This window comes from Ciceribacter azotifigens (genome assembly GCF_048159625.1).
Taxonomy (GTDB): Bacteria; Pseudomonadota; Alphaproteobacteria; order Rhizobiales; family Rhizobiaceae; genus Allorhizobium; species Allorhizobium azotifigens.
This window is the reverse complement of sequence record NZ_JBLQTA010000003.1, coordinates 390,082-441,812: the sequence shown is the minus strand read 5'-3', so window position 1 is coordinate 441,812 and position 51,731 is coordinate 390,082. Positions and strand designations below refer to the sequence as shown.

Annotated in this window: 49 protein-coding genes, 1 tRNA gene and 1 other RNA gene (1 of these 51 running past the window's edge); 15 read left to right on the top strand and 36 right to left on the bottom strand. The window is 61.2% G+C overall.

The window, feature by feature from the left end:
• Positions 1-306: 306 nt before the first annotated feature.
• The 13 genes from ACM6UT_RS07325 to ACM6UT_RS07265 all read right to left on the bottom strand — a co-directional run bounded on the left by ACM6UT_RS07325 (position 307) and on the right by ACM6UT_RS07265 (position 13,977).
• Positions 307-597, bottom strand: a complete 291-nt coding sequence (locus ACM6UT_RS07325) for a YARHG domain-containing protein (RefSeq protein ID WP_416796673.1) — start codon at positions 595-597, stop codon at positions 307-309.
• 76 nt (positions 598-673) lie between these two features.
• The gene (locus ACM6UT_RS07320; RefSeq protein WP_416796672.1) at positions 674-1,165 is read right to left on the bottom strand and encodes a hypothetical protein; all 492 of its coding nucleotides are present in this window, start codon (positions 1,163-1,165) and stop codon (positions 674-676) included.
• A 143-nt stretch (positions 1,166-1,308) separates the two neighbouring features.
• A complete protein-coding gene (locus ACM6UT_RS07315) occupies positions 1,309-3,030 on the bottom strand; it encodes an ABC transporter substrate-binding protein (protein ID WP_416796671.1) in 1,722 nt (573 codons plus the stop codon).
• A gap of 80 nt (positions 3,031-3,110) precedes the next feature.
• Entirely contained in the window at positions 3,111-3,392 is a 282-nt protein-coding gene (locus ACM6UT_RS07310; RefSeq protein WP_115668935.1) for a DUF2160 domain-containing protein, read from the bottom strand.
• A 16-nt stretch (positions 3,393-3,408) separates the two neighbouring features.
• On the bottom strand, positions 3,409-4,227 hold the full coding sequence (locus ACM6UT_RS07305; protein ID WP_416796670.1) for a carbohydrate ABC transporter permease: 819 nt from the start codon (positions 4,225-4,227) through the stop codon (positions 3,409-3,411).
• Positions 4,228-4,241: 14 nt separating this feature from the next.
• Complete coding sequence (locus ACM6UT_RS07300; RefSeq protein WP_416796669.1) at positions 4,242-5,108, bottom strand: carbohydrate ABC transporter permease; 867 nt, start codon at positions 5,106-5,108, stop codon at positions 4,242-4,244.
• A gap of 3 nt (positions 5,109-5,111) precedes the next feature.
• Complete coding sequence (locus ACM6UT_RS07295; protein WP_416796668.1) at positions 5,112-6,182, bottom strand: ABC transporter ATP-binding protein; 1,071 nt, start codon at positions 6,180-6,182, stop codon at positions 5,112-5,114.
• Between the two features lie 11 nt (positions 6,183-6,193).
• A complete protein-coding gene (locus tag ACM6UT_RS07290; protein ID WP_416796667.1) occupies positions 6,194-7,270 on the bottom strand; it encodes an ABC transporter ATP-binding protein in 1,077 nt (358 codons plus the stop codon).
• Positions 7,271-7,311: 41 nt separating this feature from the next.
• Positions 7,312-8,829 (bottom strand): glycerol-3-phosphate dehydrogenase, encoded by a 1,518-nt coding sequence (glpD, locus tag ACM6UT_RS07285; RefSeq protein WP_416796666.1) that lies wholly within the window; start codon positions 8,827-8,829, stop codon positions 7,312-7,314.
• Positions 8,830-8,936: 107 nt separating this feature from the next.
• Positions 8,937-9,713 carry a DeoR/GlpR family DNA-binding transcription regulator gene (locus ACM6UT_RS07280; RefSeq protein ID WP_416796665.1) on the bottom strand — a complete coding sequence of 259 codons (777 nt, stop codon included), beginning with the start codon at positions 9,711-9,713 and terminating at the stop codon, positions 8,937-8,939.
• A gap of 128 nt (positions 9,714-9,841) precedes the next feature.
• Positions 9,842-11,443, bottom strand: a complete 1,602-nt coding sequence (locus ACM6UT_RS07275; protein WP_416796664.1) for a cisplatin damage response ATP-dependent DNA ligase — start codon at positions 11,441-11,443, stop codon at positions 9,842-9,844.
• 3 nt (positions 11,444-11,446) lie between these two features.
• A complete protein-coding gene (locus tag ACM6UT_RS07270; protein ID WP_416796663.1) occupies positions 11,447-12,457 on the bottom strand; it encodes a ligase-associated DNA damage response exonuclease in 1,011 nt (336 codons plus the stop codon).
• An 89-nt stretch (positions 12,458-12,546) separates the two neighbouring features.
• Positions 12,547-13,977 (bottom strand): phosphomannomutase, encoded by a 1,431-nt coding sequence (locus ACM6UT_RS07265; RefSeq protein ID WP_416796662.1) that lies wholly within the window; start codon positions 13,975-13,977, stop codon positions 12,547-12,549.
• Between the two features lie 607 nt (positions 13,978-14,584).
• Between ACM6UT_RS07265 and ACM6UT_RS07260 the strand changes: the two genes are divergently transcribed.
• A complete protein-coding gene (locus ACM6UT_RS07260) occupies positions 14,585-16,111 on the top strand; it encodes an alkaline phosphatase family protein (RefSeq protein ID WP_416796661.1) in 1,527 nt (508 codons plus the stop codon).
• A gap of 78 nt (positions 16,112-16,189) precedes the next feature.
• Positions 16,190-16,816, top strand: a complete 627-nt coding sequence (locus ACM6UT_RS07255) for a ribonuclease D (RefSeq protein ID WP_416796660.1) — start codon at positions 16,190-16,192, stop codon at positions 16,814-16,816.
• A gap of 72 nt (positions 16,817-16,888) precedes the next feature.
• Here ACM6UT_RS07255 and ACM6UT_RS07250 read toward each other — a convergent pair whose 3' ends face one another.
• A complete protein-coding gene (locus ACM6UT_RS07250) occupies positions 16,889-17,227 on the bottom strand; it encodes a DUF6665 family protein (protein ID WP_416796659.1) in 339 nt (112 codons plus the stop codon).
• A 316-nt stretch (positions 17,228-17,543) separates the two neighbouring features.
• On the opposite strand from ACM6UT_RS07250, the gene ACM6UT_RS07245 reads away from it, so the two are divergent.
• Positions 17,544-19,151, top strand: a complete 1,608-nt coding sequence (locus ACM6UT_RS07245) for a hypothetical protein (protein WP_416796658.1) — start codon at positions 17,544-17,546, stop codon at positions 19,149-19,151.
• A gap of 82 nt (positions 19,152-19,233) precedes the next feature.
• On the opposite strand, the gene rpsA is transcribed toward ACM6UT_RS07245, so the two are convergent.
• Both rpsA and cmk read right to left on the bottom strand, forming a co-directional pair.
• A complete protein-coding gene (gene rpsA, locus ACM6UT_RS07240; protein WP_112686158.1) occupies positions 19,234-20,940 on the bottom strand; it encodes a 30S ribosomal protein S1 in 1,707 nt (568 codons plus the stop codon).
• A gap of 144 nt (positions 20,941-21,084) precedes the next feature.
• On the bottom strand, positions 21,085-21,744 hold the full coding sequence (cmk, locus tag ACM6UT_RS07235) for a (d)CMP kinase (RefSeq protein WP_416796657.1): 660 nt from the start codon (positions 21,742-21,744) through the stop codon (positions 21,085-21,087).
• A 349-nt stretch (positions 21,745-22,093) separates the two neighbouring features.
• Here cmk and ACM6UT_RS07230 point away from each other — a divergent pair, with 349 nt between their 5' ends.
• Positions 22,094-22,480, top strand: a complete 387-nt coding sequence (locus ACM6UT_RS07230; protein WP_129333046.1) for a TIGR02300 family protein — start codon at positions 22,094-22,096, stop codon at positions 22,478-22,480.
• A 146-nt stretch (positions 22,481-22,626) separates the two neighbouring features.
• Positions 22,627-22,702: transfer RNA gene (locus ACM6UT_RS07225), tRNA-Ala, on the top strand.
• Between the two features lie 232 nt (positions 22,703-22,934).
• On the opposite strand, the gene ACM6UT_RS07220 is transcribed toward ACM6UT_RS07225, so the two are convergent.
• Positions 22,935-23,129 carry a hypothetical protein gene (locus ACM6UT_RS07220; protein ID WP_416796656.1) on the bottom strand — a complete coding sequence of 65 codons (195 nt, stop codon included), beginning with the start codon at positions 23,127-23,129 and terminating at the stop codon, positions 22,935-22,937.
• Positions 23,130-23,260: 131 nt separating this feature from the next.
• Between ACM6UT_RS07220 and ACM6UT_RS07215 the strand changes: the two genes are divergently transcribed.
• Entirely contained in the window at positions 23,261-24,046 is a 786-nt protein-coding gene (locus tag ACM6UT_RS07215; RefSeq protein ID WP_416796655.1) for a YdcF family protein, read from the top strand.
• Positions 24,047-24,059: 13 nt separating this feature from the next.
• On the opposite strand, the gene ACM6UT_RS07210 is transcribed toward ACM6UT_RS07215, so the two are convergent.
• On the bottom strand, positions 24,060-24,533 hold the full coding sequence (locus tag ACM6UT_RS07210; protein ID WP_416796654.1) for a hypothetical protein: 474 nt from the start codon (positions 24,531-24,533) through the stop codon (positions 24,060-24,062).
• 97 nt (positions 24,534-24,630) lie between these two features.
• Here ACM6UT_RS07210 and ACM6UT_RS07205 point away from each other — a divergent pair, with 97 nt between their 5' ends.
• A complete protein-coding gene (locus tag ACM6UT_RS07205) occupies positions 24,631-25,269 on the top strand; it encodes a trimeric intracellular cation channel family protein (protein WP_416796653.1) in 639 nt (212 codons plus the stop codon).
• A 17-nt stretch (positions 25,270-25,286) separates the two neighbouring features.
• Here ACM6UT_RS07205 and irrA read toward each other — a convergent pair whose 3' ends face one another.
• Entirely contained in the window at positions 25,287-25,706 is a 420-nt protein-coding gene (irrA, locus tag ACM6UT_RS07200; protein WP_129333055.1) for an iron response transcriptional regulator IrrA, read from the bottom strand.
• 302 nt (positions 25,707-26,008) lie between these two features.
• On the opposite strand from irrA, the gene fabA reads away from it, so the two are divergent.
• Genes fabA through fabI form a run of 3 tightly spaced genes read left to right on the top strand, consistent with a single transcriptional unit; the run spans position 26,009 to position 28,601 of the window.
• Complete coding sequence (fabA, locus tag ACM6UT_RS07195; protein WP_129333057.1) at positions 26,009-26,524, top strand: 3-hydroxyacyl-[acyl-carrier-protein] dehydratase FabA; 516 nt, start codon at positions 26,009-26,011, stop codon at positions 26,522-26,524.
• A gap of 42 nt (positions 26,525-26,566) precedes the next feature.
• Positions 26,567-27,790, top strand: a complete 1,224-nt coding sequence (gene fabB / locus ACM6UT_RS07190; protein WP_416796652.1) for a beta-ketoacyl-ACP synthase I — start codon at positions 26,567-26,569, stop codon at positions 27,788-27,790.
• A 4-nt stretch (positions 27,791-27,794) separates the two neighbouring features.
• Positions 27,795-28,601: an enoyl-ACP reductase FabI gene (gene fabI / locus ACM6UT_RS07185; RefSeq protein WP_416796651.1), complete on the top strand. Its 807-nt coding sequence runs from the start codon at positions 27,795-27,797 to the stop codon at positions 28,599-28,601.
• Between the two features lie 87 nt (positions 28,602-28,688).
• Here the strand turns inward: fabI and ACM6UT_RS07180 are convergent, their stop codons facing one another.
• The 9 genes from ACM6UT_RS07180 to rimP all read right to left on the bottom strand — a co-directional run bounded on the left by ACM6UT_RS07180 (position 28,689) and on the right by rimP (position 39,864).
• Entirely contained in the window at positions 28,689-29,705 is a 1,017-nt protein-coding gene (locus ACM6UT_RS07180; RefSeq protein ID WP_416796650.1) for a class I SAM-dependent methyltransferase, read from the bottom strand.
• Positions 29,706-29,780: 75 nt separating this feature from the next.
• A complete protein-coding gene (gene pnp / locus ACM6UT_RS07175) occupies positions 29,781-31,925 on the bottom strand; it encodes a polyribonucleotide nucleotidyltransferase (protein WP_129333065.1) in 2,145 nt (714 codons plus the stop codon).
• 380 nt (positions 31,926-32,305) lie between these two features.
• A complete protein-coding gene (rpsO, locus tag ACM6UT_RS07170) occupies positions 32,306-32,575 on the bottom strand; it encodes a 30S ribosomal protein S15 (protein WP_112686132.1) in 270 nt (89 codons plus the stop codon).
• Positions 32,576-32,727: 152 nt separating this feature from the next.
• Positions 32,728-33,657, bottom strand: coding sequence for a tRNA pseudouridine(55) synthase TruB (gene truB / locus ACM6UT_RS07165; RefSeq protein ID WP_416796649.1), 930 nt, complete (start codon positions 33,655-33,657; stop codon positions 32,728-32,730).
• A 6-nt stretch (positions 33,658-33,663) separates the two neighbouring features.
• Positions 33,664-34,074, bottom strand: a complete 411-nt coding sequence (gene rbfA, locus ACM6UT_RS07160) for a 30S ribosome-binding factor RbfA (RefSeq protein ID WP_129333069.1) — start codon at positions 34,072-34,074, stop codon at positions 33,664-33,666.
• A 74-nt stretch (positions 34,075-34,148) separates the two neighbouring features.
• Positions 34,149-36,815, bottom strand: coding sequence for a translation initiation factor IF-2 (infB, locus tag ACM6UT_RS07155; protein ID WP_416796648.1), 2,667 nt, complete (start codon positions 36,813-36,815; stop codon positions 34,149-34,151).
• 99 nt (positions 36,816-36,914) lie between these two features.
• Positions 36,915-37,604, bottom strand: a complete 690-nt coding sequence (locus ACM6UT_RS07150) for an RNA-binding protein (protein WP_416796647.1) — start codon at positions 37,602-37,604, stop codon at positions 36,915-36,917.
• A complete protein-coding gene (gene nusA / locus ACM6UT_RS07145) occupies positions 37,601-39,208 on the bottom strand; it encodes a transcription termination factor NusA (protein ID WP_416796646.1) in 1,608 nt (535 codons plus the stop codon). Before nusA ends, ACM6UT_RS07150 begins: the two co-directional genes overlap by 4 nt.
• A 47-nt stretch (positions 39,209-39,255) precedes the next feature.
• Positions 39,256-39,864: a ribosome maturation factor RimP gene (rimP, locus tag ACM6UT_RS07140; protein ID WP_416796645.1), complete on the bottom strand. Its 609-nt coding sequence runs from the start codon at positions 39,862-39,864 to the stop codon at positions 39,256-39,258.
• 256 nt (positions 39,865-40,120) lie between these two features.
• Here rimP and ACM6UT_RS07135 point away from each other — a divergent pair, with 256 nt between their 5' ends.
• A complete protein-coding gene (locus ACM6UT_RS07135; protein WP_416796644.1) occupies positions 40,121-41,749 on the top strand; it encodes an MFS transporter in 1,629 nt (542 codons plus the stop codon).
• Positions 41,750-41,755: 6 nt separating this feature from the next.
• On the opposite strand, the gene ACM6UT_RS07130 is transcribed toward ACM6UT_RS07135, so the two are convergent.
• From ACM6UT_RS07130 to ffs, 5 genes are all read right to left on the bottom strand, one after another.
• Positions 41,756-42,997, bottom strand: a complete 1,242-nt coding sequence (locus ACM6UT_RS07130; protein WP_416796643.1) for a lytic murein transglycosylase — start codon at positions 42,995-42,997, stop codon at positions 41,756-41,758.
• Between the two features lie 33 nt (positions 42,998-43,030).
• On the bottom strand, positions 43,031-43,636 hold the full coding sequence (gene recR, locus ACM6UT_RS07125) for a recombination mediator RecR (protein WP_416796642.1): 606 nt from the start codon (positions 43,634-43,636) through the stop codon (positions 43,031-43,033).
• A gap of 121 nt (positions 43,637-43,757) precedes the next feature.
• Complete coding sequence (locus ACM6UT_RS07120) at positions 43,758-44,081, bottom strand: YbaB/EbfC family nucleoid-associated protein (RefSeq protein WP_416796641.1); 324 nt, start codon at positions 44,079-44,081, stop codon at positions 43,758-43,760.
• A 36-nt stretch (positions 44,082-44,117) separates the two neighbouring features.
• The gene (locus ACM6UT_RS07115) at positions 44,118-45,983 is read right to left on the bottom strand and encodes a DNA polymerase III subunit gamma/tau (RefSeq protein ID WP_416796640.1); all 1,866 of its coding nucleotides are present in this window, start codon (positions 45,981-45,983) and stop codon (positions 44,118-44,120) included.
• A 75-nt stretch (positions 45,984-46,058) separates the two neighbouring features.
• An RNA gene (gene ffs / locus ACM6UT_RS07110) (signal recognition particle sRNA small type) lies at positions 46,059-46,155 on the bottom strand.
• 59 nt (positions 46,156-46,214) lie between these two features.
• On the opposite strand from ffs, the gene ACM6UT_RS07105 reads away from it, so the two are divergent.
• Both ACM6UT_RS07105 and nudC read left to right on the top strand, forming a co-directional pair.
• The gene (locus ACM6UT_RS07105) at positions 46,215-46,658 is read left to right on the top strand and encodes an HIT domain-containing protein (RefSeq protein WP_416796639.1); all 444 of its coding nucleotides are present in this window, start codon (positions 46,215-46,217) and stop codon (positions 46,656-46,658) included.
• Positions 46,655-47,614, top strand: a complete 960-nt coding sequence (gene nudC, locus ACM6UT_RS07100) for an NAD(+) diphosphatase (RefSeq protein WP_416796638.1) — start codon at positions 46,655-46,657, stop codon at positions 47,612-47,614. Before ACM6UT_RS07105 ends, nudC begins: the two co-directional genes overlap by 4 nt.
• A gap of 49 nt (positions 47,615-47,663) precedes the next feature.
• On the opposite strand, the gene ACM6UT_RS07095 is transcribed toward nudC, so the two are convergent.
• Together ACM6UT_RS07095 and ACM6UT_RS07090 are read right to left on the bottom strand one after the other, a co-directional pair.
• On the bottom strand, positions 47,664-48,518 hold the full coding sequence (locus ACM6UT_RS07095) for a prephenate dehydratase (RefSeq protein ID WP_416796637.1): 855 nt from the start codon (positions 48,516-48,518) through the stop codon (positions 47,664-47,666).
• Between the two features lie 13 nt (positions 48,519-48,531).
• Positions 48,532-49,290, bottom strand: a complete 759-nt coding sequence (locus ACM6UT_RS07090) for a 3-deoxy-manno-octulosonate cytidylyltransferase (protein ID WP_416796636.1) — start codon at positions 49,288-49,290, stop codon at positions 48,532-48,534.
• A gap of 152 nt (positions 49,291-49,442) precedes the next feature.
• On the opposite strand from ACM6UT_RS07090, the gene ACM6UT_RS07085 reads away from it, so the two are divergent.
• On the top strand, positions 49,443-50,003 hold the full coding sequence (locus ACM6UT_RS07085) for a c-type cytochrome (protein ID WP_416796635.1): 561 nt from the start codon (positions 49,443-49,445) through the stop codon (positions 50,001-50,003).
• A gap of 100 nt (positions 50,004-50,103) precedes the next feature.
• Here the strand turns inward: ACM6UT_RS07085 and ACM6UT_RS07080 are convergent, their stop codons facing one another.
• The gene (locus ACM6UT_RS07080; protein WP_416796634.1) at positions 50,104-51,048 is read right to left on the bottom strand and encodes an AEC family transporter; all 945 of its coding nucleotides are present in this window, start codon (positions 51,046-51,048) and stop codon (positions 50,104-50,106) included.
• 382 nt (positions 51,049-51,430) lie between these two features.
• Between ACM6UT_RS07080 and ACM6UT_RS07075 the strand changes: the two genes are divergently transcribed.
• On the top strand, positions 51,431-51,731 hold the 5' end (the start) of the coding sequence (locus ACM6UT_RS07075) for an adenosine kinase (protein WP_416796633.1). 692 nt of this gene lie beyond the right edge of the window; 301 of the gene's 993 nt are visible here — the first part of the coding sequence; the start codon lies at positions 51,431-51,433; the stop codon falls past the right edge of the window.

The window sequence follows — 51,731 nt, the reverse complement described above, 5'->3', positions numbered from 1 at the left end:
CGGCCCTCCCAATCATGCTCCCCGCATGCACGGGGATGAACAGAGACGATTCATCGGCACCCCGCCGACATGAGCTTAACCCCGGAAAATTCCCGCTCCCGCTGGCCCGAATTCGGGGAGCACTTCAAAGAAATCCAACACTCTCCCGAAAACTGGAGGGAAATTCGGGCTCTAGTCATCAGGCCGGGCCCGCTCTGATCACGGTGTGCGAAAGGCTGAGTTCTCGCCGGCGCGACCTGTCGGCCGGGAAGCGGGACACCACGTGGAAAGGCGAGAGAGGAGCTGCGTGAATCGACGCCTTCGTGATCAGCGGCAGCCGTAATAGCGTTCCCACTGCTCTATGAGGTTGACACGCCGCGTTTCACTGCGTGTGAGTTTGCCGAAGGGTGGGAAACATCCCCGGCCGAAGACGCTGCGCGCGCGGTCTGTCTTGAAACAGTATCCCTTGGCGGCGTAAATGGCATTCCTCTCGTACCAGAGCTCGTCACAACTCATTCGGCTGTAATCCTGCGCGAACGCCTGCTCGGAGGTGACGGCGCAGAGCGGAACGACAATCGTGAGGATCAAGGCTGCGGCGGATATTCTCTCTCGGGTCATTGCGCGATCCTCCTGGAGCCAATTAAAATATATTAGCACAAGTCCACGCACGAACACACTGACAGAGGTCAAGACGCTACCCGCAAGGACCGTCCAACGTTGTCGCTCCTCGTTCGACGATCGGCGACCAGGCCGCCGCACGGTCTGAGGGATAACGGAATTCGATGTGGTGCAAGAGATCCGCCCGGCAGCTCGCCCGATGCTCGACCCGACGATAGAGTAGCTCGCCGTCGCGCGTGCCGGAAAGGACAAACCAGGTCCGTCCTTCGGTCATATAACTCAGCGTCCAGCCGTCCTCTTTCAGCACGCCTGTGAGGAAGCGGCGGTATTCGGCGAGGGAACTGCCCATCGGATTCAGGCCGCCGAAGATCGTCACGCTTCCGCCGTCGGAACTCGTAAATTGCTGGCCGTCACCATTGTCCGGAGGCGATACCCCGACAAAGACCGCCGGTATGTCGGCACTCGTCCCGAAACGGGCGTTGACATAGTGCTGCCATTCGGCAGCGGCACCTGGGGAACCTGTGACGAGAGCGGCCACGGCAAGCATCGGAACTGATTTCATTCTCATGTGGCCTCCGGATCGGGCAGCATCTCGGCAATGGCTGCAGGATCGTACCAGCTCCCTTTGAGGACGCAAAAACCGCCGGTGCTTTTACTCACCGGCGGCCCTTGTCGTCGATCACGAGGCAGTGCCCCATACAACGGTTCCGATTACTTCTGCCAGCTCTTGACCAGCTCGTCGTAGTTGACCGTCAACGGCTTTTCCTTCTCGTTTTCGATCTTCAGCTGCGGCGCGAGGTTGCCCTTGGCCACGGCGTCCTTGTTCCAGTATTCGAGGTTGTGCTCCTCGGCCAGCTTCGGGCCGATGTCACCCTGAACGCCTGCGCGTTCCAGGCGCTGCATGACCTTTTCCTGCTCGGCGCAGAGCGAGTCCATGGCTTCCTGCGCCGACTTCGCACCCGAGGATGCGTCGCCGATCGCCTGCCACCACAGTTGGGCCAGCTTCGGATAGTCCGGAACGTTGGTGCCGGTCGGCGACCACTGGACGCGGGCCGGTGAGCGGTAGAACTCGATCAGACCGCCGAGCTTCGGAGCGCGCTCGGTGAAGGACTGGTGGTTGATCGAGCTTTCACGGGTCAGCGTCAAACCGACATGGCTCTTCTTCACGTCCACGGTCTTCGAGGTGACGAACTGGGCATAGAGCCAGGCCGCCTTGGCGCGATCGTCCGGGGTGGACTTCAGCAGCGTCCAGGAACCGACGTCCTGATAGCCGAGCTTCATGCCATCCTTCCAGTAAACGCCATGCGGGCTCGGAGCGAAGCGCCACTTCGGCGTGCCGTCCTCGTTCATGACCGGCAGCCCTTCCTTGACCATGTCCGCGGTGAAGGCCGTGTACATGAACATCTGCTGGGCAATCTCACCCTGCGCCGGGACCGGGCCGGACTCCGAGAAGGTCATGCCCTGTGCTGAGGCGGGAGCATAGGCCTTCAGCCAGTCGAGGTACTTCTGGATGCCGTAGACCGAGGCCGGGCCGTTGGTATCGCCGCCGCGGGCGACGCACGAGCCGACCGGACGCGAGTTCTCGTCGACCTTGATGCCCCATTCATCGACCGGAAGACCGTTCGGCAGGCCCTTGTCGCCATTGCCAGCCATGGAGAGCCAGGCATCGGTGAAGCGCCAACCGAGCGACGGGTCCTTCTTGCCGTAGTCCATGTGGCCATAGACCTTCTTGCCATCGATCTCGCGGCCGGTGAAGAACTCGGCGATGTCTTCGTAAGCGGACCAGTTGACCGGAACGCCGAGGTCATAGCCGTACTTGGCCTTGAAGTCGGCCTTGTTCTTCTCGTCGTTGAACCAGTCGTAACGGAACCAGTAGAGGTTGGCGAACTGCTGGTCGGGCAGCTGGTAGAGGTCGCCGTCCGGAGCGGTGGTGAACTTCAGGCCGATGAAGTCGTTGAGGTCGAGGCCGGGATTGGTGACGTCCTTGCCTTCGTTGGCCATCCACTTGGTGAGCGAGCGGGCCTGCTGGTAACGCCAATGGGTACCGATGAGGTCGGAGTCATTGACATAGGCGTCGTAGACGTTTTCGCCCGACTGCATCTGCGTCTGCAGCTTTTCGACGACGTCGCCTTCGCCGATCAGGTCGTGGGTGATCTTGATGCCGGTGATCGCGGTAAACGCGGGTGCCAGCACCTTGGATTCGTATTCATGGGTGGTGATGGTTTCCGACACCACCTTGATATCCATGCCGGCAAAGGGCTTTGCAGCGTCGATGAACCACTGCATTTCCTTTTCCTGGTCGGCGCGCGACAGCGCCGACATGTCACCAATTTCCTTGTGCAGGAACTGTTTGGCCTCGTCCATGCCGGCAAAGGCCGAACCGGTCATCGCCAGCAGCATGGCTGCCGTCGTCGTCAAAAGGTGCTTTCGCATGTTTTTCCTCCCAAAGGTTGCGATTGCAGTCTCTTCGCAGTCCGGGATGGCGGCGCGACCCGCCATCCGTTTTTCTAGCCTCAGACGAAGCGGAATACGCCGATCGCGTAGACCACCGACAAGGCGAGAGCCCACCACAGGTTGGGACCTCCCAGTCCCAGCCATGCAAGGTGAATGAAGGCGGATCCGAGCAGCGAGATGAACAGGCGGTCACCTCGCGTCGTTTCGAACCGCAGGACGCCGATGCGCGGATTACCGCCCGGCGAGAAGTATTCCCAGACCGCCATACAGGCGATCAGCGTGAAGATGCCGATGAAGAACAGCGCCGTCGGCAGCGTCCATGCCATCCATGAGAAGTCCATCTTGAGCCTCCCTTCCTTAGACGCGGCCCAGGGCAAAGCCCTTGGCGATGTAGTTGCGGACGAAATAGATGACGAGCGCGCCCGGAATGATGGTCAGCACACCGGCAGCCGCCAGCACGCCCCAGTCCATGCCCGAGGCCGAGACCGTGCGGGTCATGGTCGCGGCGATCGGCTTGGCGTCGGTCGTCGTCAGCGTGCGGGCGATCAGCAGTTCGACCCAGGAGAACATGAAGCAGAAGAAGGCGGCGACACCGATGCCGGAAGCGATCAGCGGCATGAAGATCTTCACGAAGAAGCGCGGGAAGGAATAGCCGTCGATATAGGCCGTCTCGTCGATTTCCTTCGGCACGCCCGACATGAATCCTTCGAGAATCCAGACCGCCAGCGGCACGTTGAACAGGCAGTGCGCGAGCGCCACGGCAATATGTGTGTCGATCAGGCCAAAGGCGGAATAGAGCTGGAAGAAGGGTAGCGCGAACACTGCCGGCGGCGCCATGCGGTTGGTCAGCAGCCAGAAAAACAGGTGCTTGTCGCCGAGAAAGCGATAGCGCGAGAAGGCATAGGCCGCCGGCAATGCCGCCACCACCGAGATCACCGTGTTCATCACCACATAGATGATCGAGTTGATATAGCCGTTGTACCAGGAGGGATCGGTGAAGATGACCATATAGTTGCGGAGGGTCGGGTTCTGCGGCCACAGGGCAAAGGCGCCGAGGATCTCGCTGTTGGTCTTTAAGCTCATGTTGACCAGCCAGTAGATCGGCAGGAGCAGGAAGACGATGTAGAGCGTCGGGATGATCCAGGAGAGATTGGTGCGGCGAGTTGCAGTGCTCATGTTATCGTCTCCCCCTAGTTCTGCGCGTCGTGGCTGGTCATGACGGTGTAGAAGACCCATGACATGAGCAGGATGATCAGGAAGTAGATGATCGACATGGCCGCCGCCGGGCCAAGGTCGAACTGGCCGACAGCCATCTTGACCAGGTCGATCGACAGGAAGGTTGTGGAGTTGCCGGGGCCGCCGCCGGTGACGACGAAGGGCTCCGTGTAGATCATGAACGAGTCCATGAAGCGCAGCAGCACGGCGATCAGCAGGACGCGCTTCATCTTCGGCAGCTGGATGTAGCGGAACACCGAAAAACGCGAGGCGCCGTCGATCTTGGCAGCCTGATAATAGGCGTCTGGAATGGAGACGAGGCCGGCATAGCACAACAGCACGACGAGGCTCGTCCAGTGCCAGACATCCATGACGATCACGGTCACCCAGGCGTCGACCGGGTCCTGCGTGTAATTGTAATCGATGCCGAGGACCGTCAGATAATGGCCGAGAAAGCCGATGTCGACGCGGCCGAAGACCTGCCAGATCGTGCCGACCACATTCCACGGAATGAGAAGCGGCAAAGCCATCAGAACGAGGCAGACGGGCACGCCCAGCCCCTTCTTCGGCATATTGAGCGCGATCAGGATGCCGAGCGGCACTTCTATCGCGAGGATCACGATGGAGAAGATCAGGTTGCGGCCGAGCGCATTCCAGAAGCGGTCGGAATGCAACATCTCCATGAACCAGTCGGTACCGGCCCAGAAGAATTCGTTGTTCCCGAACGTATCCTGCACCGAGTAGTTGACCACGGTCATCAGGGGAATGACGGCGGAGAAGGCGACCAGCACAAGCACGGGCAGAACAAGGAACCAGGCTTTGTTGTTCCACGTCTTCTGCATTGTTCAGCCCCCCATGCCGATGCGCCAGGAATCGGCGTACATGTTTATTTTCGTGGGCTCGAAGGTGACGCGCGCTTCCGCGGGTATCTCGCTGTCCTCCGGAACGACGATCGCCACCGAGTGGCCTTCGAACCGGGCACGAACGATCTTCTGACGTCCTATATCCTCGACCTTGACGAGGTTGACTGGCATGCCTTCACGCCCAAGGCGCACGAACTCCGGACGGATGCCGAGTTCGACCTTGTTGGCCGAGCCGACGTTCGGAGCCGCGGCAAGCGTGATCGTCTGATCGCCGACGGTGACCGCATTGCCCGCTACCTTTGCCGGTAGCAAATTCATGCCGGGGGAGCCGATGAAGTAGCCGACGAAGGTGTGGCTCGGCCGTTCGAACAGCTCGACGGGCGTTCCGATCTGGACGATTTCGCCTTCATACATGACGACGACCTTGTCCGCGAAGGTGAGAGCCTCCGTCTGGTCGTGCGTCACGTAAACCATGGTGAAGCCGAACTGCTTGTGGAGGCGCTTCAGCTGCGAGCGCAAGACCCATTTCATATGCGGATCGATGACGGTCAGCGGCTCGTCGAAGAGAATCGCGTTGACGTCGTTGCGTACAAGGCCGCGCCCGAGAGAGATTTTTTGCTTCTGGTCGGCGGTAAGACCGCGCGCCGTTCGCTTGGCCCAGCCGGTCAGGTCGATCATCTCGAGGATCTCGCGAACGCGGCTGTCGACTTCGGCTTCGGGCACGTGCCGGTTGCGGAGCGGGAAGGCGAGGTTGTCGTAAACGGTCATCGTGTCGTAGATGACCGGGAACTGGAAGACCTGCGCGATGTTGCGGCGCTGCGTCGAAAGATTGGTGACGTCGAGTCCATCGAAAAGAATGCGCCCCTCGGACGGCCTGAGAAGCCCGGAGATGATGTTGAGCAACGTCGTCTTGCCGCAACCGGAAGGGCCGAGCAGGGCATAGGCGCCGCCGTCGTTCCACTCATGATGAACTTCCTTCAGCGCGTAATCCTTTTCGGACTTCGGCGTCGGGCCGTAAGCGTGGCGGATATGCTCGAGAGAGATCTTTGCCATATGCGCTCTCCTCAGGCTGCCGTGCCGGCAGGGCCAATAGCCCTGCCGTCTGGCGCAAAGGCCATCAGGTGGCGGGTGTCGAGATGCAGCTCGACCGGCTGATCGGGATCGATGTCGTAAATGCCGTGCATCAGTGCGACCCATCTGGCGCCCATGAAGCCGACGTGGATGAAGCTCTCGGAGCCGGCGATTTCGGAAATCTGCGTCCGGGCGGAAAGGGGCACCGCCATGGGCGATTCCTTGAACGAAAGTTGATGCGGCTGGAAGGCGATGGTCATGGGACCGTCGGTGATCGCCGAGAGATGCGCCGGAACCGGAACCGCCTCTGCATCGTCGACGCGGAACATGCCCCCTGACTTTATAACCGCAAGCGTATTGAGCGGCGGATCGGCGAAGGTCCGGGCCGTGACGAGGTCATTCGGCTTGCGATAGACGTCTATGGTGCGGCCGAACTGGGTGATACGACCTTCGCTGAGGGTCGCCGTGTTCCCGCCGAGGAGCAAGGCCTCCGAAGGCTCCGTGGTTGCGTATACGAAAATCGCACCCGATTCGGCGAAGATGCGCGGAAGCTCCTCGCGAAGTTCCTCACGCAACTTGTAATCCAGGTTGGCAAGCGGTTCGTCGAGAAGAACGAGACTGGCGTTCTTGACGATCGCACGCGCAAGCGCCGTGCGTTGCTGCTGCCCGCCGGAAAGATTGAGGGGCGTGCGGTCGAGATATGGTGTGAGCTTCAAGAGCTCGGCCGCGCGCCGCACTTCACGGTCGACCGTTGCAGCGTCGTTGCCGGCGATGCGCATCGGCGATGCAATGTTCTCGTACACGGTGAGCGCAGGATAGTTGATGAACTGCTGGTACACCATTGCGACATTACGGTTCTGGACGCGCACGCCAGTCACCTCGGCACCGTCGAAGAAAATCGTGCCGCTCGTCGGTTTGTCCAGCCCTGCCATCAGGCGCATCAATGACGTCTTGCCCGAGAGCGTCGGCCCCAAGAGGACGTTCAGCGTACCCCGTTCAAGAACAAGATCGGTCGGGTGAATGTGAAATTCCCCGCCGACCATCTTCGCGGCATTCCGCAATTCGAGCATTACGGTTCCCGTGCCTCCTCATCGACGGGACCACATGCGTCCTATCCGGCTAATTGTGCCGGAACGGCAGCCATGTACTCCTCCAAATTCTTCGCTTCTTCCTGCGAGAGCCTGAGCCCCAGCTTCGTCCTCCGCCACAAGACATCGTCGGATGTCCGGGCCCATTCCTGTATCATCAACCAGCGGACTTCACACTCGTAGAGGTCATGGCCGAAATGCCGCCCGAGAGCCGCCGGGGTCGCAGCGCTACCAAGCAGATCGTGCGCGCGGGTGCCGTAAGAACGGACGAGCCGTTCCGCGTGACGCTCATCGATAAACGCATAACGTTCCCTGAGCTTGCGTACCTCCGCGGCGTAGCCGGTCGGAGGAAAGTCGCCGCCCGGAAGGTGGCTGTGAGCGGTCCAGGGCGTTCCCTTGACGCCGATCTTCTCGCCGATCTTCTCGACAGCATGTTCGGCAAGCCGCCGGTAGGTCGTAAGCTTGCCGCCGAAGACGTTGAGCAGTGGGACCTCGCCCGCGCCCCCTTCGACCTTCAGGACATAATCCCGGGTTGCTTCCTGCGCCTTGCTTGCACCATCGTCGTAAAGCGGACGAACCGCCGAATATGCCCAGACGATATCCTCGCTCCGGATCGGCTCGGCGAAATATTCACTCGCCGCTGAACACAGGTAGTTGACCTCTTCCGGCGTTATCTTCGCGTCGCGCGGATCGCCCGTATAGTCATGGTCGGTCGTGCCGATCAATGTGAAATCGCGTTCGTAAGGGATCGCGAAAATAATGCGATTGTCGGGATTCTGGAAGAAATAGGCGCGCGGGTCATCGAACTTCTTCCTGACCACGATGTGGCTTCCCTGAACAAGACGGACGTTGTGCACCCGCTTGTTCGCCATCGCCTCTGAAAGAACCCTGTCTACCCACGGACCAGTCGCATTGATGAGCATGCGGGCTCTGACGGTGTTGACGGCGCCGGTCTGGCGATCTTCGATCGCAATCGCCCAGCAGTCCGCTTCCCGGCGGGCGGAGACGACGCGGGAACGGCTGAAAATGCGCGCGCCACGATCGGCAGCGTCACGGGCATTGAGAACGACCATGCGGGCGTCGTCCACCCATCCGTCTGAATACTCGAATGCCTTGCCAAACAGAGGCTTCAAGGGCTTGCCGGCGGGGTCCCGCCGCAGATCGAGCGTCGTTGTTGCTGGCAGGAGCTTCCGTCCGCCGAGGTGGTCGTAGATGAAAAGGCCGAGCCGGATCAGCCAGGCCGGACGGATGCCGCCTTTCTGGAAGGGGAGCACGAAGCGCAACGGCCAGATGATATGAGGTGCCATGGCCCAAAGGACCTCGCGCTCCATGAGCGCTTCCCGGACCAAGCGGAACTCATAGTATTCGAGGTAGCGCAGTCCGCCATGGATCAGTTTCGTCGAGCCGGAGGAGGTGCCCGACGCAAAATCGTTCATTTCCGCCAGCGCAACCGAGTATCCTCGCCCGGCTGCGTCGCGCGCTATTCCGCATCCGTTGATGCCGCCGCCGATGACGAAGATGTCGTAAAGTCCTTGGACCACCGTTTTCCCCGAATTTTGCGCATCGCACAAATTCCGCGCAATTGCGAAAACGCAAAATAATTAAGTTGAAAATAAATCGAATGTCAAACGAAAGTTTGCGCGCCTTATCAGGCGTCGGCCGAACTGGGTGCTTCGATCAGCTCGACATCGTTCTCTACGCAAATTCGTCGAATGGATTCGAGCGGGCAGTGGTCGGTTATGAAGGTATGGACCTGTGAGAGGTGGCCGATACGGACGGGTGCAGTCCGCTCGAACTTCGTCGAATCCGCCACCAGAATGACATGCCTTGCGTTGGCGATGATCGCTTGCGCGACCTTCACTTCGCGAAAGTCATAGTCGAGAAGAGCGCCGTCGGCATCAATGGCCGAGGCGCCGATGACTGCGTAGTCGACCTTGAACTGCCGGATGAAATCGACAGCCGCTTCGCCAACGATGCCGCCGTCGGAAGCGCGGACGACGCCACCGGCAATGACGACCTCGATTGCCGGAAGAAGTCGCAATTTGTTGGCTACATTGATATTATTGGTAATGACCATCAATTCCTGATGGCCTGCGAGAGCCTCTCCCACGGCCTCCGTCGTCGTTCCGATATTGATGAACAGCGAGGCGTTGTTGGAGATGAGCTTCGCCGCCGCGACACCGATCGCCTGTTTCTCCTGAGCGGCGATTTGTCGGCGGGCCTCGTACTTCATGTTGACGGTGCCGGAGGGAAGCGTCGCTCCCCCGTGGATACGTGACAGAACGCGCGCGTCGCAAAGGTCGTTCAGGTCTTTTCGGATTGTCTGCGGCGTTACCGAAAAACGTAGTGCCAGTTCCTCGACGAGTACACGCCCATTGGCCTTTGCAAGCTCTACAATCTCGGCCTGTCGCCCGGTGAGGTACATTTCGCTTATCTTTCGTTTCTTTCGTGAAGCGCGGCAAAGACGAAAATGCACTTATGTCGGTCCGAGTGCAACCGAGTTTCTGCTGCTTCGGGCCTTGCTTCTGCCTTCTCGAAGCGGTGTTGTCAGCATCAGGCGATTAGGCCCAGAAGCGTTTGCAGGCGGTCGGCGTCGCGCGGCAGCTTGTCGGTACGCAGTCGCGCGATACGCGGGAATCGCATGGCGACACCTGATTTATGCCGTGTCGAGCGATTGATCCCCTCGAAGGCAACCTCGACGACGAAGCCGTGGTCCGGCTCGGCACGCAGTGCGCGCACGGGTCCGAATCGGTCGACGGTATTTTGTCGGACGTAACGGTCGAGAGTCTCGAGCTCGGCGTCGGTGAAGCCGAAATAGGCCTTTCCCACAGGGACCAACATGTCCCCGTCCTCACCTTCCGTCCACACGCCGAAGGTAAAGTCTGAATAATAGCTGGAGCGTTTGCCGTGGCCCCGTTGTGCATACATCAGCACGGCATCGACATTCAGCGGGTCTCGTTTCCATTTGAACCATGGACCTTTGGCCCGTCCCGCCTGATAGGTGCTCTCGCGTCGCTTGAGCATGACGCCCTCGATGACGGGATCCGGAGGATTGCGTCGGAGCGTTTCGAGCTCCTCCCAGTTGGAGAAGGGCACGAACGGCGAAAGGTCGAAACGCTCCTCCGGCGCTTGCTCGATCAGGCGCGTCAGTCGCTCGCGCCGGGCGACGAACGCCTCGCCACGCACGTCTTCCTGCCCTTCGAACAGTACATCGTAAGCGCGCAGGAAGGCGGGATAATCCTGTAGCAGACGGGACGAAACGCTCTTGCGATTCAACCGCTGTTGAAGATCAGAGAACGTCCGCGTCGGCTCTCCGGAACGAGACGTGCCACCCACCAGAAGCTCGCCATCGACGACCCCTTCGAAGATGGCTGCGTCGACCACGTCCGGAAAGGCGGCCGATATGTCGTCGCCGGAGCGGGAATAGAGCCTTCTCTGCCCACCGAAATGCGAAAGCTGAACGCGAATTCCATCCCATTTCCATTCAGCTGCAAAATCGGAAGGGTCAAGCGTGTCGAGGTCGCCCTCCCCGACGGGATTTGCGAGCATAACCGAATGAAAGATGGCGGGCGTCGCGAGCACAGGCCGCTCTTGCCGGCCTTCGAGCCACGCAAACAGGCTTTCATAGGGTGGCGCCAGTCCATGCCAGAGCGTTTCGATCTCGGCGATGTCCTTGCCTGCCATGTCTGCCAGGGCCTGCTTCGCCAGTCTCGCGGAAACGCCGATTCGCAGGCCACCGGTGACGAGTTTCAGGAAGGCGAAACGGCTCGACGTGTCCAGACGGTCCAGCAAGTCGCGGACCGCCTTTCGTACCTCCGTCCGACCGAGCGATTGCATCAGTCGCACGACCTCGCCCAGCCTTGGCTGCGGTCTGTCATCGGGGCCGCCTTCCCATACCAGCGCGATCGTTTCCGCGAGGTCGCCGACATAATCGTAGGAATAGCGGAAGAGAGTCTCGTCCATGCGTTCGAGCACCAGATCCCGCAGCATCATTGGCTTTACGGAACTGAGCTCCAGCGTTCCTGCGAGGGCGGCAAGGGCGTAACCGCGATCAGGATCCGGGCTCGTGCGAAAATAGTCGACGAGCAGCGTCAGCTTGGCGGTGCGGCTAGGTGTGAAGACGAGCCGGTCGAGCAGGTCGGCGAACGCTTTCATCGATCAGTCGCCCTCGTCTTCGTATCCGACCATATGCAATGGCTGCGCCGCGATTCCCGCGAGCTCGCACCAGCGCACCAGTGCTTCCTCGCGGCCGTGGGTCACCCAGACCTGGCTCGGCGCGATCTCCTGGATCGTCGCGGTCAGTTCCCGCCAGTCGGCGTGATCGGATATTACCAGAGGTAATTCCACGCCGCGCTGTTTGGCTCGTTGGCGGACCATCATCCAGCCTGACGCAAAGACTGCGAGAGGGTCGGAGAAGCGGCGTGCCCAGCGTTCGTTAAACGATGACGGTGGCCCGATCACCACCTCGCCGCGGAAAGCTGCCGGATCCTTCGACTCTGCAGTCGCCGGTCGCAGATCGCCCAGCTCGACGCCCTCGCTCGCATAGTAGTCACAGAGTTGCCCCAGCGCGCCATGAATGAAGATTGGCCGTTGATAGCCTTCGGCCCGGAGGAGGGCGATGAGGCGCTGCGCCTTGCCGAGCGCATAGGCGCCGACCAGATGAGTGCGGTCCGGGAACTGCTCGAGCGAGGTCAACAGCCTGGCGATCTCGGCATTCGGATCAGGATGATTGAAGACCGGCAGGCCGAACGTCGCTTCCGTGATGAACACATCACAGCGAAGTGGTTCGAAGGGTGAGCAGGTCGGATCCGGACGGCGCTTGTAGTCACCGGACACCACGATGCGCATGCCGTGGTATTCGAGAGCGATCTGCGCCGAACCGAGAACGTGGCCGGCGGGATGGAAACCGACCCGGACGTCGTTGAGCTCGATCTCCTTGCCGATCTCGGTTGGCTGCTCGCTGCCGCAGAAGCCGGGCCCATAGCGTAGCCGCATGATGTCAAGCGTCTGGCGCGTGGCGAGAACGGCTCCATGTCCCGCTCGAGCGTGATCCGAATGGCCATGGGTGATCAAAGCACGAGCGACTGGACGAACGGGGTCGACATAAAAGTCGCCGATCGGGCTATATAGGCCCGCAGGGCTCGGGCAGAGGAGGTCTTCCGGTTTCATCGCGTAATATTAGATAGGACGCGGATCCCCCTAAGGCCAGTAGGATAGCTCTGCATCATCTTGCAGACCCGGCCGCAGGCCGACCGGCATCACGTCGTCGATTGCCAGCTCCTTATGGCATCGAGCCCCTGTCGGAGCAGTTCCTGCGCCGCCTCGGCTGCCTGCGCCTCGACATAGCAGCGCATCTCCGGCGCGTTCCCCGATGGGCGAAAATGGATCACGCGTCCATCGTCGAGTGTAACGCGAAGCCCGTCGATGTCGGTCGACGATCGCACCTTGCCGATTGGAGCGAGGAAATCTGGAAGTCCATCCTTCGAATGCCTCAGGTGTCTCATCAGGGAGGCACTCCGCTCTACGGCGAAATTCTCGATCCGATCGCTGAGAGCAACCGGAAGGTTGTAGCTGCCGGAAAGCTGCGACAGCGAGTATCCCTTCGCGACGGCAGAACCGAGAACGGCCAGCGCTGGAAGGAAGCTGTCGCGGGTCGGCAACGCAGCGATGTCACGCCCATCAATGTCAAAGGCAGAACCGAGCATCGTGCCGCCGTTGGCCTCGAAACCGACCACACCCTTGTCGCCACGAGCCAGCGCACCGTTCATCGCGGCAATCACGAAAGGAGAGCCGACGCGTGTCCGAATCACCTCGAAACCGCCGATCGACTCGATGCCGGAATTGGATGTAACAGGTGTCACGACCGTCGTTGCGTGGAGGTAACGTGCCGCAACAAGCCCGAGGAGGTCACCACGAAGAGGGCTCCCGGCTTCGTCCGCGACTAGCGGACGGTCGCCGTCACCGTCGGTTGAGACGATCGCGTCGAGCTTGTGTTCGGCAGACCATTTCCGCAGCAGGGCTTCCGTCTCGGCGGAGACTGCTTCTGTATCGACCGGGATGAAGGTTTCGGAACGTCCGAGCGAAACGACAGTGGCGCCGTACTGCTTGAAAACGTTCGTCATCATGTCACGGGCGACGCTGCTGTGCTCATAGACGCCGATCCGCAGGCCTTTAAGGGTGTCAGCCGGCAGTATGGAGAGATTGCGGTCGACAAACAGTTCCGTCGCTTCGGCTTCCTGGTTTTCGCCAGTCCCCTTCTCGACGCGGTTGGCGGTTTGGTCATTCGCGAGCTCTGCCGCAAGGCGAGTGATGGTCGCTTCGTCGTCCTTGTCGATTTCGCCGTCCGGCCGATAGAACTTGATGCCGTTGCGGTCGGCGGGAATGTGCGAGCCGGTGATCATGAGCCCCGCCGCACTGATCTTTTGCGCGTAAAGGGCAAGCGCCGGCGTCGGTATCCAGCCGCAATCGACAGGTACAAGGCCAGCTCGTCGAATTGCCGCCATCACGGTCGCCGCGATCTCCGGGCTCGATTCGCGAAAGTCGCGGGCTACGACGACAACGCCGCCGTCGGGCAGATGGTTCGACTCCATGAGGAACCGTGCAAAGGCAGTGGCGTAAAGTGCGGACACGCTTCCCACGAGTTGCGTCGAAAGCCCGCGGAGCCCGCTCGTTCCGAATTTTACAGCCATGCTGCTCCCGTCCTCCTGCAATCGTCACATGATCCTATTGCCTTATAGGTCGGGCGGCGAACGCGCTCAACTGTCCGCAAGTTCCTGCAGCTCACTGCCGGATAGACAAGAAGTATCTTTGGGAGCGGCGCGTCAGCAGGTCGATCGGGCTGATGAAATGAAAAGAGCCCAGCGCGGGAGGAGGTGCGCTGGGCTCTTAAACTTGATCGGCAATTGGGAGGAGGAGGAGTATTGCCGATCCTATCTAACGACGCTGGGAGGAGGAGTGCGTCGCTTCGATGATTTGAAATATATCCGTACCGCTTTGGATGAACAGCGCAATTGCTGCAATGCAGCAGTGTGATAGATGCATGGCTTTCCGTGCTCGAGGAATCTCCAGCGTCACACCGCACCGGAAAGACGCGATGTCGAACGACATATGTGGCTGATCTGGGGAGAAAACGGGCAGAGGAGGCGCGGTTTGTCTGTCAAAGACGCATGGCTGAATGATGCCAGCACCCGTAGGCAACGCGCGCCGCCGGTGTTTTCCATTTGCCACCTGCGACGATCAAGACGATTGTGCCGGGCGAGCCACCGGCTTCAAAACAGGTTCGGGAGTCCTTGCCGCATGAAACCCAATATTCTGCTTGTGACCGCCGACCAGTGGCGGGGCGACTGCCTTTCGGCTGTCGGACACCCGGCGGTGCGAACGCCGAATGTCGACCGATTGGCTGCGGAGGGTGTTCTGTTCCGGCGACATTATGCCGGCGCTGCCCCCTGTTCTCCGGCAAGGGCTTCCATCTACACCGGTCTTTACCAGATGAATCATCGCGTTTGCCGCAATGGCTCGCCGCTGGACGCTCGTTTCGACAACATTGCCCTGGCTGCACGGCGCGCAGGTTACGATCCGACGCTCTTCGGTTACACCGACGTCTCGCCCGACCCCAGAACGCTTCACCCGAATGATCCGCACCTGACGACATACGAGGGTATCCTGCCGGGCTTTACGACCGGCCAGATCCTGCTCGAGAACGAAAAGCACTGGCTGACCTGGCTGCGCAGCAGGGGGCACAGGGCGGCCTTCACCCGCGATGTCCACCGAACAGGAGATGTGGCGAGCGGCACAGCAAACAATGAGGTGCCCGACTACAGCGCCGATGAGACTCAGACTGCATTCCTGACAGAGAGTTTCCTGCGGTGGATGGAGCAACAGGACGCGCCGTGGTTCGCGCACGTGTCATTTCTCAGGCCGCATCCACCCTTTTGCGTTCCCGCGCCGTACAACACCATGTACGCACCCGGCAGCGGTCCGGCCTACGCACGGGCGGGGGTGCGCGAGGACGAACAGGCGGTTCACCCGTTGCTCGCCTATGGTCACCGGTTTCTCGGAAAATCGAGTTTCGTATACGGCGCTTCGGGAGCCGTCTCTGACTGGAACGAACGGGACTTCGACGTCATCCGGGCGGTCTATTTCGGCATGATCGCGGAGGTCGACGCCCAACTCGGGAGGATATTTTCCGCCCTGCGTGAAAGTGGCCGCTGGGACGAAACGATCGTTATCTTTACCTCCGACCACGGCGAGATGATGGGCGACCACTGGCTTCTCGGAAAGGGTGGTTTCCATGATGGGAGTTATCACATTCCGCTCGTTATCCGTGATCCGGCGACAACCGCGGATGGGCGGCAGGTCGATGCCTTTACGTCCGCTGCCGATATCATGCCCACCCTGTGCGAACGCCTCGGCGTGGAGCCGCGCAATCATCAGGACGGGGCGTCGCTGCTGCCGTTTGTCGAGGGCTCGGAACCTTCCGGCTGGCGCGATGCCGCCTTCTGGGAGTTCGATTTCCGCGAGGTTGCTACAGGCGTGGCCGAGGACTATTTCGGTCTACCCTCAAATCGCTGCAACCTTGCCGTCATCCGCGACGAGGCATTCAAGTATGTGCACTTCGCCGGCTTGCCGCCGCTGCTCTTCGATCTCGCGAAGGACCCGATGGAACTCCGAAACGTTGCGGAGGAGTCGGCGTACATTGCGGTGCGGTTGCGCTATGCCGAGAAGCTTCTTGCCCTGCGTGCCGGCCATCTCGACCAGACGCTTGCCTATGTCGAGCTCACCGAAGAAGGTCCGGTCAGCCGCCCGACACGATCGCAGTCGTGACGTCACGAAACCGGTAGAGCGACAACGCGGTTTCGGCTATAGGCAGCCGAACGACAACCGCTCACGCTGGAGACATGGATGGCCCCGACGATTCGCTATCACGAAGGTGACATATCCGCAGCCGACGCTGGCCGCTACACGGGAGCGATCGCGATCGACACTGAAACGCTCGGACTTGTGCCGAGGCGCGACCGCCTTTGTGTCGTCCAGCTTTCGCCCGGCGACGGCACGGCGGACATTATTCGTATCGCGGCCGGTCAAGCTGAGGCGCCGAACCTCGTTGCCATGCTTGCCGATTCCGAACGGCAGAAGATCTTTCACTTCGGCCGCTTCGACATCGCTGTTCTCTTCCATACTTTCGGCGTCACGACCACGCCGGTCTTTTGCACGAAGATCGCCTCGCGACTGTCGCGGACCTATACCGATCGACACGGACTGAAGGACAATCTGAAGGAAATGCTCGAGATCGACATTTCCAAGGCGCAGCAATCGTCCGATTGGGCGGCCGAAATGCTCTCGCCCGCGCAACTCGACTATGCCGCTTCGGATGTACTCTATCTCCACGCGCTGCGCGACAGGCTCACCGCACGTCTGATCCGCGACGGCCGGATGGAGCATGCCAAGGCTTGCTTTGAGTTCCTGCCGACGCGCGCCAAACTTGATCTTCTCGGATGGGAAGAAACGGATATTTTCGCGCACAGCTGATTTGCGGTTTGCGAAAACCGCATCGCTAGCCGAACTCAACGGTGTGCCGGAGAGGCTGACGGAGGTCCGCTTTCATTCCGTGGGCCTGTTCACGGCACCCAACCGGATCATCACCTCGCGCGGGATGCCATAGCGCTTGATCGCGTCCGCCTGGCTGCGAAAGCCGCAGATTTCCCTCTGGACAAGAAATGACCAGACGAGGTCGGCGGCCTCATTGAGGAGGCTCTCGCGCTCGGCGGCATTTTCCGTAATGGGCGGGCACGCTCTGAGGGCCGCCAGCGCTTTCTCCACCTTCAATCCCGCACGGGCCAAGGCATCCGCCTTTTCAGACATCATCTCATATTCGAGGGCACTAAGCGGTGTGTCGCCGCCTAGCGCCGACGTTGCAAGAGGGGGCGGACGCAGAGCCATACTTCCTCTCCTCGGTGGCGTGACCTTACGAAGAGTCGCCCGTAACGCCGAATGATACAAGCCCCATGGCCCCGATTCATGGCTAACACTTCGTTAACGGAAATTTGCTAAAATCCTGTCGACCTGATGGATACCTTATTTGGGCACGAGACGTCCTTCACCTCGTGCAAAGCCATCCGCCCGCATGAGCGGCGCGATACCTCTTGTTCCCGATGCTTTTGATGCGAGACGAGCGCCCATGTTGTCCGCCGTAACCGCGAAACACTCTTCCGTGGCCGATGCTCCCGTTCCAGTGAGCAGAAGCGAGGCAAGCCGGATGATGACGTCTCCTTCGACTTCGGCGGAGCTCGGCGCGCCGTCAATCTCCCGGAGGAGCCCGTCGATCGAGGGACGACTGGCAATCCTCGTCCTTTCGGCCCAAGAGCGCGTTGCGGGTAACCTCGCTGGGCTTGCCGAACGACTCGGGGAAAAGCTCGGCCTTCATCGCGGCGAGAGCGAGAGCGATGGCAGCTTTGTCGGCCGCCTTCTCCAGGCGATCAGCAGAATGCCGAAGGAGGAACGAAGCATCTTGGGGAGTCAGCTCGCACAACTGGTCAAGGGGCTTCGTTTGGAGATGGTCCTTTCCGCCCTGCGAAACCCCGCAGGCCTGGAGGCTGCGAGAACAGCGATGGCCCTCGAAGCGAGCCGAGGGAACGATCCCGATCCGGTGGCGGGACGCGTGATCTCGTCGTACAGGCAGAACGGCGACCAGACACCTTTGTCCACTCGGCTGGCGCCAGCATCCGACCCACGGCAAGTATCACCGCTGATCTCCGATTCGCCGGAAGGGTCCGGAGCCAAGATAGATAAGGCAGACGGGACGGCTGCTGCCAAGGCAATGCTCCCGCAGGGAGCGGAACAAGTGCGGGGAGCCACGGCCGCTGCACGGTCGGCCGGGAACGTCGAGGGTAGGTCAGCGCGTGAGGAGCGGCCGGGCCCGGCGAGCGAAAACGGATCAGTCTTGTCCGATCGCCCGTCGTCGAGGGCGTCATCGGCTGCTTCGGCCAGCCGACAACTGTCGTTGCCGCAAGCAGACAGCGAGCGAACTGAGGCCACACACGGCCAGTATCCCAGCGAGCGTTCCGTTCCCGACGCCGCCGATGGCAATGTCCGCGACCGCTCGGTGCAACGCGATCATAGCGGGATGCGCACGACCGCCTGGGGAACGCGATCTGCGTTGGCCGAGACCGAGAGCACATCTTCTCCCGTCATGTGGAACAGGTCACCGCAAGGACCCAATCCAGAAGGCAGGGACGGTGTCTTGCGTCCAGGTGTCAACACGAGGCTTTCCTCCCTGCCGGCAGGACCACAGGAGCTCCCCGACGCCATCGCCCTTGCGCGCCTGCTCAGCCACATGCCGGAGCATGAAGAGCAGGCGGCGGCTGGGCTCGCAGAAATGCCAAATCGCACGTCGCTTGCCGCGGAGGTGCGGGATCATAAGGCGGCAACATCTGTGCCGGTGCCATCGCTCAGTGAGGAAACCGGCGGGGATGAATCAAGAGAAGTCCGGTCGCAATCGATATTGTCGGGCGACGTGCCAACACCGCCTGCGGGCTCGACGGAGGGGCGATTGCCCGCTGCAACGTTCCTGCGCGATAATCCAGCCTTTCCCTTCTTCGGCTACTCCCTCTTCGAGGATGATGCGCTCTTTTCGGAACAAGAGGCGAAACGGCGCCAAGGCGGCGAACAGGACGGGGACGATGACCGCCTTGGCGACGACGAGTCGGAAGACCAGCCTGGCTCAGGGGAGGCCACCGGATCGGAGGAAAACCGTGAGGACGACGTCGATGAAGAAGTCGGCGACGAAGCAATTGCCGATCCGGCGTCAGCTCTCGGCAACGAAACGGTACTGACGCATTACCTCACCATGTCGACGCTGACCTGAAAGGGCGGCTTTCCGCAATTAGGCAAAAGAAAACCGCCGGTCTTTCGACCGGCGGGTATCGTTCTTCTGAAATCGCGGGCGCTTATTCGGCGTTGCCGCGGTTCTTGAGCGCGGCGCCCAGGATGTCGCCGAGCGAAGCGCCGGAGTCGGACGAACCGAACTGAGCGACGGCTTCCTTTTCTTCTGCGATCTCGAGAGCCTTGATCGACAGCATGACCTTGCGATCCTTCTTGGAGAAGTTGGTGACGCGAGCGTCGACAACCTGACCAACCGAGAAACGCTCCGGACGCTGTTCGTCGCGGTCGCGGGAGAGATCGGCACGACGGATGAAGGAAGTGATGTCCTCGTGGTTGACGAGCTTCACTTCGATACCGCCATCGTTGATGCCGATGACTTCGCAGGAAACGACGGCGTTCTTGCGCAGGTCGCCGGAAGCGGCAGCTTCGCCGACCGAGTCGCGGCCGAGCTGCTTGATCCCGAGCGAGATGCGTTCCTTCTCGACGTCGACGTCGAGAACGACAGCCTTGACGACGTCACCCTTGTTGTACTCTTCGATGACCTGTTCGCCCGGACGGTTCCAGTCGAGGTCGGAGAGGTGAACCATGCCGTCGACGTCGCCTTCGAGGCCGATGAACAGGCCGAACTCGGTCTTGTTCTTGACTTCGCCCTCAACTTCGGTGCCGGCCGGGTGGCTGTAGGCAAAGGCCTGCCACGGGTTTTCCAGCGTCTGCTTGAGGCCGAGCGAGATACGGCGCTTGGACGGATCGACTTCGAGAACGACAACGTCGACTTCCTGGCTCGTGGACAGGATCTTGCCGGGGTGAACGTTCTTCTTGGTCCAGGACATTTCGGAGATGTGGATGAGGCCTTCGATGCCCGGTTCCAGCTCGACGAACGCACCGTAGTCGGTGATGTTCGTGACGGTTCCGGTGATCTTCTTGCCGACCGGATACTTGGCGGCAATGCCGTCCCACGGATCCGCCTCGAGCTGCTTCATGCCGAGCGAGATACGATGGGTTTCCTGGTTGATGCGGATGATCTGAACCTTGACCTGCTGGCCGATGGACAGGATCTCCGACGGATGGTTGACGCGGCGCCAGGCCATGTCGGTGACGTGCAGCAGGCCGTCGATGCCGCCGAGGTCGACGAACGCACCGTAGTCGGTGATGTTCTTGACGACGCCGTCGACAACCTGACCTTCTTCGAGGTTCTGAACGATTTCAGAACGCTGCTCGGCACGCGACTCTTCCAGAACCGTACGGCGCGAAACGACGATGTTGCCGCGGCGCTTGTCCATCTTGAGGATTTCGAAGGGCTGCGGGTTGTGCATCAGCGGGGTAACGTCGCGGATCGGGCGGATGTCGACCTGCGAGCGCGGCAGGAACGCGACAGCTCCGTCCAGATCGACGGTGAAGCCACCCTTGACCTGGTTGAAGATGACGCCTTCGACGCGTTCGCCGGCTTCGAACTTGGCTTCGAGCTTGACCCAGCTTTCTTCGCGGCGAGCCTTTTCGCGCGAGAGAACGGCTTCACCGAGAGCGTTTTCAATGCGCTCGACGTAAACTTCGACTTCGTCGCCGACCTTCAGCGAGCCGTCCTTGGCCCGTGCGCCGAATTCCTTGAGCGGAACGCGACCTTCGACCTTCAGACCGACGTCGACGATCGCGACGTCCTTCTCGATTGCCGTGATGATGCCCTTGGCAACATAGCCTTCGGCAAGATCGGTCTTGGCAAAGGATTCTTCGAGGAGGGCGGCAAAGTCCTCCCGCGTGGGGGTAGAAACAGACATGAAATCTCCTAATCGTGCCGCATTGGGGCACGGGTCTGCGCCGGGGGGTTAGCGTTGCACTTGCCATACATCTCGTCCGCCCTCTTGGGGCTATCCGGCGCGGGGACGTCGATGTCGGCTAATTCCGTTATATATGGGGCCGGCTTACCGGCTTCCAGATCTCTGTTCTTGCGTCAGGGCATCGTCAACGATGTCCCTGGCGGCCTGAAACGCCGCTTCTATACTCATTTCTGAGGTGTCAAGCAAGTGCGCATCCGCGGCGGGCCGCAGCGGGCTGTCGGCGCGTCCCATGTCGCGATCGTCGCGCTTCCTTACATCGGCGAAAACGTCGTCGAAGACCGCCGAGCCTCCGCCGGCTATGATCTCGTCAAAGCGGCGCTTGGCACGCACCTCGGGCGAGGCCGTGACGTAGAGTTTCACCGGTGCGTTCGGGCAGACGACGGTGCCGATGTCCCGCCCGTCGAGCACGGTGCCGGGCAATTTGGCCGCAAAGCGCCGTTGGGCCTCGACGAGCGCACGGCGAACGGCCGGCATGACTGCAATCCTGGAGGCGGCTTCGCCGATCTCGTGTCGGGCGAGGGTTGCCCGATCAAGACCGGAAAGGTCGAGACGGCGTGCGATCGTTTCCGCAATGCCCTCGTCGTCCAAAGGCAGTCCGGCGTCGAGAAGCGCCTTTGCCGTCGCGCGATAGGTGAGGCCCGTATCCAGATGGTGGAAGCCGTAGTGAGAGGCGATCAGGCGGGAAAGCGTTCCCTTGCCGGCAGCGGCCGGACCGTCGATGGCTATGGTGAAGGAAGCGCTCATAGGGTTTCACTTTCGAGCGCCTCAATTCTCGCGCTCTTATTCCTCATCAGATGAATAGAATCAGGGAAGACGGCTTCTATCCCGGGTGTCGTTTGCGGCTATTCGGCTGTCGCGCCCGAGTGACGCATGCCACGCGTTCGGCGGCGGAACTGGCGAAACGGCGGGTCGTTACCATATATGGCTCGATCGGTCATCCCTGCCGCGTGAAAATGCAGGAAACCTGCGGGCGAAGATTGCCTTTGACAGGAGAGATTGCAACGATTATGGGGACCGGCTAACAGTTTGACCGGTTGAATGCCGGATTGGCGACGAACGCCGTTATTCTTCAGGAATTCAAGAGGCTTTGACAGTGGCGAAAGCAGAACTCGGAACTAAGCGCACTTGCCCCGACACCGGCAAGAAATTCTACGATCTGAACAAGGATCCGATCGTGTCACCTTACACCGGCAAATCCTGGCCGTTGTCGTATTTCGAAGAAACCTCGGTTGCCTCGATCATGGAGAAGGCTGAGGAAGAGGAAGTCGCGGAAGTCGATACCGAGAATACGGATGTCGAACTGGTCTCGCTCGAAGACGGCGATGACGCCGGTGCCGGCGATGATCTGCCGGATCTCGGCGACGACGACGTCGAACTCGGTGACGATGACGACGACACCTTCCTCGAGGCAGACGAGGACGACGACGACGAGGACATGACTGGCATCATCGGTGTCGCCGGCGACGACGACGACGTCTGATCAGGCTTTGCCGGCCCGGAGAGAAAAGTTTCCGGGCCGATCACTTTTCGGCTTGCCATCTTCCGAATCCGGAAGTAATAAGCCGCCACCCGCCGGGCAGAGACGCCCGAAAGGTTCCCGGAACCGGCAGATGCCGGACCCTTGATGGGGCTATAGCTCAGCTGGGAGAGCGCTTGCATGGCATGCAAGAGGTCAGCGGTTCGATCCCGCTTAGCTCCACCAAATTCTATTCTCTACCTAATATAGCGGAAGAATTGGCATCGATTATCGGATCGCTGATTGAGCTCCCGTAACTCCGGGCAGCGGCCCTTTACCTCTCGCACGAGTATTTTCGCGGTCTCGGACACGCTTTCTATGCCTCCGAGGCGCATCGCCGCCGCGCACTCCTCCTCGGTGCCGACCGGGGCGAGGCAGCAGGGAAACGGTAAAACGCAGATGTTATGTTTTTCGCCTGTTAACCGAGGAGCTCTCCTCGGCCATCGCTTTGACCTCTGTCGATCTGGCACCAGTCGGTGATGCGTGCCACGTCGAACCGGGCCTCGCGATCCTTCAGCTGGACGCGCAGTTTGCCTTCGTCGATGCCGAGCGGGACCCCGACATAGATCCGATTGTTTCCAGCTTCATCGAGAATGTCTATTGCGAAGCGCATCGAATCTCCGGATCGCTGCTTTCATATGTGAATCGCTTTATTCAGGCTATTTTCGCTTTGCTATCTTGAGCGAGGCTTATTGAGCGTTTCCTGTATTTGCGTCTTGCCAACACCGCACGGGTAACAGATCGATGTTTTTGTTTTCGAAGCTCTTCTGGATCGTCGCGCAGCCACTGTCGCTCGCCTTCCTTGCCGGTCTTCTCGGCACTGCCTGCACGGCGGCCCGTCGGCAGCGCGTGGCGTTCCTTTTCCTCGGCACTGCCCTGACGATTCTCTTCGTTACCCTCTACACCTCCGCTGGAACTGTGGCGTTGCAGAGGCTCGAAGCACATGTGCAGCGACCGGAGCAGGATCCAGCGCAGGTCGGCTGCATGGTCGTTCTGGGTGGCGCCTTCGAAACCGAGGTGACGACCATCCGGGGTGGCACCGATCTCAACCAGGCCGCCGATCGCTTCGTCGAAGCGCTGCGTCTGGCGTTGAAGTTCCCCCAGTCGCGTATCCTGGTGTCCGGAGGCGATGGCTCCTTTAGCGGTACCTACGAGGGGGACGCTGCCGCCGCACGGCGGTTTTTCACTCAATTTGGAATCAGCGCAGATCGACTGACAAGCGAGGCAGCATCGCGAACGACCTTCGAAAACGTCATCAACAGCAGTCGGTTGCTCGTGGACCCTGCGTCGCCGCGGTGCCTGCTAATCACTTCTGCCTTTCACATGCCGCGGTCCCTGGCATTGTTCCGCAAGGCGGGCATCGACCTGACGCCGTGGCCCACCGACTACCGAACGAGCGGAAACGCCACACTGCGGCTCGATCTTACGCAGCCGACACTCAACGCCCAGCAGACGGCCACCGCCATGCGCGAGTGGATCGGCCTTCTCGCCTACTATCTGACGGGACGAACGGCGTCGCTGTTGCCGTGAGAGCCTCACGAGCCTATTTCTTGCTGATCGTCACGAACTTCGTGCCGCGGACGCGAACGGTCATTTCGCAGGGTGCGCTGTCGGTTCTCTCGCAGAAACGCGGATGCATTCTCAAGACAAAGACCATGTTTCCGAACCGTTTGACGAAGTCGTAGCCATAGATCTGCGCCGTCGCGATCAGCAGGTAGCCGCCCTCCTTGACCTGGACGTAGAAATTATGGGGGCAGCCGTCCTCGTTGCAGGCGGGCCCACGTTCATCGTCACAGGTGTAAGCACCGTGGTCGGAGATTGCATCGATGATGCCGTCGTTGTTGATGTCCAGACGCCGGATGAAGCTCTCGTCAAATTCGGCGACCTTGCATTGTGAACGAAAGTGGTCTTTCTCGTAGATCTCGGGATCGCTGACGAGACTCTGCTGGGCGGTGGCAGCAAAAGGCAGGCTAAGCAGAAGCGCAGTTTGCAGGAGGGCAAGCAGCAATCGTTTCACGGCAATCGTCCGAACGAGTGGAAGGCTGATGAGCCGGTATGATGATGTTCTAGGCTTGCGCCGCCCTGACTTGAGGTGAGACCCAGAAAGGATTTGGATGACGTTGCTCGGCTTTCTCGACTACGCAGGTGTGGCCGTCTTCGCCGCGACCGGTGCATTGTCGGCATCGCGCAAGGAACTCGATGTGATCGGATTCCTGTTCCTCGCGGCCGTGACCGGCATCGGGGGAGGCACACTGCGGGACGTCGTGCTCGGCAGCCTTCCGGTCTTCTGGGTGATCGATCCGGGGTACATTCTCGTCTGTGTATCGATGGGTGCCTTGGTGTTCTTCACCGCGCACCTTTTCGAATCGCGCTACCGACTACTGATCTGGCTCGATGCCGTGGGGCTTTCGGCCTATTGCGTCATGGGGGCAGCCAAAGGCCTCGCGGCCTCAGGCTCGCCGACGGTCGCGATCGTCACCGGCACTTTGACCGCTGCCGCCGGCGGCATCTTGCGCGACATCATCGCGGGCGAGCCCTCGGTTCTGCTTCGTCCTGAAATCTACGTCACAGCAGGCCTGGCCGGCGCCTGCGTATTTACAGGTGCGACTGTCTTCGGAGCGCCGGTCGTCGTGGCGTCCGGCGCTGGGGCTCTCACGGCTTTTGCAATTCGCGGAGGTGCCCTGCGTTTCGGCTGGGCATTTCCACGCTACAAACCGCGGCCTGGCAGGTCGCCGGAGGACGTGTTGAGGTAAGGGCGGCTGTTCGCTGACTACGCGCCTTTTTGACGCAGGCGAATGACCACGTCGACGTGACTGATCTCCAAACCCTCGGGAGGCTCCGGGAGATTGTCGATCACGATATTGCTCACCGGTATGTCGAGAACCTCGTTCTCGCCTTCGACGAAAAAGTGATGGTGGTCCGAGATGTTGGTGTCGAAATACGTCTTGGCGCTTTCGACGGCGAGAACGCGGATGAGGCCGGCTTCCGTGAACTGGTGCAACGTGTTGTAGACGGTCGCGAGAGACACGGGAACGTCTGCCGCAAGGGCTTCTTCATGCAGTTCCTCGACCGTCAGGTGACGATCACCCTTGGCGAAGAGCAGGCTCGCCAGCGCGATGCGCTGACGCGTGGGACGAAGCCCAGAGCGACGCAGTCTCGCTTCCGTTTCCTTGAGGCGTTCTGCCATCATGGAGATGCTCTCCGGTTCTACTCGCGTACGGGTCTTCTCGGCTAGCGATATAACTTCTAAGCGTGGGGCTTTCAATACTTCAGTGCACGCGCACGGCGCAAGAACGCCGGGAATACGGGATTTTCCGCCGATTGACTCTGGCCGCCCCGCGATGCTTCCTGTATGGCGACGGCTGAAATATACGGCTTGAGGCGAGGGCGGGGCTGTCTGATGGCGGGTAGCGGCCATTGTGGGACTTCATTTTGTCCCTATCTTGCTCTATGGGTCCAACATTCGCGCAAGCCTGGGGACGACGAAGAAGAATGAAACCGAGACAATCCAGCTACAATTACGAAGAAATCCTGTCCTGCGGTCGTGGCGAGCTTTTCGGCCCCGGCAATGCGCAACTGCCCCTGCCGCCGATGTTGATGGTTCATCGCATCACCGACATCTCCGAGACAGGCGGCGCGTTCGACAAGGGTTACATTCGGGCGGAATACGACGTTCACCCAGACGACTGGTATTTTCCGTGCCACTTCCAGGGTAATCCGATCATGCCCGGCTGCCTCGGACTCGATGGCATGTGGCAGCTGACCGGCTTTTTCCTCGGCTGGCTGGGCGAGGAAGGCCGCGGCATGGCGCTCTCCACCGGTGAGGTGAAGTTCAAGGGTATGGTTCGCCCGCACACCAAGCTTCTGGAGTATGGCATTGACTTCAAGCGGGTCATGCGCGGCCGTCTCGTGCTGGGGACCGCCGACGGCTGGCTGAAGGCGGATGGCGAGATCATTTACCAGGCGACCGACCTTCGCGTAGGTTTGTCGAAGGATAAGACGGCCTGATCGCAGGCGCGTTCAATTGTGATAACGAAAAGGTCTGTTGAGATGAGAAGGGTAGTTATTACGGGTCTGGGTGTCGTTTCTTCCATCGGGAACGATGCCGCAGAGGTTACGGAATCCCTGCGCAATGCGAAGTCCGGAATCTCCTTCTCTCCCGACTTTGCCGAGCATGGGTTTCGTTGCCAGGTCTGGGGAAAGCCTACACTGGATCCGACCGACCTCGTCGACCGGCGCGCCATGCGCTTTCTCTCCCAAGGCGGAGCATGGAACCACGTCGCGATGAAGCAGGCGATCGCCGACTCGGGCTTGGAGGAGTCCGACATCAGCGGTAACGAACGCACTGGCATCATCATGGGCTCGGGCGGTCCTTCCACGCGCACGATCGTCGAGGCGGCCGACATCACCCGCCAGAACAATAGCCCTAAGCGCATTGGCCCGTTCGCCGTGCCGAAGGCCATGTCCTCGACCGCATCGGCGACGCTCGCCACCTGGTTCAAGATCCATGGCGTGAACTACTCGATCTCGTCCGCCTGCTCGACGTCGGCGCACTGCATCGGAAATGCGGCCGAGATGATCCAGTGGGGCAAGCAGGACGTGATGTTCGCCGGCGGCCACGAGGATCTCGACTGGACCATGTCGGACCTCTTCGACGCGATGGGTGCGATGTCTTCGAAGTTCAACGACACGCCTGCCAGCGCATCGCGTGCCTATGACGTTGCGCGTGACGGTTTCGTCATCGCCGGCGGTGCCGGCGTTCTTGTTCTGGAAGAGCTGGAACACGCCAAGGCCCGCGGCGCCAAGATCTATGCCGAACTCGTTGGTTACGGTGCGACATCTGATGGATACGACATGGTCGCGCCGTCGGGTGAAGGTGCCATCCGCTGCATGCGGCAGGCACTCTCGACCGTCAAGGGCGAAGTCGATTACATCAACACCCACGGCACGTCGACCCCGGTTGGTGACTCCAAGGAAATCGGCGCGATCCGTGAAGTGTTTGGGACGAAGATCCCGCATGTGCAGTCAACCAAATCCCTGACAGGCCATTCTCTCGGCGCCGCCGGCGTGCAGGAGTCGATCTATGGCCTGCTGATGATGCAGGAATGCTTCATCGGTGAGAGCGCGCACATTAGCGAGTTGGATCCGGAATTTGACGGCGTCCCGATCGTTCGCAAACGGATCGACAACGCCAAGATCGACACCGTTCTGTCGAACTCCTTCGGCTTCGGTGGCACCAACGCCACGCTCGTGTTCCAGCGTTACAATGGATAACCGAATGATTGCCTCTATGCAGGGAAAACGCGGCCTCATCATGGGCGTCGCGAACAACCACTCTATCGCCTGGGGTATCGCCAAGGCGCTTGCCGGTGCCGGTGCCGAACTCGCGTTCACCTACCAGGGCGAAGCGCTGGGCAAACGTGTGAAGCCGCTTGCTGCCGAGCTCGGGTCGGATTTCCTCCTGCCTTGCGACGTCGAAGACCTCGCTTCCGTCGACGCGGTCATTGCTGCTTTGAAGGAGCGCTGGGGAAAGCTGGATTTCGTCGTTCACGCGATCGGCTTCTCCGACAAGAACGAGCTGAAAGGGCTTTACGCGGACACCTCGCGTGAGAACTTCGTGCGCACCATGGTCATCTCCTGCTTCTCGTTCACGGAGATCGCCAAGCGCGCCGCCGAGATCATGTCCGACGGCGGATCGATGCTCACGCTGACCTACGGTGGCTCGGTGCGCATCATGCCGAATTACAACGTCATGGGTGTCGCCAAGGCTGCACTGGAGGCGTCCGTGCGCTACCTCGCCGGAGATTATGGTTCGCGCGGTATCCGCGTCAACGCCATCTCCGCTGGTCCCATCCGGACACTTGCCGGTGCGGGGATCGCCGACGCGCGAGCCATGCTTTCCTGGCAGCAGAAGAACTCGCCGCTTCGTCGGACGGTGACGATCGAGGACGTAGGCGGTTCTGCTCTCTACCTCCTGTCCGATCTGTCGCGTGGCGTGACCGGAGAGATCCACTACGTCGACTCCGGGTACAACATCACCTCGATGCCGACTATCGAGTTTCTGAACAAGGCCGACACAGAATAGATCATCCGGAAGGATGAAGAATAGAGAAGCCCGGCGCTGCTCGTCAGCGCCGGGTTTCTGTCGTTTCATGGCGACCCTTGGGGCTCTCTATTTCTTGGCCCACAGGACCTTGAAGCGGGCGTTGCGACAGGTTTCTCCATGTTCGCGGAAGTTCTCGCCGAGCGTCGCCTCGTAGGGAAGGCCGCGGTTGGCGACGAGCATCAGCATCCCGCCGCCACGCAACGCCTGACTGGCGGCCGTGATCAACGCCTTGCCGAGCGATGGTTCTGCGGCGTGTCCTTCGTGGAAGGGAGGGTTCATGATGACCAGGTCGTACTTCTCCCTGATCGGCTCGCGTGCGAGATCCTGCCAGAAGAAACGTGCCGAGACATCTGGGCAATTCGCCGCCATATTGGCTTTGGCACATTCGAGTGCCTGGTAATCAGCCTCGAAGAGGTCGATACGGTTGACCCGGGGGGAGCGTTCGGCGAGCATGACGGAAAGATAGCCCCAACCGGCGCCGAGATCAGCAGCATTGCCGTCAAAGTTCTCCGGCATGCGTCCGGCGAGCAGTTCAGAACCGGCATCGATGCGATCGTGCGAGAACATGCCGGCGACGGTTCGAAAGCGGCCATCGACGGTCACTTGGGCGGCTTCGAGCGCGCCGACTGCCGATGACCGATCCTCGGGCACCTCGAACCACAGCGCGACGCCGTGATATTTCGGCATGTGCTCCACGGCGAGGCCGAGACCATCAAGACGTTTGCGCAGCGGCTGAATTCCATCTTCCTTGCCGCCGGCCACCACGACAAGACCGCCGGTCTTCGTGCGCTTCAATGCCTCGGCGATCCGGTTCTCGTTCTCGCCGCGATGCTTGCCGCAAAGGACCAGAGTTCCGTCGTAATCATCTCCCTCCGGCATAGGCAGCGGCGCGGCGCCGGCGGCCTCCAGCTGCAGAAAGGCGGAGCGCAGCCCCTGCACGGCCACGAGCGTCGCCCCGAAACCGCTCGGTGTGGCGACGCCGGCCTCGGCCCCGAGGAAGAGAAAGCGTTCTCCTGCCTGCGGCATCGGCACTACGTCGGAAGCGAACGGGTGGAACAGTGTTTTCAGGGTATCGCGGCTCATGGCTCGGTCTTCTCTCTCGGCGAACAAAAAAGGCGCGGAATTTCTCCCGCGCCTCGGTTTGGGGACGAAACGTGCTTATTCGGCAGCCTCGCCTTCGTCCTTTTTCTTCTCGGCAACGATTTCCTTGCCGGTCGCCTGGTCAACGGCCTTCATCGACAGGCGGACCTTGCCGCGTTCGTCGAAGCCCATGAGCTTGACCCAGACCTTGTCGCCTTCCTTGACGACATCCGTGGTCTTCGCGACGCGCTCGGAAGCGAGCTGCGAAATGTGGACGAGACCATCGCGCGCGCCGAAGAAGTTGACGAACGCGCCGAAGTCCGCGGTCTTGACGACCGTACCCTCATAGATCGCGCCGACTTCCGGCTCTGCCACGATGGAGTGGATCCACTTGCGGGCGGCCTCGATCTCCTTGCCGGAGGAAGAGGCGATCTTGACGGTACCGTCGTCTTCGATGTTGATCTTGGCGCCGGTCTTTTCGACGATTTCGCGGATGACCTTGCCGCCCGAACCGATGACTTCGCGGATCTTGTCGACCGGAATGTTCATCACTTCGATGCGCGGTGCGAATTCGCCGAGCTGGCCGCGGCTTTCGGTGATGGCCTTCGCCATCTCGCCGAGGATGTGCTTGCGACCACCCTGTGCCTGTCCGAGTGCGACCTTCATGATCTCCTCGGTGATGCCGGCGATCTTGATGTCCATCTGCAGCGAGGTGATGCCGTCTGCCGTGCCGGCAACCTTGAAGTCCATGTCGCCGAGGTGGTCTTCGTCACCGAGGATGTCAGAAAGAACGGCGAAGCGCTCGCCTTCCAGGATCAGGCCCATGGCGATACCGGCAACCGGCTTCGCCAGCGGAACGCCGGCGTCCATGAGAGCGAGCGAGGTGCCGCAGACGGTGGCCATCGAGGACGAACCGTTCGATTCCGTGATCTCGGAAACCACGCGCAGCGTGTAGGGGAACTGCTCGGCGGTCGGCAGCATCGGGTGGATTGCGCGCCAGGCGAGCTTGCCGTGGCCGATTTCGCGACGACCCGGAGAGCCCATGCGGCCCGTTTCACCTACCGAGTAGGGCGGGAAGTTGTAATGCAGCATGAAGTTTTCTTTGTACATGCCGGTCAGGCTGTCGACATACTGCTCGTCTTCGCCGGTGCCGAGCGTGGCAACGACGATGGCCTGGGTTTCACCGCGGGTGAAGAGAGCCGAACCGTGGGTACGCGGCAGAATGCCGACTTCCGCGACGATCGGGCGAACGGTCTCTAGATCGCGACCGTCGATGCGGCTCTTGGTGTCGAGAATGTTCCAGCGGACGATCTTGGCCTGCAGGTGCTTGAAGACGGCGCCCACTTCCTCGGCCGAGTACTTGGCTTCGCCTTCCTCGGGGAGGAAGTGAGCCTTCACCTTGGCCTTGACGGCGTCGACAGCGGCGTAGCGCTCGGCTTTCTGCGTGATCTTGTAGGCATCGCGCAGTTCGGCTTCGGCGATCGAGAGCATCTCGGTCTCAAGCGCGGAATGGTCTTCCGGTTCGAATTCGCGCGGCTCCTTGGCAGCGACTTCGGCGAGCTTGATGATCGCGTCGATGACCGGCTGGAAGCCGCGGTGACCGAACATGACCGCGCCGAGCATGACGTCTTCCGGCAATTCCTTGGCTTCAGATTCAACCATGAGAACGGCGTCGGAGGTCCCCGCGACGACAAGGTCGAGGCTCGATTCGTCCATCTCGTCGAGGTGCGGGTTCAGCACGTATTCGCCATTGATGTAGCCGACACGGGCGCCGCCGACCGGGCCCATGAAGGGGACGCCGGAGAGCGTCAGGGCTGCCGAGGTGGCAACCATCGACAGGATGTCCGGATTGTTTTCAAGGTCGTGCTGGATGACCGTGACGACCACCTGGGTGTCGTTCTTGTAGCCTTCCGGGAACAGCGGGCGGATCGGACGGTCGATCAGGCGCGAAACCAGCGTTTCGTTTTCCGACGGACGACCTTCGCGCTTGAAATAGCCACCCGGGATCTTGCCGGCGGCGTAGGTTTTTTCCTGGTAGTTGACGGTGAGCGGGAAGAAGTCCTGGCCGGCCTTCGGCGCCTTGGCCGAGACCACGGTCGCGAGAACGACGGTCTCGCCGTAGGTGGCGAGAACGGCACCATCGGCCTGGCGGGCGATCTTGCCGGTTTCGAGCTTCAGCGGACGGCCTGCCCACTCGATTTCTACGCTGTGAATGTCAAACATTGTCTTTTCCTTCTCCGCGGGGAAGCAGCGCTCATGTTCCTTCTTGCGGAACAGGCCGTCGCGGCCGCGGAATGCTGACGTATCACGGGCAAGACAGCAGGAAGCTTTTCAGATGGAGCATGGCGTCCGCGGTCGAGGTTCCGCGCCATCACGCCCCGCGCGCTCTCGAAGCCAAGGCCTCGTTGCGCGTGCCAGATTGTCCTGGCAAAAGCACCCGGCAATCCTGCCCCATGACAGGTCATCGGTTGGTTCTGGCGGAACCGGCCCATCCGGCCCGCCATATGTTGCGGCCCGGGAGCATTTCGCTCCGGCCGGGCCCTCGGGACATCTATCCCGATAGAAAGCCGGCGGACCTCCAGAAGGAAGTCCGCCGGAACACGTTAGCGGCGAATGCCCAAGCGAGCGATCAGGCCGTTGTAGCGGGCCTCGTCCTTCTTCTTGAGGTAGTCAAGAAGCGAACGACGGCTGGAAACCAGGGTCAGAAGGCCACGACGAGAGTGGTTGTCCTTCTTGTGGCCCTTGAAATGTTCCGTCAGGTTGTTGATCCGCTCGGTCAGGATCGCAACCTGTACTTCCGGCGAACCCGTGTCGCCTTCCTTGGTTGCGTATTCCTTGATCAGGGCAGCCTTGCGCTCTGCAGTAATCGACATCGCAGTATCCTTTCAATGTCAGGAGAGAAGACGCCAAATGCCGAGATGTCGTCCAGCATTGGCCACGAAAAGCAGGTGGACAGACCGCCATGCTGGCGCTGCCTATAACCCATTCAGGTCAAAATTGGAAGCGTTGATTGTAAACCGCCGCTTCAGCTGAAAACGCGCCGCGGATGGAACTCCCCACCGGCAATTTCGCCGATCGCGACAAGCTTTCCCGCGACGAGCGCCACTGCTTCCGGTTCGGCGACGGGTGCATCGCGACCACGCAGGATGATCGGATTACCCATGCGAAGGCGATGCGCCTGATCCTCGCTCACCCTGATCTGCGGCAAGGCGGCGAGCGCTTCGCTGGTGTCGATGAGGAATTCGTCAAGCGCCACCAGTCGCTCGTCGCGGTCCTCGATCTTTTCCAGTGCGACAAGGTCCGCCAGAGGCACCATGGTTTCTTCGGCAAACGGGGCGACATAGGTGCGCCGGAGGAGCGAGATATGGCCAAAGCAACCAAGGTCGCGGCCGAAATCGCGGGCCAAGGACCGGACATAGGTGCCCTTGCCGCATTCGACTTCGAAATGCGCCTGATCCTTCTCGCACTTGAGCAATGTGAGGCGATGAACCTCGACCTCGCGTGACGGGATGTCGACGGTCTCGCCGTCGCGGGCAAGGTCGTAGGCGCGTTCGCCGGAGATCTTGATCGCCGAGAATTGCGGAGGCACTTGTGAAATGACTCCGGTATACCGTAGCAGCAGCGCCCGTATCGCCTCTTCGGTCGGCCGATCCGTAGATGTCTGCGTCACGTCGCCTTCGAGATCGTCGGTCGAGCGTTCTTCACCCCAGGTAACGGTGAACTCGTAGATCTTTCTTCCGTCCATGACATACGGGACGGTCTTCGTCGCATCGCCGAGCGCGATCGGAAGCATGCCGGAAGCGAGCGGATCGAGCGTGCCGGCGTGGCCGGCCTTCTGGGCGTTGAACAACCACTTGATTTTGGAAACCGCTTCCGTTGAACCGAAATCGGCGGGCTTGTCGAGGATCAGCCAGCCCGAAACTGGGCGGCCCTTTGGCTTGCGGGGCTTGGACATGCGTCTCTATTCTTGTTCGTCGTCTCGGTCGGCGTCGAGATCGCGGCTGACCTCGGGCGACCGTAGCAGCGCATCGATCTTCTGGTAGTTGTCGAAACTGGTATCGTCGCGGAAGCGGACTTCCGGCATGTACTTCATCTGCCGCAATTGCGGGCCGAGGCGCCCGCGGATGTACTTTGCATTGCGGTTCAGCGCATCGATGACTGCATCGTGGTCCGGGACGCCGAGCGGCGTCACATAGGCCGTGGCAATCTTCAGGTCCGGTGACATGCGGACCTCGGAGATGGAGATAACGGTCTTTTCGATCAGTGGATCGCGGACTTCGCCGCGCTGCAGCACTTGCGTGATCGCGGCGCGAACCTGTTCTCCGACGCGGAGCATGCGCTGGGATGGAGCGGAAGAGGTTGGTCTGGTCATCGTCATCCTGCCTTAAACAAAGCGAGCGCCGGATCGCCGGCGCCCGCAACTTGTTCGGATTGTGATCGCCGGCTTTAGAGCGTGCGCGTAACGTGCTCTACGCGGAAGCACTCGATAACGTCACCGGCGCGGATGTCTTCGTAGTTCTCGAAGGCCATGCCGCATTCCTGCCCGACCGGTACTTCCGAGACTTCGTCCTTGAAGCGCTTGAGCGTCTTGAGCTTGCCCTCGTGGATGACGACGTTGTCGCGCACCAGGCGGACACCTGCACCACGTTCGACCTTGCCTTCGGTGACGCGGCAACCCGCGACTTTGCCGACCTTGGTAATGTTGAAGACTTCGAGGATCTCCGCATTGCCGAGGAAGGTTTCGCGCCGTTCCGGCGAGAGCAGGCCCGACATCGCCGCCTTCACGTCATCTACCAGATCGTAGATGATGTTGTAGTAGCGGATTTCGATACCGCCGCGTTCAGCCGCCTGGCGGGCTTGCGTATTTGCACGGACGTTGAAGCCGATGATGGCAGCGTTCGACGCCTCGGCAAGCGAGATGTCGGACTCGGTGACACCGCCGACCGCCGAATGGACGATACGCGCACGAACCTCCTCGGTGCCGAGCTTGTCCAGTGCGCCGGCAATCGCCTCGATCGAACCCTGCACGTCGCCCTTGATGACCAGCGGGAATTCCTTCATGCCGGACGTCTGAAGCTGGCTCATCATCTGTTCGAGCGAGCCGCGAGAGCCGGACTGGCGCGCTGCGGCCTTGTCTCGGGCCAGACGCAGACGGTATTCCGAGATCTCACGGGCGCGGGCCTCGTTATCGACGACGGCGAACTTGTCACCGGCCGCAGGCGTGCCGGAAAGGCCGAGAACTTCGACGGGCATGGCCGGACCGGCTTCCTTGACGTGGTCGCCCTTGTCGTTGACAAGCGCGCGCACGCGTCCCCACTGGTCGCCGGCCACGATGATCTGGCCGGGACGAAGTGTACCCTTCTGCACGAGGACAGTCGCGACGGCGCCGCGGCCGCGGTCGAGTTCGGCTTCGATGACCGTTCCTTCCGCTGTGCGGTTCGGATTGGCCTTGAGGTCGAGGATTTCAGCTTGCAGCAGGATAGCCTCGAGCAGCTTGTCGAGGTTGGTGCCGTTCTTCGCCGAAACCTCGACGTCGAGAACTTCACCGCCCATGGATTCGACGAAGACCTCATGCTGCAGCAGTTCCGTGCGGACCTTCTGCGGATTTGCCGTCGGTTTGTCGATCTTGTTGATCGCCACGATGATCGGAACACCCGCCGCCTTCGCGTGGTTGATCGATTCGATCGTTTGCGGCATCACGCTGTCGTCGGCTGCGACCACCAGGATCGCGATGTCGGTCGCCTGAGCGCCGCGAGCACGCATCGCCGTGAAGGCGGCGTGGCCGGGCGTGTCGATGAAGGTGATCTTCTGACCGTTCTGTTCGACCTGATAGGCACCGATGTGCTGGGTGATACCACCGGCTTCGCCGGCCACTACGTTGGCGTTACGGATGGCGTCGAGCAGCGAAGTCTTGCCGTGGTCGACGTGACCCATGATCGTGACGACCGGCGGACGCGACAGCAGTTCGCCTTCCTCGTCGGCAACGTTGAAGATGCCTTCCTCAACGTCGGACTCCGAGACGCGCTTGACGGTGTGGCCGAATTCCGTCGCGATGATCTCAGCCAGGTCGGCGTCGATGACGTCGCCGGGCTTCATCATCTGGCCTTCCTTCATCAGGTACTTGATGACGTCAACGGCACGTTCGGACATGCGCTGCGACAGTTCCTGAATGGTAATGGTTTCAGGGAGAACGACCTCCCGCACGATCTTTTCGCGCGGTTCCTGCATTTGGCTGCGACGGAACTTTTCCTGGCGACGGCGCATCGACGCCAGCGAACGGCCACGCGACGGCGCGCCCTCCTCGTCGACATTGGCGGTGGTGACGGTCAGCTTGCCACGCCGGCGATCCTCTTCGCCCTTCGGGCGGGCGGGAACCTTCGCCGGTGCCGGCGCGACAACCTTGCCGCGCGCAGGGCCACGAGCGGCGCTGCGCTCTTCTTCCTCTTCTTGCTCCTTGCGGCCGCGGCCGAAAACCGGAGCAGAAGGCGTTGCGGGGCGCGGAACCGGACGGGTCTCGGCAGGGCGCACGGGGGCTGCTGCCGCCGGCGCCGGAGCTTCGGCTTCCTGAGCCTGTGCCCCTTCTTCTTCTTCCTTTACTTCCGTCGCGCGCCGTTCAGCATCCTCGGCAGCGCGCAGGGCAGCCGCTTCAGCTTCCACTCTGCGACGCTCTTCATCGATAGCACGCTGCTTGGCTTCTTCGACTTCACGCGCTTGTGCTTCCACGAGCGCGCGGCGGCGCGCTTCCATTTCGCCGGCGGACAGATCGTGCAGCACGGCGCCGCGCGGGCGCTCCTGACGGACAGGTTGCTGCGCCTGCGGCGCCCGCTGCTGCGGCGCGCTCGGCTGATGAACGCGCGGAGCAGGCGTGGCGGGCCGCTGGGGCACAGGTGCCGGCGCAGGCTCGGCGGCACGGGCCTGCTGCGAAACCGGGGCCGGAGCCTTCTCGTCCTCAGGACGGGTCAGGCGCCGTTTGCGCGTCTCGACCACAACCGCCTTGGTGCGACCGCGACCGATATCCTGACGCACGGTGCCTTGGCTCACGCCCGAGGGTTTCAGGGTGAGAGTCTTCTTGCCCGTTACGCTGAGTGTCTTGTCGTCTTTGTTGTCGGTCATTCCGTTCCCGTTCCTTCGAGCGTGGCCGGATGTCCTTCATCGACCGCGCCGCTCAATTCCTGTTCATCGATGCAGTGGCCGGCCGAACCGGTGACCGCGTCATCGTGGTTTCTGGCTGGCGCCACCCGTCGTTTGCGCCGCGCCGCTGCGATACGTCTTGAGCAGGTTTGCGCGTTTCACTACACCTTCACCCGCCTGCCCCGCAAGCGCTGCCGCATGGATAAAAGCATTCTGGCCCATCAGCTCTTCCATTTCCGCCTCGGACAGGAGCCGAAAGGCGGGTATCTCCGCGTCGGTCTCCATTCCGAGGTGCCAGGCCTTGCGCGCCTGATCGATCTTCCTTACGCCGTCTGCCGCCGCGTCCATCGCGTGGAAGACGGCGATCGCCTCTCCGCTGCGAACCGCCAGATCGACCTTGGCACTGCCGGTGATGAACTGGCCGGCCTTGCGCGCCAAGTTCATCATCCCTGCAAGCTGGGCGACGAGCAGACGGTCGACGCGCTGCCCGAGGTCCAGATCAGCCTTGACGTCCGCCTTCAGCGCACGCGCGAAAAGCTTCTTTGCTACCGCCTTGTCGACAGCCTCGCGATTTGCCGAAACCCAGCATCCGCGACCGGGAAGCTGCCGCTTGAGATCCGCGATGACGCTGCCGTCGGGGCCGGCGACAAAGCGGATCAACGTTTCGGGCGTTCCGCTCTGCCGCGTGACGATGCACGTGCGATCATTCATCCCCGCACCTTCGGCGGCATCATCATTCGGCAAGCTTTCCGGGGCATCGCCTCGCATCATTCAGCCTTGTCTTCGTCCTCGGCCGCTTCTTCTTCTACGGCCTCCGCTGCGAGGTCGTCTTCGGTGATCCAGCCGGCCGCCAGACGGGCCTGAACGATCATGTTCTCGGCTTCCGCACGGGAAACGTCGAACTTCGAGAACAGCCCCTCGAACTTCTTGGTCTCGCCGTCCTTGCGCTCGCTCCAGCCGACGAGATCGTCAGCTGCGCAGCCGGCGAAGTCCTCGATCGTCTTGATGCCGTCCTCGCCGAGGGCGACCATCATCTGGGCCGTCATGCCGTCGATCTGGCGCAGGTCGTCGGAAACGCCGAGCTCCTTGCGCTTGGCATCCATTTCCGCTTCGATCTTCTCCAGATAGTCACGGGCGCGCGACTGGATCTCCTGGGCGGTGTCCTCGTCGAAGCCTTCGATCGAGGCGATTTCATCGAGATCGACGTAAGCGAGCTCCTCGACCTGGGCGAAGCCTTCAGAGGCGAGCACCTGACCGATCATCTCGTCGACGTCGAGCGCATCCATGAAGAGGTTGGTGCGTTCGTTGAATTCCTTCTGACGACGTTCGGATTCTTCCTGCTCGGTCATGATGTCGATGTCCCAGCCGGTGAGCTGGGAGGCAAGGCGGACGTTCTGGCCGCGACGACCGATGGCGAGCGAAAGCTGTTCATCCGGAACGACGACCTCGATACGTTCGGCATCCTCGTCGAGAACGACCTTCGAAACCTCAGCCGGCTGCAGGGCGTTGACGATGAAGGATGCCGGATCCTGGCTCCACGGAATGATGTCGATCTTCTCGCCCTGCAATTCGCCGACGACGGCCTGGACACGTGAGCCACGCATACCGACGCAGGCACCGACCGGATCGATCGACGAGTCGTTCGAAATGACGGCGATCTTGGCGCGCGAACCCGGATCGCGGGCGACGGACTTGATCTGGATGATGCCGTCATAGATTTCCGGTACTTCCATGGTGAAAAGCTTCACCATGAACTGCGGATGGGTACGCGACAGGAAGATCTGCGGGCCGCGCTGTTCGCGGCGGACGTCATAGACATAGGCGCGGACGCGGTCACCGTAGCGGAAAGTCTCGCGTGGAATCATCTCGTCGCGGCGGATGATGCCTTCGCCACGGCCGAGATCGACAATCACATTGCCGTATTCGACGCGCTTGACGGTGCCGTTGACGATTTCGCCGACGCGATCCTTGAATTCGTCGTACTGACGATCCCGTTCGGCCTCGCGCACCTTCTGCACGATGACCTGCTTGGCGGACTGGGCAGCGATGCGGCCGAAATCCATCGGCGGCAGCGGATCGGCGATGAAGTCGCCGATCTTGGCGTCCGGATTGCGGTCGCGGGCAAGCTCGAGTGCGATCTGGGTGGAATAGTCCTCGACCTTTTCGACGACTTCCAGAAGGCGCTGCAGACGGATTTCGCCGGTCTTTGAATTGATATCGGCGCGGATGTTGGTCTCGGAGCCGTAGCGGGAGCGGGCGGCCTTCTGAATTGCATCGGCCATCGCGGCGAGTACGATTTCGCGGTCGATCACCTTCTCACGCGCGACCGCATCAGCGATCTGCAAGAGCTCGAGCCGGTTAGCACTGACTGCCATTGTCTTAAGTCTCCGTCTTCACTGCCGGGGCCGTGCCCTCAAGGCGGTTAGTCTATCGAGGTTTCGTCGTCGTTCTGGTTCGCCGCTTTGGCTCGAGCCGCCTTGTCGGCCTTCAGCGCGTCACGGATGAGATCGTCCGTCAGGATCAGCTTCGCTTCCGCCAGCGCGCTGAACGGGATGGTTACGCGTGGCTCCTCGCCATACGCAATCTGGTCTCGTTCGATGGTGAAGCCGTCTCCGTCCACTGCTGTGATCTTGCCGCGGAACCGCTTGCGGTTGTCGACCAGTATCGACGTCTCGCATTTGACGAGATGCCCCTGCCAGCGCTCGAAATCGGATCTGCGCACCATCGGCCTGTCGATACCCGGGGAGGATACTTCCAGATGATAGGCCTTGTCGACCGGATCTTCGACGTCGAGCACCGGCGAAATCGCCATCGAAAGCTCCTCGCAGTCCTCGACCGTCATGGTGCCGTCGTTGCGTTCGGCCATGATCTGGAGGGTAAGTCCGTTCTGGTTCAAGAGGCGAACCCGCACGAGTTTGAAGCCCATGGCAACCGTCACGGGCTCTATGATTTCAGCGATGCGCCGATCGAGGCCGGTCTCCGTGACAATGCGCGGCTCGCGGTCCTGCGGCGCCGGTACATGTTCCGACACGCGTCATCCTCCTGGATGAATTCTGCAGTTTTCCCGACCGCTAACAAAAAAGAGCGGGTCCTTGCGGCCCCACTCTTCATCCATCGATCAAGAATTTAAACACGATATACGCTCGCTCGCGTGCAAATGCAAGCTTCGCGAGGAACCATGCCGTCCCGGTGCTATTTTCGTGTCCGGGGCAGCAGGACATAGGCAGCGTGCGTCAGATTTGCCTATAGTGGCACACCCCGCTTCGAAAGCCGTAGGTGAACAGGACGTGTCGGATCGCAAATCGCCGTTGGCGCCACTGAAGAACGAATTTTATCGGACAATCTGGGTTGCGAGCATCTCGTCGAATCTCGGCGGTCTCATTCAGGGCGTGGGGGCAGCCTGGCTGATGGCGTCCATCTCCCGATCGGAAAACATGGTCGCTCTTGTTCAGGCATCCAATACGCTGCCCATCATGCTCTTTTCGTTGCTTTCCGGTGCCGTCGCCGACAGCTTTGACCGCCGCAAGGTCATGTTACTGTCGCAGTTTTTCATGCTGACCGCTTCGGTTTTGCTCGCGGTCTTTGCCTTTCTCGGACAGATCTCTCCATGGTCGCTGCTGTTCTTCACATTTCTGATCGGTAGCGGCACGGCTCTCAACAATCCTTCCTGGCAGGCTTCCGTCGGCGACATGGTCCCGCGTAGCGATCTCCCCGCCGCCGTCGCGCTGAACAGCATGGGCTTCAACATCACCCGAAGCGTCGGTCCGGCACTCGGCGGCATGATCGTCGCGGCATCCGGCGCCGCTGTCGCGTTCCTCGTGAACGCCTTCAGTTATCTGCCGCTCGCCTACGCTCTTTATCGATGGCGCCCGGAAGTCCCGCAGACGACGCTACCGCGTGAGCAACTCGGTGCCGCGATCTCCGCCGGGCTACGCTATGTCGCGATGTCGCCGAATATCCTGAAGGTACTTTTCCGCAGCTTTGTCTTCGGCCTGACGGCGGTCGCGATCCTCGCCCTTCTCCCGGTCGTCGCGCGTGACATGGTCGCCGGCGGGCCGCTCACCTACGGCATTCTGCTCGGCGCCTTCGGCGCAGGCGCGATCGCAGGTGCGCTATCGAGCGCCCGTTTGCGGGAACTCCTTTCGAGCGAGGACATCGTGCGCTTGTCCTTCGCGGGCTTTGCCTTGAGCACGGCGATCATCGGCGTCAGCGGATCGGCGTGGCTCACCGGGATGGCACTTCTGCTTGCCGGTGCCTGCTGGGTGCTTGCGCTGTCCCTCTTCAACACGGTCGTGCAGCTCTCGACGCCACGCTGGGTCGTAGGTCGTGCGCTCTCACTCTATCAGACAGCCACCTTCGGCGGTATGGCGACCGGCAGCTGGCTCTGGGGTCATGTGGCCGAAACCAATAGTGTCGGACATGCCCTCCTTGCGTCCGCATTGGTGATGATTGTCGGGGTCGCAATCGGGTTCCGGCTTCCGATGCCGCCCTTCGCGTCCCTTGATCTCGACCCGCTCAACCACTTCAACGAGCCGGAGCTCCGCCTCGACGTCAAGCCACGCAGCGGTCCCATCGTCGTGCAGATCGATTACGAGATCGATGATGACGACGTGCAGGAGTTCCTTTCATTGATGGTCGAAAGGCGCCGTATCCGCCTTCGTGACGGGGCTCGAAACTGGGCCTTGATGCGCGATCTCGAGAATCCGGAGGTCTGGACCGAGACCTATCACACGCCGACCTGGGTAGACTACGTTCGTCACAACCAGCGGCGAACCAAGGCGGACGCGGAAACCAGCGACCGCCTGCTGGCTCTCCACCGGGGCGCTTCAAAGCCCCGCGTTCACCGGATGATCGAGCGGCAGGGCATTCCACCGGCGGACGACGTTTTCCACCAGACCCATATCGAGCCGCATTGAGGAGCGTCAGCGAAGCTTCGCCTTCAGGCTCTCGTCGGGAAAGCAGGTCGGTCGCAGGCCGTTCTTCGCCTGCCACTCGCCGAGGGAGCGGCGGGTCTTGTAGCCGGGCAGTCCATCGACCTTGCCGACGTCATAGCCTTTTGCGACCATCCTCTCCTGCATAGCAAGTACGTCGGAGCGCAGCATCTTGCCGACGTCGCCCCACTTGCCGATGAATGGACCGCTGCCGTAGGCGATACGATCGGCGAGGTTGCCGATGAAGAGCGCGTAGAGATCGGAGTTGTTATACTCCTTGAGCACGTAGAAGTTCGGCGTCACGAGGAATTCGGGTCCATTCGTCCCCGCCGGAACCAGCATCATCGTGGAAGCCGTCGCCTCACGGTCGGGAAACGGTTTGCCGGAGATGCGCCGGATCCCCGTTGCCGCCCAGGCGGAGAGAGGCTGCGCGCGATCCGGCCCTTCCTGGGCACAGGAGACTGCCTCCGGAATGACGACCTCGTAACCCCAGCTGCGCCCTCTCTGCCATCCCTTGTGCACGAGATAGTTGGCGATCGAGGCGAGGCTGTCCGGAACCGAGTTCCAGATATCCCTGGCGCCGTCTCCGTCGAAATCGACGGCATGCTCAAGATAGCTGGTGGGCATGAACTGCGGCTGGCCGAGGGCACCGGCCCAGGAGCCCGTCATCCTGCCGGCGCTGATGTCGCCGCCATCGATCATGTGCAGCGCTGCGATCAGCTCGCGCAGGAAGAGATCCTTGCGCGTCGACATGAAAGCCTTGGTCGCAAGCACCTCCACCGCAGGATAAGGCAGTTTCGCCTGCCCGAAGCCCGTTTCTCGTCCCCAAATCGCAAGCACGACCGATCCGGGAACGCCGTAGGTCCTCTCGATCCTCTGGAGTGCGAGGGCGTGCCGCGTCGCAAGACCACGACCGGTGGCGGCGAGCCCCTGCAATCTTTTCTCGGAAAAATAGGACCCGGGCGAGGAGAACTCGGCCTGGCTCTGCTTCCGTTCCTTCGGGGGCTTGCTGCCCGGTGGCACGAGATCCGGAAGGTTCCAGTTGAGGTGGAGGTCGGCGGTTGCTCGCTCGAAAGCGTTCCGGCTGACGCCGGATTTCTCCGCAAGTGGCCATAATTCCTGCTGCAACCAGGTCTGGAACCGGGCTTCGACCGTACTCTTGTCGAGCGCCGCCGCGGGAAGGGGAGAGAGGAGCAGTAGGAGAAATAAAAGGATGGCGGGGTGTCGTCTCATGGATCCTCACATCACCCTCGAATGGGGCGGATTTCAGATCGCCGTGCGGGCTCTCAGCGCTGCCGCCAGCGTTCCCTCGTCAAGATAGTCGAGCTCACCACCAACAGGCACACCATGGGCGAGGCGGGTGATCTTCACGTCCAGACCCGCCAGATGATCGGTGATGTAATGAGCTGTCGTCTGTCCCTCGACGGTCGCATTGACCGCGATGATGATCTCGCGGATGTCGCCCTTCGACACCCTGTCGATCAGGCCGCGGATGTTGAGGTCATCCGGACCTACGCCGTCGAGCGGCGACAGCGTTCCGCCGAGCACGTGATAAGCCGCATTCATCGCGCCTGCGCGCTCAAGCGCCCAGAGGTCGGAGACGTCTTCCACGACGATGATCACCGACTGGTCGCGACGATCATCGGTGCATACGGTGCAGGGATCGCTGGTGTCGACGTTGCCGCAATGAGAGCAGACCTTCACCTTGTCGTAGGCGTCGCCCATCGCGTGCGCGAGAGGCCCGAGCAGCTGATCCTTCTTCTTGATGAGGTGCAGTGCCGCCCGTCGAGCCGAACGAGGCCCTAGGCCGGGCACCTTCGCCAGCAGTTGGATCAGCTTTTCGATTTCGGGACCGGTGACTCGCTTTGCCATGGGCGGTTTCTAGCGGATATCTGCGCCAAACGGAAATGTCTTCGACGTACGACCTCGCCGGCAGAGGAGGGTGTGCGGCGGTACAGGTTTGGAAGGTCCTCCGCCGCGGTCGGGTATCGCGTTAGAAGGGCAGTTTCATGCCGGGCGGGATCGGCAGGCCGGCGGTCATCTCCTTGGTCTTTTCCGCCATCACGGCCTCGGCCTTGTCCTTGGCGTCCTTGTGGGCGGCGACGATAAGGTCTTCGAGGATTTCGACTTCGTCTTCCTTGAACAGCGAGGGATCGATCTTGAGGCCCTTGAGCTCGCCTTTGCCGGTCATCGTCACGGTCACGAGGCCTCCGCCTGATTTGCCTTCGACTTCGAGAGCGGCGATCTCCGCCTGCATCTTCTCCATCTTGGCCTGCATTTCCTTGACCTTGCCCATCATGCCCATGATGTCGCGCATCGTCACTGTCTCCCTGAAATATTGGCGAATGCCGTCTTAGAATTCGATGTCGTCGCCCGGAAGAATGTCTCCCTCGGCGGACTCGGCCGCCGACGGGACATCCAACGTATCGTCTTCGTCACTGGCGGAACGAATGCGCACATCGGTGATCCTCGCCCCGGGGAAGCGGGCCAGGATCGCCGCCACGTCGGGATCCTGCCGTGCATCGAGAAGCCTCGCCTCGCGGTTTGAACTTTCGGTTTCCGCAAGTGTCGGCCTGCCGGCTTCGCGTGACAGGATGACCATCCAGCGGATTTCCGTCCACTCCTCAAGCCGTCGTTGCAGGTCTCCTGCAAGCGTCTTCGGTGCCTCCGGTGGCAGGTTGATCTCGAGTCTTCCGGGCTCCAGACCCACGAGTCGAACATAGGAGCGCAGAAGAGCCTTGAGCTTCGGGTCACGGTTCTGCGTGCAGAGCTCGGCGATATCCTCGAGCGATTTGATGGGAACCTTGGGGAGCGGGGTGGGTTTCGTTTCGACGCGCCCCAGGACAACTGGCTGCGATTCAAGCGCCGGCACGCTTTGAAGATGCGCCGTCGGTCTGGTCACGATCTGCTGTCGCGGGCGATCCAGCACCTGCGCGCCAACTGCTGCGGTGCGATAGGACGCCTGAGCGCCACCGCCGTTGCCTCCCAGCGGGGCCGGGGAAGGGATACCGGTCTGTCCGCCCTCTGCCAGTTCCGCAAGCCGGCGCGCTGCATCCTCGGGCGACGGCAGGTGAGCCGCGTGGGCAAGCCGAATGATGACCATTTCGGCGGTACCGGCAGGACGCGCGGAGTTTTCCGTTTCGGGGATACCCTTCAGCAACATCTGCCAGATGCGCGAGAGCGTTGAAACGCTGACGCTTGTCGAAAGTTCGGCTCCGCGAACCCGCTCGACCTCGCTGAGGGATGCGTCCTGAGCCGCCGACGGGATGTATTTGAGCCGGGTCACGAGATGGGTGAAGTCGGCAAGATCGGTCAGAACCACGGTCGGGCTGGCACCGGATTCGTACTGGCTGCCGAACTCGGAAAGTGCTGCCGCGACATCGCCGCGCACGATGTGCTCGAAGAGGTCCACGACGCGGGCGCGATCGGCGAGGCCGAGCATTGCGCGCACCGTATCGGCCCTCACGACGCCTCCACCATGGGCGATCGCCTGGTCGAGCAGCGAAAGCCCGTCACGTGCCGAACCCTCGGCCGCGCGCGCGATCATGGCAAGCGCGTCCTCGTCAGCGGTGATGCCTTCCTTGGCCGCAATCGTCGAGAAGAGTCCGACCAGATCGCTCGCACTGATGCGCCGCAAGTCGAAACGCTGACAGCGGGAGAGCACGGTGATCGGCACCTTGCGGATCTCGGTCGTTGCGAAGATGAACTTGACGTGTTCCGGCGGCTCTTCGAGCGTTTTCAGCAGGCCGTTGAAGGCTGCCGTCGAGAGCATATGCACTTCATCGATGATGTAGACTTTGTAGCGGGCCGAGACGGGGCGATAGCGGACCTGTTCGATGATCTCTCGGATATCGTCGATGCCGGTGTGTGAAGCAGCATCCATCTCGATGACATCGACATGGCGACCTTCCATGATCGCCTGGCAATGTTCGCCCGGGAGCTTGAGGTCGATCGTCGGCTTGTCGACCTCTGCGGTCTTGTAGTTGAGCGCGCGCGCCAGGATACGGGCGGTCGTCGTCTTGCCGACGCCGCGGACGCCCGTCAGCATGTAGGCCTGCGCGATACGGCCCGTCTCGAACGCATTCGTGAGCGTGCGGACCATCGGCTCCTGGCCGACCATCAGATCGGTGAAATCCTTGGGACGGTACTTGCGGGCCAGGACCCTGTATCCTGTCGCGTTGCCGTTTGCATGTTCTGCTGTCGGCTCGAAGTCGCTCATCGCTCCTGCCAGCGTTGGAGTCGTCCCGTTCGGGTCTCTCGACCCTGCAATCCTGCCGGCCATGTGGAACGGAAGGTGGGAGGCTGGCACGATGACCCGTGCCGGGCTCGTTAGGGCTGCTTCCTTCCGGACCTGACCCGGTTGGCGAGTGGCTCGTCCACCACCAACCTCCCGAGAGCACATATCGGCAATTACGGAAGCAAATGCAAGCCAAGCCACCAAAAAACTGCTATGTATAGAGAAACGCTGGAAAAGGAGGCATTCTTGGTCAAGTTCGAGCTCGATGAGAGACTGACGCGTGACAGCGAGCGCCTGACGCTGCTCGGCCTGTGCGACGTCCGGCTTATGCGCGACAGTCGTTGGCCGTGGCTCGTTCTCGTGCCGCAACGTCCGGACGTCAGCGAGGTCTTCGACCTCACGCCGCTCGACCAGGCAGTGCTGACCTTCGAGCAGAACCTGGTGGCTTCCGCATTGAAGAAGGCGACGGGTGCCGTCAAAATCAACGTCGGCGCTCTTGGCAATATTGTTCGACAGCTTCATGTTCACGTCATCGCGCGCTTCGAAGGGGACGCGAATTGGCCGGGCCCCGTCTGGGGACACGGCTCGGCCGTTCCCTACGAGGCTCAGCCTTGCGGCGAATTCAAACGGAAGTTTCTCGAAGCCCTTCAGTCATGAGCAAAACCATCTTCGATCTCGACACTCCGCATCCCGAAGCCAGCACGCTTACCGCCTTTTCCCGGAATGGGCTGGACCGACGCAGCGAACACCGGGAAGAGGACTGCCTGGAGCAGGCGCTCGCGGTCGAAGGTGCCCACATTCTTGCATTCGCCGGGCCGAAGCTCATCCTCAAGCACGACGGGCAGGTTCTTGATCCGCTCTTCGCAGCCTATGAATTGCCGGAGCTGGATCCTGATCTCGACAACGCTGTTCTCTTGGGATTCCAGCCGACAGGTGAGCCGCGGCTTGCGGTACCTGTTCGCAGTGCTGCAGACGAACTCGCCAATCACTACAAGGCCGCCGATGCTCGTTCGCTCTTTCGCGACGCACTGGTCGGCGAGGATCTGCAGGGCGAGGCGGCGCAGGCGCTCAGTCTACTTCAGTGGAACATGGACAACCGATTCTGTGGCCGCTGCGGCAGCGCGACCGAAGGCCGCATCGGCGGGTATAAACGGGTCTGTCAGGCCTGCGATCACACGATCTTCCCCCGGACGGATCCGGTCGCGATCATGCTCGCAATCGACGTGAGACGCGACTTGTGCCTTCTTGGACGCAATCATCGCTTTCCGGACGGCATGTATTCATGTCTGGCGGGCTTCGTCGAGCCGGGTGAGACGATCGAGAATGCGGTTCGTCGCGAAACCTACGAGGAAGCGGGAATCGAGATCGGCCGGGTGCGCTATCACGCCTCACAGCCCTGGCCTATGCCGCATCAGATGATGATCGGGTGCTTTGCCGAGGCACTGTCGAACGAAATCAGTCGTGACACGTTTGAGCTTGCCGACTGCCGGTGGTTCACGAGGACCGAGGTCGAGGAGATGATGGCGTCGCGAGCCGCTAACGGCTGGACGACGCCGATCGAGGGAACGATCGCAAATCGCCTCCTGCGGGACTGGCTGGACTGGTCCCGTTGAGGCTTCACGGCAGGTTTCGGAAAGCCGTGAGTCCGAGGGTCGAACGGACTTAGAGCTTCCCCCGCATCGGGTGTCCCTTGTAAACACCGAGAATGCGGACTTTTTCCGAAAAGAAGCGCAGTTCTTCCAGGGCCTGCATGACCGGCGTGTCGTCCGGGTGGCCTTCGATATCCGCATAGAACTGGGTTGCCACGAACTTGCCCCCGAGCTGGTAGCTTTCCAGCTTCGTCATGTTGATGCCGTTCGTGGCAAACCCGCCGAGCGCCTTGTAGAGGGCGGCGGGGATGTTCCGGACGTTGAAGATGAAAGTCGTGACGATGAGTTCGTTAGGCGATGAACGTCTGGCAATGGTTTCGTCGCGCGACAGGACGACGAAGCGCGTGACATTGTTTTCTGTATCCTCGACATTTTCGGCGATAATCTCAAGGCCATAGAGGTCGGCGGCAAGCCGCGGTGCAAGGGCTGCCATGGATCGCTCGCCGGTCTCGGCGATCAGCTTTGCCGCACCGGCGGTGTCGCCGGCGACGACCGGCTTCCAGCCATTGTTGCGGATGATCTTGCGGCATTGTCCGAGTGCGTGGATATGGCTGTGCACGGTGCGGATTTCGTCTCTGGTGACGCCGGGAAGCACCATCAGTTGGAAGCGGATCGGCATGAAGTACTCGCCGACGATGTGCAGACGGGATTCCGGTAACAGGTGATGAATGTCGGCCACTCGTCCCGCGATGGTGTTTTCGATCGGAATCATGGCGAGATCGGCGTCGCCATTTTCTACGGCGACGAAGGCATCCTCGAATGTTGGGCAGGGGAGTGGCGACATATCCGGAAACATGTCGCGGCAGGCCATGTCGGAATTCGCGCCGAAATCGCCCTGGAAGGCGATTCTGTTGGTCCTGTTTGTCATCGGAGGAGTTCCGTTACTGGTTGCTTTGGGCGGCAAGGATCTGTCGCGCCTTCTCGAGATCTGCGGGCGTGTCGACGCCGAGGGGGATCGAATTGACGATCTCCACATCGATCCGCATTCCGGCCTCGAGCGCCCGCAGTTGCTCGAGTGACTCGCGTTTCTCAAGAGGCGAGGGCGGCAATGAGACGAACTTCTCGAGCGCCCTCCGGCGGTAGGCGTATAGGCCGATATGATGATAGAGCGGTCCGGCGCCGTGGGGAGCGGTCGCACGGGTGAAGTAGAGCGCCCGAAGGCGAGTTTCCGAAAGCGGCGAACCGACGACCTTGACGACGTTCGGGTTAGTCTTTTCTTCCTCGTCGGTGATCTCGACCGTCAGTGTCGCGATGTCCGTCCGCTCGTCTTCCAGCGGACGGAGGGCCGCACGGATCGTCTCGGGTTCGATTGTCGGCAGGTCGCCCTGTACGTTGATGACCGTTTCGATCCGGCGTTCCGGATCGGCCTTGGTCAGGGCCTCATAGATTCGGTCCGAGCCCGAGGGGTGATCCGCGCGGGTCATGACGACCTCGAAGCCGGCTTTTTCGACCGCCTCGAAGGTGCGGGGATCGTCGACCGCCACGATGATCCGGCCGACATCGGCTTCGCGAGCGCGACGCGCGACCTGTACGATCATCGGTTGCCCGCATATGTCGGCGAGCGGCTTGCCGGGAAGCCGGGTCGACGCCATCCGGGCCGGGATCAATACCAGTGTCTTCTCGAAAACGGGTTTGTTCATCGCCAGCCCTTCTAATCCCGCGGGAAAAGTGTCAAAAAGTCCCAATTCCGGGACCACAATCGTGTTGCAACTGTCAAGCAAAAGACATAGGTTCCGCCCGATTTCAAGATCGTCCGGTTCGTGACCGCCGGCTGCATGGGGAGCGTTTGCAGATGAACTCATATGTGAACATGGGCGTTGGTGCTCTGCTTGGGACCGTCTTCGTTCTGTTGACTGTGTCCATCGCCTCGGAAGGCATCTTCCGTTCGGAGAAGCCGGAGAAAGAGGGCTACGCCATTGTCGCGGAAGGCGCAGCACAGGCTGAAGCCGGCGCCGAGACTGCCGCAGCCGCGGAGACCCCGATCGCGACCCTGCTGGCAACCGCCGATGCCGCCGCCGGCGAGAAGGTCTTCAAGAAGTGCACGAGCTGTCATGACGCCTCGAAGGGCGGCCCGAACAAGGTCGGTCCGAATCTTTACGGTGTAGTCGACCGTCCGATCGCCTCTCACGAAGGTTTCGGCTATTCGGCTGCGATGAAGGACTTCTCGCAGGGCGGTTCGACGACGTGGACCTATGACAACCTCAATCACTTCATCACCGCGCCGAAGAAGCTTGTTGCCGGCACGGCAATGGGTTTCGCCGGCCTGAAGAACGAAAAGGAACGTGCGGACCTGATTGCCTATCTGCGCACGCTCTCCGACGCACCGGCTCCTCTTCCGGCGCCGACGAACTGATCAGCTTTCGAGCGATCTCGTCAATGATGCCCGGCCTTTGGTCGGGCATTTTTGTTTGGCCTGCCGGCCTCGGGTTTAGTCCTAACATTTGGGCAGCCGTTCAGCTCAACAGCCACGCCCAGAATGTAACGGTCGCCACACCGGCTGCAGTCGTCAGGGTGATCGTCGAGGCGGCGAGGCCGTGCCCGACACCAAAGCGGTTAGCAATCAGCCACGCATTGATGCCCGTCGGCACGGAGGATGTCAGCACCATCGCCATTGTCCATTCAGGGCCGAGGCTGAGCAGACGGCACGCCGCCCAGACGCAGGCCGGCATCAACAGTAGCTTCAGCGCCGAGGTCGCGCCGGCGATGCGGAAATTTCCCGATACCCCATACTTGTTGAGGGCCATACCCAAAGAGAGCAGTGCCGCGGGTGCGGCCATTGCGGCAATCTGGTTGACCACGCCGTCCAGGACGGTAGGGATCGGCAGGCCGGAGACATGTGCGACGACACCGGCCGCAAGTCCAATGACCAGCGGGTTGCGGGCAAGATTGCCGCCAATCTGCACGAGGATGGCGAGTAGTCCACGTGAACTGCCACCGCTGATCTTTCGTTCGGCCTGTTCCATAAGAATCGTGCCGATGATCATCATGAGTGGCAGATGAACGGCGAGCAGAATGGAAAGCGCGACGATGCCATCGCTGCCGACGATGCGGCTGACGAGTGGCAGTCCGATGAAGACGTTGTTTGCGAAGGCTGAGGAGACTCCCGCCAGCACGCCGACGCGGGCGTCGCGCTCAAAAATGCGTGTTGCGATCAGGTGGCCGACGGTCCAGGTCACGCCGACGCCGGCGAAATACGCGATCCAGAGCCGGAAGGGGGAGGCGCCGTGAAAATCGGCTTCCGCGATCGTCTGGAAGAGGAGGACCGGGACCGCGACCTTGAAGACGAACTCTCCGAGCGATTCTCCGAGTTCGTCTTTGAGCAGTCCCGTTCTGACCAAGGTCCACCCGATCAGAATGAGGATGAAGATCGGCAGGACATTCAGGGTGATTTCAGGCATTCGGGGAGATGCTCTCGAAAGGGCGGGACGGAGGAAGTTCCACTCTAACGTTGCAGTTCCGCCACGACCAGTCGTAAGCCCGGAGCGGGTGCCTTTCCAGACACTGATCCGTGAGCCTTGTGACATTGCCGCACCAACCGCCGAATTGCGACGCCGCCAGTACATCCGTGGCTGGCGGCAATCCGGAGTCGGGAGGTGATTACTCCGTTCGTTGGCGCGCCGGGCGACTGGGAAGCCGCATCACGGCGCGTAAGGAGACTGAGCCGCCCTTGTAACGACCGTATGACTGCGTGAAATCGCCGGTGACCGGCGTTTAGCCTTCCCAAAGGCGGAAAAAACGCTATGACCTCCGACGGACATGTCTCAGAAGGATCCGTAATTCATGATCAAGTTCGATGTGCTCACGGTGGGCAACGCCATTGTCGACATTATTTCCAGATGTGACGACAGCTTCTTGACGGAAAACGGGATCACCAAGGGAGCCATGAACCTGATCGATGCGGAGCGTGCGGAGAAGCTCTACGCCCTGATGGGACCGGCGGTGGAAGCCTCGGGCGGCAGTGCTGGCAATACAGCCGCGGGCATCGCAAACCTCGGCGGCAAGGCCGCCTATTTCGGCAAGGTGGCAGACGACCAGCTCGGTAAGATCTTCATCCACGATATCCGCGCCCAGGGTGTGCATT

What these genes read in the sequence shown, in the direction of transcription:
- ACM6UT_RS07325 (WP_416796673.1), bottom strand. Translation starts at nt 597, where the DNA reads ATGACCCGAGAGAGAATATCCGCCGCAGCCTTGATCCTCACGATTGTC.
- ACM6UT_RS07320 (WP_416796672.1), bottom strand. Translation starts at nt 1,165, where the DNA reads ATGAGAATGAAATCAGTTCCGATGCTTGCCGTGGCCGCTCTCGTCACA.
- ACM6UT_RS07315 (WP_416796671.1), bottom strand. Translation starts at nt 3,030, where the DNA reads ATGCGAAAGCACCTTTTGACGACGACGGCAGCCATGCTGCTGGCGATG.
- ACM6UT_RS07310 (WP_115668935.1), bottom strand. Translation starts at nt 3,392, where the DNA reads ATGGACTTCTCATGGATGGCATGGACGCTGCCGACGGCGCTGTTCTTC.
- ACM6UT_RS07305 (WP_416796670.1), bottom strand. Translation starts at nt 4,227, where the DNA reads ATGAGCACTGCAACTCGCCGCACCAATCTCTCCTGGATCATCCCGACG.
- ACM6UT_RS07300 (WP_416796669.1), bottom strand. Translation starts at nt 5,108, where the DNA reads ATGCAGAAGACGTGGAACAACAAAGCCTGGTTCCTTGTTCTGCCCGTG.
- ACM6UT_RS07295 (WP_416796668.1), bottom strand. Translation starts at nt 6,182, where the DNA reads ATGGCAAAGATCTCTCTCGAGCATATCCGCCACGCTTACGGCCCGACG.
- ACM6UT_RS07290 (WP_416796667.1), bottom strand. Translation starts at nt 7,270, where the DNA reads ATGCTCGAATTGCGGAATGCCGCGAAGATGGTCGGCGGGGAATTTCAC.
- ACM6UT_RS07280 (WP_416796665.1), bottom strand. Translation starts at nt 9,713, where the DNA reads ATGTACCTCACCGGGCGACAGGCCGAGATTGTAGAGCTTGCAAAGGCC.
- ACM6UT_RS07275 (WP_416796664.1), bottom strand. Translation starts at nt 11,443, where the DNA reads ATGAAAGCGTTCGCCGACCTGCTCGACCGGCTCGTCTTCACACCTAGC.
- ACM6UT_RS07270 (WP_416796663.1), bottom strand. Translation starts at nt 12,457, where the DNA reads ATGAAACCGGAAGACCTCCTCTGCCCGAGCCCTGCGGGCCTATATAGC.
- ACM6UT_RS07265 (WP_416796662.1), bottom strand. Translation starts at nt 13,977, where the DNA reads ATGGCTGTAAAATTCGGAACGAGCGGGCTCCGCGGGCTTTCGACGCAA.
- ACM6UT_RS07260 (WP_416796661.1), top strand. Translation starts at nt 14,585, where the DNA reads ATGAAACCCAATATTCTGCTTGTGACCGCCGACCAGTGGCGGGGCGAC.
- ACM6UT_RS07255 (WP_416796660.1), top strand. Translation starts at nt 16,190, where the DNA reads ATGGCCCCGACGATTCGCTATCACGAAGGTGACATATCCGCAGCCGAC.
- ACM6UT_RS07250 (WP_416796659.1), bottom strand. Translation starts at nt 17,227, where the DNA reads ATGGCTCTGCGTCCGCCCCCTCTTGCAACGTCGGCGCTAGGCGGCGAC.
- ACM6UT_RS07245 (WP_416796658.1), top strand. Translation starts at nt 17,544, where the DNA reads ATGATGACGTCTCCTTCGACTTCGGCGGAGCTCGGCGCGCCGTCAATC.
- rpsA (WP_112686158.1), bottom strand. Translation starts at nt 20,940, where the DNA reads ATGTCTGTTTCTACCCCCACGCGGGAGGACTTTGCCGCCCTCCTCGAA.
- cmk (WP_416796657.1), bottom strand. Translation starts at nt 21,744, where the DNA reads ATGAGCGCTTCCTTCACCATAGCCATCGACGGTCCGGCCGCTGCCGGC.
- ACM6UT_RS07220 (WP_416796656.1), bottom strand. Translation starts at nt 23,129, where the DNA reads ATGCGCTTCGCAATAGACATTCTCGATGAAGCTGGAAACAATCGGATC.
- ACM6UT_RS07215 (WP_416796655.1), top strand. Translation starts at nt 23,261, where the DNA reads ATGTTTTTGTTTTCGAAGCTCTTCTGGATCGTCGCGCAGCCACTGTCG.
- ACM6UT_RS07205 (WP_416796653.1), top strand. Translation starts at nt 24,631, where the DNA reads ATGACGTTGCTCGGCTTTCTCGACTACGCAGGTGTGGCCGTCTTCGCC.
- irrA (WP_129333055.1), bottom strand. Translation starts at nt 25,706, where the DNA reads ATGATGGCAGAACGCCTCAAGGAAACGGAAGCGAGACTGCGTCGCTCT.
- fabA (WP_129333057.1), top strand. Translation starts at nt 26,009, where the DNA reads ATGAAACCGAGACAATCCAGCTACAATTACGAAGAAATCCTGTCCTGC.
- fabB (WP_416796652.1), top strand. Translation starts at nt 26,567, where the DNA reads ATGAGAAGGGTAGTTATTACGGGTCTGGGTGTCGTTTCTTCCATCGGG.
- fabI (WP_416796651.1), top strand. Translation starts at nt 27,795, where the DNA reads ATGATTGCCTCTATGCAGGGAAAACGCGGCCTCATCATGGGCGTCGCG.
- ACM6UT_RS07180 (WP_416796650.1), bottom strand. Translation starts at nt 29,705, where the DNA reads ATGAGCCGCGATACCCTGAAAACACTGTTCCACCCGTTCGCTTCCGAC.
- pnp (WP_129333065.1), bottom strand. Translation starts at nt 31,925, where the DNA reads ATGTTTGACATTCACAGCGTAGAAATCGAGTGGGCAGGCCGTCCGCTG.
- rpsO (WP_112686132.1), bottom strand. Translation starts at nt 32,575, where the DNA reads ATGTCGATTACTGCAGAGCGCAAGGCTGCCCTGATCAAGGAATACGCA.
- truB (WP_416796649.1), bottom strand. Translation starts at nt 33,657, where the DNA reads ATGTCCAAGCCCCGCAAGCCAAAGGGCCGCCCAGTTTCGGGCTGGCTG.
- rbfA (WP_129333069.1), bottom strand. Translation starts at nt 34,074, where the DNA reads ATGACCAGACCAACCTCTTCCGCTCCATCCCAGCGCATGCTCCGCGTC.
- infB (WP_416796648.1), bottom strand. Translation starts at nt 36,815, where the DNA reads ATGACCGACAACAAAGACGACAAGACACTCAGCGTAACGGGCAAGAAG.
- ACM6UT_RS07150 (WP_416796647.1), bottom strand. Translation starts at nt 37,604, where the DNA reads ATGATGCGAGGCGATGCCCCGGAAAGCTTGCCGAATGATGATGCCGCC.
- nusA (WP_416796646.1), bottom strand. Translation starts at nt 39,208, where the DNA reads ATGGCAGTCAGTGCTAACCGGCTCGAGCTCTTGCAGATCGCTGATGCG.
- ACM6UT_RS07130 (WP_416796643.1), bottom strand. Translation starts at nt 42,997, where the DNA reads ATGAGACGACACCCCGCCATCCTTTTATTTCTCCTACTGCTCCTCTCT.
- recR (WP_416796642.1), bottom strand. Translation starts at nt 43,636, where the DNA reads ATGGCAAAGCGAGTCACCGGTCCCGAAATCGAAAAGCTGATCCAACTG.
- ACM6UT_RS07120 (WP_416796641.1), bottom strand. Translation starts at nt 44,081, where the DNA reads ATGCGCGACATCATGGGCATGATGGGCAAGGTCAAGGAAATGCAGGCC.
- ACM6UT_RS07115 (WP_416796640.1), bottom strand. Translation starts at nt 45,983, where the DNA reads ATGAGCGACTTCGAGCCGACAGCAGAACATGCAAACGGCAACGCGACA.
- ACM6UT_RS07105 (WP_416796639.1), top strand. Translation starts at nt 46,215, where the DNA reads ATGTATAGAGAAACGCTGGAAAAGGAGGCATTCTTGGTCAAGTTCGAG.
- nudC (WP_416796638.1), top strand. Translation starts at nt 46,655, where the DNA reads ATGAGCAAAACCATCTTCGATCTCGACACTCCGCATCCCGAAGCCAGC.
- ACM6UT_RS07095 (WP_416796637.1), bottom strand. Translation starts at nt 48,518, where the DNA reads ATGACAAACAGGACCAACAGAATCGCCTTCCAGGGCGATTTCGGCGCG.
- ACM6UT_RS07090 (WP_416796636.1), bottom strand. Translation starts at nt 49,290, where the DNA reads ATGAACAAACCCGTTTTCGAGAAGACACTGGTATTGATCCCGGCCCGG.
- ACM6UT_RS07085 (WP_416796635.1), top strand. Translation starts at nt 49,443, where the DNA reads ATGAACTCATATGTGAACATGGGCGTTGGTGCTCTGCTTGGGACCGTC.
- ACM6UT_RS07080 (WP_416796634.1), bottom strand. Translation starts at nt 51,048, where the DNA reads ATGCCTGAAATCACCCTGAATGTCCTGCCGATCTTCATCCTCATTCTG.